Annotated in this window: 62 protein-coding genes, 1 tRNA gene and 1 pseudogene (2 of these 64 only partly in view); 43 read left to right on the top strand and 21 right to left on the bottom strand. The window is 67.1% G+C overall.

Features of this window, described 5'->3' with window-relative positions; translation table 11 throughout:
• Both OWC43_RS06600 and OWC43_RS06595 read left to right on the top strand, forming a co-directional pair.
• Positions 1–830 carry the 3' portion of an ABC transporter ATP-binding protein gene (locus OWC43_RS06600; RefSeq protein WP_393956114.1) on the top strand. It extends 13 nt beyond the left edge of the window, so only the last 830 of its 843 coding nucleotides appear in the window; its start codon lies beyond the left edge, outside the window; it ends in the stop codon at positions 828–830.
• A 202-nt stretch (positions 831–1032) separates the two neighbouring features.
• Positions 1033–1677, top strand: a complete 645-nt coding sequence (locus tag OWC43_RS06595) for a 2,3-bisphosphoglycerate-dependent phosphoglycerate mutase (RefSeq protein ID WP_393956113.1) — start codon at positions 1033–1035, stop codon at positions 1675–1677.
• 199 nt (positions 1678–1876) lie between these two features.
• Here the strand turns inward: OWC43_RS06595 and OWC43_RS06590 are convergent, their stop codons facing one another.
• Positions 1877–2008: a hypothetical protein gene (locus OWC43_RS06590; protein ID WP_393956112.1), complete on the bottom strand. Its 132-nt coding sequence runs from the start codon at positions 2006–2008 to the stop codon at positions 1877–1879.
• Between the two features lie 239 nt (positions 2009–2247).
• Between OWC43_RS06590 and OWC43_RS06585 the strand changes: the two genes are divergently transcribed.
• Together OWC43_RS06585 and OWC43_RS06580 are read left to right on the top strand one after the other, a co-directional pair.
• Positions 2248–2460, top strand: a complete 213-nt coding sequence (locus OWC43_RS06585; protein WP_137829789.1) for a hypothetical protein — start codon at positions 2248–2250, stop codon at positions 2458–2460.
• A 382-nt stretch (positions 2461–2842) separates the two neighbouring features.
• The gene (locus OWC43_RS06580; RefSeq protein ID WP_393956111.1) at positions 2843–3085 is read left to right on the top strand and encodes a DUF418 domain-containing protein; all 243 of its coding nucleotides are present in this window, start codon (positions 2843–2845) and stop codon (positions 3083–3085) included.
• 27 nt (positions 3086–3112) lie between these two features.
• Here the strand turns inward: OWC43_RS06580 and OWC43_RS06575 are convergent.
• The 3 genes from OWC43_RS06575 to OWC43_RS06565 form a co-directional block, all read right to left on the bottom strand.
• Positions 3113–3202: transfer RNA gene (locus OWC43_RS06575), tRNA-Ser, on the bottom strand.
• Positions 3203–3266: 64 nt separating this feature from the next.
• Complete coding sequence (mdoH, locus tag OWC43_RS06570) at positions 3267–5411, bottom strand: glucans biosynthesis glucosyltransferase MdoH (RefSeq protein ID WP_393956110.1); 2145 nt, start codon at positions 5409–5411, stop codon at positions 3267–3269.
• A gap of 129 nt (positions 5412–5540) precedes the next feature.
• Positions 5541–7160 (bottom strand): glucan biosynthesis protein D, encoded by a 1620-nt coding sequence (locus tag OWC43_RS06565; protein ID WP_393956109.1) that lies wholly within the window; start codon positions 7158–7160, stop codon positions 5541–5543.
• Positions 7161–7361: 201 nt separating this feature from the next.
• Here OWC43_RS06565 and OWC43_RS06560 point away from each other — a divergent pair, with 201 nt between their 5' ends.
• Positions 7362–8519 (top strand): dimethylmenaquinone methyltransferase, encoded by a 1158-nt coding sequence (locus OWC43_RS06560; RefSeq protein WP_393956108.1) that lies wholly within the window; start codon positions 7362–7364, stop codon positions 8517–8519.
• A gap of 19 nt (positions 8520–8538) precedes the next feature.
• Here OWC43_RS06560 and OWC43_RS06555 read toward each other — a convergent pair whose 3' ends face one another.
• Positions 8539–8763 carry a hypothetical protein gene (locus OWC43_RS06555; RefSeq protein ID WP_137829794.1) on the bottom strand — a complete coding sequence of 75 codons (225 nt, stop codon included), beginning with the start codon at positions 8761–8763 and terminating at the stop codon, positions 8539–8541.
• Between the two features lie 294 nt (positions 8764–9057).
• Positions 9058–9468 (bottom strand): prepilin peptidase, encoded by a 411-nt coding sequence (locus OWC43_RS06550; RefSeq protein ID WP_393956107.1) that lies wholly within the window; start codon positions 9466–9468, stop codon positions 9058–9060.
• Between the two features lie 822 nt (positions 9469–10290).
• Here OWC43_RS06550 and OWC43_RS06545 point away from each other — a divergent pair.
• Positions 10291–11328 (top strand): LLM class flavin-dependent oxidoreductase, encoded by a 1038-nt coding sequence (locus OWC43_RS06545; RefSeq protein ID WP_393956106.1) that lies wholly within the window; start codon positions 10291–10293, stop codon positions 11326–11328.
• Positions 11329–11335: 7 nt separating this feature from the next.
• Here OWC43_RS06545 and OWC43_RS06540 read toward each other — a convergent pair whose 3' ends face one another.
• Positions 11336–11569 carry a hypothetical protein gene (locus OWC43_RS06540; protein WP_393956105.1) on the bottom strand — a complete coding sequence of 78 codons (234 nt, stop codon included), beginning with the start codon at positions 11567–11569 and terminating at the stop codon, positions 11336–11338.
• A 274-nt stretch (positions 11570–11843) separates the two neighbouring features.
• Here OWC43_RS06540 and OWC43_RS06535 point away from each other — a divergent pair, with 274 nt between their 5' ends.
• Positions 11844–12875 (top strand): aldo/keto reductase, encoded by a 1032-nt coding sequence (locus OWC43_RS06535; protein ID WP_137829797.1) that lies wholly within the window; start codon positions 11844–11846, stop codon positions 12873–12875.
• A gap of 158 nt (positions 12876–13033) precedes the next feature.
• On the opposite strand, the gene OWC43_RS06530 is transcribed toward OWC43_RS06535, so the two are convergent.
• The 3 genes from OWC43_RS06530 to OWC43_RS06520 are packed head-to-tail and all read right to left on the bottom strand — an operon-like array spanning position 13034 to position 15920.
• On the bottom strand, positions 13034–13810 hold the full coding sequence (locus OWC43_RS06530) for an ABC transporter ATP-binding protein (RefSeq protein WP_393956104.1): 777 nt from the start codon (positions 13808–13810) through the stop codon (positions 13034–13036).
• A complete protein-coding gene (locus OWC43_RS06525) occupies positions 13810–14877 on the bottom strand; it encodes a FecCD family ABC transporter permease (RefSeq protein WP_393956103.1) in 1068 nt (355 codons plus the stop codon). Before OWC43_RS06525 ends, OWC43_RS06530 begins: the two co-directional genes overlap by 1 nt.
• Positions 14874–15920, bottom strand: coding sequence for an iron ABC transporter substrate-binding protein (locus tag OWC43_RS06520; RefSeq protein WP_393956102.1), 1047 nt, complete (start codon positions 15918–15920; stop codon positions 14874–14876). Before OWC43_RS06520 ends, OWC43_RS06525 begins: the two co-directional genes overlap by 4 nt.
• Before the next feature lie 111 nt (positions 15921–16031).
• Between OWC43_RS06520 and OWC43_RS06515 the strand changes: the two genes are divergently transcribed.
• Positions 16032–16895, top strand: a complete 864-nt coding sequence (locus OWC43_RS06515) for an alpha/beta fold hydrolase (protein WP_393956101.1) — start codon at positions 16032–16034, stop codon at positions 16893–16895.
• 63 nt (positions 16896–16958) lie between these two features.
• Here the strand turns inward: OWC43_RS06515 and zwf are convergent, their stop codons facing one another.
• From zwf to OWC43_RS06485, 6 genes are all read right to left on the bottom strand, one after another.
• Positions 16959–18467 carry a glucose-6-phosphate dehydrogenase gene (zwf, locus tag OWC43_RS06510; protein WP_393956100.1) on the bottom strand — a complete coding sequence of 503 codons (1509 nt, stop codon included), beginning with the start codon at positions 18465–18467 and terminating at the stop codon, positions 16959–16961.
• A 94-nt stretch (positions 18468–18561) separates the two neighbouring features.
• Positions 18562–20037 (bottom strand): efflux transporter outer membrane subunit, encoded by a 1476-nt coding sequence (locus OWC43_RS06505; protein WP_137829803.1) that lies wholly within the window; start codon positions 20035–20037, stop codon positions 18562–18564.
• A gap of 242 nt (positions 20038–20279) precedes the next feature.
• Positions 20280–23597 carry an efflux RND transporter permease subunit gene (locus OWC43_RS06500; RefSeq protein WP_393956099.1) on the bottom strand — a complete coding sequence of 1106 codons (3318 nt, stop codon included), beginning with the start codon at positions 23595–23597 and terminating at the stop codon, positions 20280–20282.
• 109 nt (positions 23598–23706) lie between these two features.
• On the bottom strand, positions 23707–26847 hold the full coding sequence (locus OWC43_RS06495) for an MdtB/MuxB family multidrug efflux RND transporter permease subunit (protein WP_393956098.1): 3141 nt from the start codon (positions 26845–26847) through the stop codon (positions 23707–23709).
• Between the two features lie 100 nt (positions 26848–26947).
• Complete coding sequence (locus OWC43_RS06490; protein ID WP_393956097.1) at positions 26948–28369, bottom strand: MdtA/MuxA family multidrug efflux RND transporter periplasmic adaptor subunit; 1422 nt, start codon at positions 28367–28369, stop codon at positions 26948–26950.
• Between the two features lie 164 nt (positions 28370–28533).
• Positions 28534–28707: a hypothetical protein gene (locus OWC43_RS06485; RefSeq protein ID WP_393956096.1), complete on the bottom strand. Its 174-nt coding sequence runs from the start codon at positions 28705–28707 to the stop codon at positions 28534–28536.
• Between the two features lie 548 nt (positions 28708–29255).
• Between OWC43_RS06485 and OWC43_RS06480 the strand changes: the two genes are divergently transcribed.
• The 34 genes and pseudogenes from OWC43_RS06480 to OWC43_RS06315 all read left to right on the top strand — a co-directional run bounded on the left by OWC43_RS06480 (position 29256) and on the right by OWC43_RS06315 (position 50250).
• Positions 29256–30416, top strand: coding sequence for an aminotransferase (locus OWC43_RS06480; RefSeq protein ID WP_393956095.1), 1161 nt, complete (start codon positions 29256–29258; stop codon positions 30414–30416).
• Positions 30417–30473: 57 nt separating this feature from the next.
• The gene (locus OWC43_RS06475; protein ID WP_393956094.1) at positions 30474–30938 is read left to right on the top strand and encodes a DUF4112 domain-containing protein; all 465 of its coding nucleotides are present in this window, start codon (positions 30474–30476) and stop codon (positions 30936–30938) included.
• Between the two features lie 36 nt (positions 30939–30974).
• Positions 30975–32189 (top strand): ABC transporter permease, encoded by a 1215-nt coding sequence (locus OWC43_RS06470; protein WP_393956093.1) that lies wholly within the window; start codon positions 30975–30977, stop codon positions 32187–32189.
• A gap of 317 nt (positions 32190–32506) precedes the next feature.
• Positions 32507–32584 (top strand): annotated as a pseudogene (locus tag OWC43_RS06465) (elongation factor Tu); the annotation flags it as partial.
• Positions 32585–32671: 87 nt separating this feature from the next.
• Positions 32672–32980 carry a 30S ribosomal protein S10 gene (rpsJ, locus tag OWC43_RS06460; RefSeq protein ID WP_003597088.1) on the top strand — a complete coding sequence of 103 codons (309 nt, stop codon included), beginning with the start codon at positions 32672–32674 and terminating at the stop codon, positions 32978–32980.
• A gap of 51 nt (positions 32981–33031) precedes the next feature.
• Positions 33032–33757, top strand: a complete 726-nt coding sequence (rplC, locus tag OWC43_RS06455; protein WP_393956092.1) for a 50S ribosomal protein L3 — start codon at positions 33032–33034, stop codon at positions 33755–33757.
• Entirely contained in the window at positions 33757–34377 is a 621-nt protein-coding gene (gene rplD, locus OWC43_RS06450) for a 50S ribosomal protein L4 (RefSeq protein ID WP_137831213.1), read from the top strand. Before rplC ends, rplD begins: the two co-directional genes overlap by 1 nt.
• Positions 34374–34670 (top strand): 50S ribosomal protein L23, encoded by a 297-nt coding sequence (locus tag OWC43_RS06445; protein ID WP_091947107.1) that lies wholly within the window; start codon positions 34374–34376, stop codon positions 34668–34670. Before rplD ends, OWC43_RS06445 begins: the two co-directional genes overlap by 4 nt.
• A 25-nt stretch (positions 34671–34695) precedes the next feature.
• Complete coding sequence (rplB, locus tag OWC43_RS06440) at positions 34696–35532, top strand: 50S ribosomal protein L2 (protein WP_137831212.1); 837 nt, start codon at positions 34696–34698, stop codon at positions 35530–35532.
• Between the two features lie 5 nt (positions 35533–35537).
• Complete coding sequence (gene rpsS / locus OWC43_RS06435) at positions 35538–35816, top strand: 30S ribosomal protein S19 (RefSeq protein ID WP_003597098.1); 279 nt, start codon at positions 35538–35540, stop codon at positions 35814–35816.
• 1 nt (position 35817) lies between these two features.
• On the top strand, positions 35818–36201 hold the full coding sequence (rplV, locus tag OWC43_RS06430) for a 50S ribosomal protein L22 (protein ID WP_137831211.1): 384 nt from the start codon (positions 35818–35820) through the stop codon (positions 36199–36201).
• Between the two features lie 10 nt (positions 36202–36211).
• A complete protein-coding gene (gene rpsC, locus OWC43_RS06425; RefSeq protein ID WP_017485511.1) occupies positions 36212–36958 on the top strand; it encodes a 30S ribosomal protein S3 in 747 nt (248 codons plus the stop codon).
• 30 nt (positions 36959–36988) lie between these two features.
• Positions 36989–37402 carry a 50S ribosomal protein L16 gene (gene rplP, locus OWC43_RS06420; protein ID WP_137831210.1) on the top strand — a complete coding sequence of 138 codons (414 nt, stop codon included), beginning with the start codon at positions 36989–36991 and terminating at the stop codon, positions 37400–37402.
• Positions 37403–37415: 13 nt separating this feature from the next.
• The gene (gene rpmC / locus OWC43_RS06415; protein ID WP_137831209.1) at positions 37416–37631 is read left to right on the top strand and encodes a 50S ribosomal protein L29; all 216 of its coding nucleotides are present in this window, start codon (positions 37416–37418) and stop codon (positions 37629–37631) included.
• Between the two features lie 10 nt (positions 37632–37641).
• Positions 37642–37926, top strand: coding sequence for a 30S ribosomal protein S17 (gene rpsQ, locus OWC43_RS06410; protein ID WP_137831208.1), 285 nt, complete (start codon positions 37642–37644; stop codon positions 37924–37926).
• A 335-nt stretch (positions 37927–38261) separates the two neighbouring features.
• The gene (rplN, locus tag OWC43_RS06405; protein ID WP_012253654.1) at positions 38262–38630 is read left to right on the top strand and encodes a 50S ribosomal protein L14; all 369 of its coding nucleotides are present in this window, start codon (positions 38262–38264) and stop codon (positions 38628–38630) included.
• The gene (rplX, locus tag OWC43_RS06400; protein ID WP_137831207.1) at positions 38630–38944 is read left to right on the top strand and encodes a 50S ribosomal protein L24; all 315 of its coding nucleotides are present in this window, start codon (positions 38630–38632) and stop codon (positions 38942–38944) included. Before rplN ends, rplX begins: the two co-directional genes overlap by 1 nt.
• On the top strand, positions 38937–39503 hold the full coding sequence (gene rplE, locus OWC43_RS06395) for a 50S ribosomal protein L5 (protein WP_137831206.1): 567 nt from the start codon (positions 38937–38939) through the stop codon (positions 39501–39503). The genes rplX and rplE overlap by 8 nt, the downstream gene beginning before the upstream one ends.
• 41 nt (positions 39504–39544) lie before the next feature.
• A complete protein-coding gene (rpsN, locus tag OWC43_RS06390; RefSeq protein ID WP_137831205.1) occupies positions 39545–39850 on the top strand; it encodes a 30S ribosomal protein S14 in 306 nt (101 codons plus the stop codon).
• 12 nt (positions 39851–39862) lie between these two features.
• Entirely contained in the window at positions 39863–40258 is a 396-nt protein-coding gene (gene rpsH, locus OWC43_RS06385; protein ID WP_137831204.1) for a 30S ribosomal protein S8, read from the top strand.
• A gap of 16 nt (positions 40259–40274) precedes the next feature.
• The gene (rplF, locus tag OWC43_RS06380; RefSeq protein WP_091947083.1) at positions 40275–40808 is read left to right on the top strand and encodes a 50S ribosomal protein L6; all 534 of its coding nucleotides are present in this window, start codon (positions 40275–40277) and stop codon (positions 40806–40808) included.
• Between the two features lie 12 nt (positions 40809–40820).
• Positions 40821–41183: a 50S ribosomal protein L18 gene (gene rplR / locus OWC43_RS06375; protein WP_017485522.1), complete on the top strand. Its 363-nt coding sequence runs from the start codon at positions 40821–40823 to the stop codon at positions 41181–41183.
• Positions 41184–41271: 88 nt separating this feature from the next.
• The gene (rpsE, locus tag OWC43_RS06370; protein WP_137831203.1) at positions 41272–41850 is read left to right on the top strand and encodes a 30S ribosomal protein S5; all 579 of its coding nucleotides are present in this window, start codon (positions 41272–41274) and stop codon (positions 41848–41850) included.
• 12 nt (positions 41851–41862) lie between these two features.
• A complete protein-coding gene (gene rpmD, locus OWC43_RS06365; RefSeq protein ID WP_137831202.1) occupies positions 41863–42057 on the top strand; it encodes a 50S ribosomal protein L30 in 195 nt (64 codons plus the stop codon).
• A gap of 13 nt (positions 42058–42070) precedes the next feature.
• Positions 42071–42580, top strand: a complete 510-nt coding sequence (gene rplO / locus OWC43_RS06360) for a 50S ribosomal protein L15 (protein WP_137831201.1) — start codon at positions 42071–42073, stop codon at positions 42578–42580.
• A 114-nt stretch (positions 42581–42694) separates the two neighbouring features.
• Entirely contained in the window at positions 42695–44044 is a 1350-nt protein-coding gene (gene secY / locus OWC43_RS06355) for a preprotein translocase subunit SecY (RefSeq protein WP_393956091.1), read from the top strand.
• A 142-nt stretch (positions 44045–44186) separates the two neighbouring features.
• Positions 44187–44789, top strand: coding sequence for an adenylate kinase (locus tag OWC43_RS06350; RefSeq protein WP_137831199.1), 603 nt, complete (start codon positions 44187–44189; stop codon positions 44787–44789).
• A 319-nt stretch (positions 44790–45108) separates the two neighbouring features.
• On the top strand, positions 45109–45477 hold the full coding sequence (gene rpsM, locus OWC43_RS06345) for a 30S ribosomal protein S13 (protein ID WP_056247446.1): 369 nt from the start codon (positions 45109–45111) through the stop codon (positions 45475–45477).
• A 172-nt stretch (positions 45478–45649) separates the two neighbouring features.
• Positions 45650–46039: a 30S ribosomal protein S11 gene (rpsK, locus tag OWC43_RS06340; protein ID WP_003597118.1), complete on the top strand. Its 390-nt coding sequence runs from the start codon at positions 45650–45652 to the stop codon at positions 46037–46039.
• 32 nt (positions 46040–46071) lie between these two features.
• A complete protein-coding gene (locus tag OWC43_RS06335) occupies positions 46072–46953 on the top strand; it encodes an MBL fold metallo-hydrolase (protein ID WP_393956090.1) in 882 nt (293 codons plus the stop codon).
• Positions 46954–47028: 75 nt separating this feature from the next.
• Positions 47029–48066 (top strand): DNA-directed RNA polymerase subunit alpha, encoded by a 1038-nt coding sequence (locus OWC43_RS06330; protein ID WP_171015565.1) that lies wholly within the window; start codon positions 47029–47031, stop codon positions 48064–48066.
• Between the two features lie 240 nt (positions 48067–48306).
• Positions 48307–48720 carry a 50S ribosomal protein L17 gene (gene rplQ, locus OWC43_RS06325; RefSeq protein WP_137831196.1) on the top strand — a complete coding sequence of 138 codons (414 nt, stop codon included), beginning with the start codon at positions 48307–48309 and terminating at the stop codon, positions 48718–48720.
• Between the two features lie 251 nt (positions 48721–48971).
• Entirely contained in the window at positions 48972–49448 is a 477-nt protein-coding gene (locus tag OWC43_RS06320) for a MarR family winged helix-turn-helix transcriptional regulator (protein ID WP_137831195.1), read from the top strand.
• 340 nt (positions 49449–49788) lie between these two features.
• Positions 49789–50250, top strand: coding sequence for an NUDIX hydrolase (locus OWC43_RS06315; RefSeq protein ID WP_137831194.1), 462 nt, complete (start codon positions 49789–49791; stop codon positions 50248–50250).
• Positions 50251–50310: 60 nt separating this feature from the next.
• On the opposite strand, the gene OWC43_RS06310 is transcribed toward OWC43_RS06315, so the two are convergent.
• The 5 genes from OWC43_RS06310 to OWC43_RS06290 form a co-directional block, all read right to left on the bottom strand.
• Positions 50311–51261: an ABC transporter ATP-binding protein gene (locus OWC43_RS06310; protein ID WP_393956088.1), complete on the bottom strand. Its 951-nt coding sequence runs from the start codon at positions 51259–51261 to the stop codon at positions 50311–50313.
• Positions 51262–51280: 19 nt separating this feature from the next.
• On the bottom strand, positions 51281–51550 hold the full coding sequence (locus OWC43_RS06305) for a hypothetical protein (protein WP_137831192.1): 270 nt from the start codon (positions 51548–51550) through the stop codon (positions 51281–51283).
• Between the two features lie 162 nt (positions 51551–51712).
• A complete protein-coding gene (locus OWC43_RS06300; RefSeq protein ID WP_393956087.1) occupies positions 51713–51940 on the bottom strand; it encodes a hypothetical protein in 228 nt (75 codons plus the stop codon).
• Positions 51941–52219: 279 nt separating this feature from the next.
• Complete coding sequence (locus tag OWC43_RS06295) at positions 52220–52783, bottom strand: thermonuclease family protein (RefSeq protein WP_393956085.1); 564 nt, start codon at positions 52781–52783, stop codon at positions 52220–52222.
• A gap of 333 nt (positions 52784–53116) precedes the next feature.
• The gene (locus tag OWC43_RS06290; RefSeq protein ID WP_393956083.1) at positions 53117–53353 is read right to left on the bottom strand and encodes a hypothetical protein; all 237 of its coding nucleotides are present in this window, start codon (positions 53351–53353) and stop codon (positions 53117–53119) included.
• 224 nt (positions 53354–53577) lie between these two features.
• Here OWC43_RS06290 and OWC43_RS06285 point away from each other — a divergent pair, with 224 nt between their 5' ends.
• A protein-coding gene (locus OWC43_RS06285; protein ID WP_137831188.1) for a hypothetical protein crosses the window boundary here: on the top strand, positions 53578–53707 show its start. 245 nt of this gene lie beyond the right edge of the window; 130 of the gene's 375 nt are visible here — the first part of the coding sequence; the start codon lies at positions 53578–53580; its stop codon lies beyond the right edge, outside the window.

Genomic DNA, 53707 nt, shown 5'->3' with positions numbered 1-53707 from the left:
CCCGGGATCTCGGGATACGGCTCGATGGCCGCACGATCCTTGATGGGATCGATCTCAGCCTGACGCGCGGGATGCTGACCGGCCTCGTCGGTCCGAACGGTGCCGGCAAGACCACGCTCCTGCGGGCGCTCGCCTCCCTCGTCGCCCCGGTTCAGGGCGGCGTCACCCTCGACGGGCGGGCTCTGTCCGCCCTCCCCCGCGACGAGCGCGCGCGCCGCATCGCGGTGCTGTTCCAGGGGGGCGAGATCGGGTGGCCGATATCCGTGCGGGAGGTCGTGGCCCTCGGGCGCATCCCCCATCGCCGTGCTTTCGCCGATCCGTCCGCGGCCGACAGGGCGGCGATCACCCGTGCGATGGCGCGAGCCGATATCGCTCATCTCGCAGAGCGAATCGCGACGAGCCTGTCCTCGGGCGAGCGCATGCGCGCGCTGCTCGCCCGCGCGCTGGCAGTCGAGGCCGAGTGGCTGCTGGCCGACGAGCCGGTTACGGCGCTCGATCCCGCGCACCAACTCGATGCCATGACGCTCCTGCGCGCCGCATCCCGAGAGGGGACGGGTGTCGTCGCCGTCCTGCACGACCTCGCCCTCGCCGCCCGGTTCTGCGACCGGATCGTCGTCTTGTCCGGCGGAAGGCTTCTGGCCGACGGCCCGCCGGACGCGGCCTTGAGCGACGGCTTGCTGGCCCACGCCTTCGGGGTGACGGCGGAGCGCGGCCGGGCCGCGGACGGGACCGGTTACCTGCTGCCCTGGGCACGCTCCGGCAGCGGGCCGGAGGGGGGCGATTGTGATCGGGCTGGGATCTGTGTGCCCGGTGCCTCGCCTACCGAGTGATACGTGTTTTCCGACGGGCGCGACGTACGCTTCGGGCGCGTGCGTTGGATGCGCGAACCGGCATCCGGCCGGACAACGACGGGAGATGCCTCCCGGAACATCACTTCGCTGGCGGCGCAACCCGTAAAATCTCCTCGCCGCGCGGCCGCGCTTGGGGCAAAGGCCTGCGGAACGGGACAGCAGACGCCTGACGGGGGATCGGATGGACGGCGCAGCGCGGCGCGAGGGGATTCTGGTGCTGATGCGCCATGGCCAGAGCGAGGACAATGCGCGCGATCTGTTCTCGGGACTGCGGGACCCAACTCTGACGCCGCGCGGGATCGAGGAGGCTCGGGCCGCGGGCCGAGCCTTGCGGGAGCGCGGCCTGCATTTCGATCGCGCGTTCACGAGCCGGCTGCGGCGGGCTCAGGACACTCTTGCACTGCTTCTGGGTGAGCTTGGCCAGCCGACCCTGACGGTCGAGACGGACGCGGCACTGAACGAGCGCGATTACGGCGCCTTGGCTGGCCTGAACAAGACGGAAGCGCGGAATCGCTTCGGCGTCGAGCAGGTCCGCTCGTGGCGAAAATCCTACGAGGCCGTCCCGCCGGGCGGCGAGAGCCTCGCGATGGCCGCCGCGCGGGTCTGGCCGTTCTTCGAGGGTAGGATCGTGCCGCGCCTGACGGAGGGGGGCTCCGTGCTGGTGGTCGCGCACGGAAACTCGCTGCGCTCGCTCCTCGTGCATCTCGATCGCATCGCGCCCGAGGCCATCGAGGAGGTGAATATCGGCACCGCCGAATTCCTGCTCTACGGCCGCGCCCCGGACGGCCGATGGGTACGAAACGCCGAGCGGCCGGGACCTGCCTGACGGGTCGATCGACGATCGGGGCCTTCCAAGGCGCTGGTCATCGCTGCGGGCAGGGCAGCGTGCCGATCGAGGCTGTCATGCAAGTGCGCTGGCGCATGAAAATGCCCCACAGCCGGAGGCTGCGGGGCATGGTTCGACTCAATTCGTGTGCCGAAACCGAATACGCAGCTTCGGCATCACGGCGCGTGGTCGAACCGCTTTAAGCGGCCGTCGGCACGCCGCCCGCGATCCGGGCATCCTGACCCTCGAAGCCGAACCGATCGGCGATGACGGTGACCAGGAGAACGTTGGCGGCAGCGGCGGCGAACAGGGCGACGGTGGCGAGGATCATGGCGGCGGCTCCGTGAAGCAATCTGATGAACGGAGTATCGCACTGCACCAACAATTCTGGTATGCCAGATGCCATATACAGGCCATGCAGCTGGCGCAGCCTTCTGCCGATATGAATCGCAGCGCATGCGTTCACTGCACGATAATGCACATTTTCGGCACGGTTCGATGCTCCCATCCATTCGGCCGGGGACCGTGCCACGACGGAACGGAGCAAGACGTGCTTGCCTTATGATGCCGATGAGCAATGTACGCAGCATGGTTCAGGTGCGAACACAGACCGCCCCCTCCCCCGCCGACGCGACGCCCTCGCTCGACGCCCAAACCCGTGAGCGGCTGGGGCGGTATCTCCAAGCCCTGTACGAGCCCGTGGTCGATGAGGCCCTCGATCCTCGCCTGGCCGCTTTGCTCGAACAACTGGAGACGGATCGTCGCGAGACCGGCTCACGCTGAATGGTAGCGGAGATCGTACCAGGGATGTGATCCGTTGCACCCCCTTGAGACAAGATTACGCCTGCTCAAGCAGTGAGGAAATTTCTGCAACACATCTTAGGGTTCGATGGTGGATTAGAACGGCTTTTTATTACGCCGTGTATCATGCAAATAAATTGTCCGAATTAGCCTTTTGAAATAATTCTGCAGACCATCGATATTGTTATATTACCAAGATCGTCCTGAGTTCATATTCGATTAAATTTAAGGAATTTGTATCTGTTTCGCTGGTATAGGTACCCATCCATTTGTGAAAACGTCATTTTAGATTTAAGATCCTTTCTAGCATTATGACTTATCTACGCGATTGCGAAGACCATCATATGCCGATGCACGAATGGGCATGAGAGATGCCGATAGATCCGTTGTATCCTGTGTCGCTTATTTCACAGGTGATCTCATCGATCGCCTGTCCTTAGCGACGACACTGGCGGCGGCCCTCGTGATTTTCATTGGGCAACTGATCGTCAGCCAATGGTGGCTGCGGGATTTCGCCTACGGTCCTGTCGAGTGGATCCTGCGCGCCATCATGATCGGCCGCGTGCCACGACTGAGCCACCAGCCGCTGAAGGTTTCGTGCTCGTAAACCGTGCCGGTCCGAGACTGGGACCGGTGGCGGAAGGGGTGGGATTCGAACCCACGGTGGAGTTGCCCCCACGGCGGTTTTCAAGACCGCTGCCTTAAACCACTCGGCCACCCTTCCGGCGTCGCATTGGCGACCGCCTCTCTCTAGGGCGGCAGCCGGATCAGCGTCAACGTTTCCCGTCTCAGACGGGATTGAGGCGGGTGAGCTGATCGAGCAGGGCGCGATCGTGCAGGAGGGCGAAGCGCTCGCGCGGGGAGAGCCAGCCCTGCGCCTCGGTGAGGGTTTCGGCCTCGACGATCTTGGCGCGGGCGAGGGTGTGGTCCGGATCGATCTGGCCGCGCGGGCGGGAGCGGCCCTCGGGCAGCATCGCGGCATGGTCGCGGGCGAGGTCCGGGTCGGCATGCAGGGCGGCGAGCGCATCGACGTCGTCGAAGCCGCGGGCGGCGTTGCGGGCGGCGAGGGCGCCGGCGCGGGTCGCGATGGCGGGCGGCGTCTCCTCCTCCGGGGTCACGAGCAGGCCGCGCCGCTTGAGGGCGAGACCCAGGGCCAGCTGCCCGCTCGCCCAGGAGAGGGGGATGGCCAGCACGAGGCCGAGGATCGTCGGCGACATCCAGAGGAACAGCGAGGTCGCGATGGCGAAGGCACCGATGCCGGTGACGATGCCGAGCACGGTGTGCCAGCGATGGCGGCGGATGATGTCCGACAGCGGGATCGAGCCGTCGTCGCGCCGTTGCGGGTTCCAGCCGGTGTCGCGCCCGGCCAGGATCTGGAACACCGAGCCCGACTGCACCACCATCGCGATCGGCGCGATCAGCGCCGAGAGCAGGATCTCGATGAGGAACGAAGCCGTCAGGCGCCCCGCCCCGCCGCTCGCCTGCCGCACGCGACCGTCCAGCAGCGCCAGGATCAGCCCCAGGAACTTGGGTGCCAGCAGGATGCCCATGGTCAGCGCGAAGAGCTGGAGCGCGCGCACCGGATCGAAGCGCGGCCAAACGGGATAGAGCCCGAATTCCGCCGAGAAGTATTCGGGCCGCACCCAGGCGGTCTGCAGCACGATGATGAGACCGATGACGAGCTGGGCGAGCCAGAGCGGCGAGGCGACGTAGCCCGCGATGCCCGTGGCGAAATGCTGGCGCGAGGCCGGGGCAAGACCCGCCGCGCCGATGACGCGGGCGTGCTGGAGGTTGCCCTGCGCCCAGCGCCGGTCGCGCACCGCGAGGTCGATCAGCGACGGCGGACTTTCCTCGTAGGAGCCTTCGAGGCGCGGCAGCATGGTCACGCCCCACCCGGCCCGGCGGATCAGTGCCGCCTCGACGAAGTCGTGGCTGAGGATATGCCCACCGAAGGGGGGGCGGCCCTTCAGGTCCGGCAATCCGGCCGCCTCGGCGAAGGCGCGCATCCGGATGATCGCATTGTGGCCCCAGTAATTGCCGTCGCGGCCTGACCAGACCGACAAGCCCGTGGCGATGACCGGGCCGTAGATGCGCGCCGCGAATTGCTGGAGGCGAGCGAACAGGGTGTTGCGGTTGATGATGAGCGGCAGGCTCTGGACGATGCCGGCATCCGGATCGGCCTCCATCGCTGCGGTCAGCCGCACGATGCAGTCGCCGGTGAGCAGGCTGTCCGCATCGAGCACCAGCATGTGGTCGTAGGCCCCGCCCCAGCCGGTGACGAAGCCGGCGATGTTGCCCGCCTTGCGGTGATGGTTCTTCTCGCGATGACGATAGTAGAGCCGGGCATCCGGGCCGAGCTCCGCGCGCAACTGGCGAAAGGCGCGCTCTTCGGCGACCCAGGCATCGGCCTGCGTCGAGTCCGAGAGCACGAACCAGTCGAAATGCGCGCCCAAACCCGTGGCGGCGACGGATTCATGCATGGCCTGGAGGCCGGCGAAGACCCGGGCGCTGCCCTCGTTGTAGACCGGCATCACGATGGCCGTGCGGGTCGAAAGACTCGTCGGTATCGGCGCGGCAGGGCCGGCCCGCAGCAGGCTGGCGAAGCCGACGAGGGCGCCGGTGAAGGCCAACGCGATCCACGAGAAGTTCAGCACGAACAGCACGAGCAGCACGTACTGCAACCATGTGGCCCCGCCCGAGACCGAGATCACCTCGTACATCTGCCACGCGCCGTAGACCGTGAGCAGGAGGGCGCCGCCGAACACGAACAGCCGTGCGGCGAGCGGCCCGCCCCCGCCCCGGCGCGCCGGGGGCGACGCTGTGCGCAGATCCTGCACCGGCATGGCAAGCGGCGCCCGCGGCGGCATGGCCGGCTCCGGGGCGACATCCTGCGCCGCGGCGCGGTCCAGGACGATCTCGGCGGTTTGTGACATCGGCTCTCCGGTCGGCCCCGGCCCGTGAATGACTTCGTGATGCGCCCGCTGTGCCCCGGATTTCGGTTCCGGCCCGGCGGCACAAGGAGCGTTATGTCAGGAATCGCGGAGCCGCGCGGCCAAGATCATTCACGGCGTCCAGCGATACAGCCACGTCTCGGTGATCTGCCGGCCCTGCGTCTTGAGCGCGAGGCGCAATTCGCAGGCCTTGGCGTTGCCGGGATCGAGCTCGAACGCCACCCGCACCGTGCGCCGCTCGGGGCGCATGTACCAGCGGGTGGCGCCCTCGACGATCTTGCCGGGACCGGCGATGAGCACGGTCTCCAACGGCACGGCCTGACCTTCGGGGGTGAACAGACCATCGCCGGCGAAGTCCACGAGGAACAGCCGGCGCGGGTCGGCGCTGCCGCGCCCGCTGCGCGTGCCCGCGATCCGGGCGATCGGGCCGATCTCCGGCTCGCGGCCCCAACCCTGGCGGTAGGCGAGGCGGATCTCGGTGCCGGCGGGAAGCGATGCCTTCGGACGCCAATAGGCGATGACGTTCTCGTTGATCTCGGCATCGCTCGGGATCTCGATGAGGGTGACGGCCCCCTCCCCCCACAGACCCTCGACGCCCGTCGCCTCCCCGGGCTCGACCCAGAGCGACGGGCAGCGCTCCCAGGGATGGGCGTCGTCCTCGAAGGTCTCGAATTCCCGATCCCGCTGGATCAGGCCGAAGCCCTTCGGCCCGGCATCGACGAAGCTCGAGATCTGCAGCGTCTCCGGATTGCGCACCGGCCGCCAGATCGCCTCGCCGCCGCCGTTGCGGATCTGCAGGCCGCCCGCGGCATAGGCCGCCGCGCGGGCGTCGTCGGCGCCGCGCCGGTCGTGCGGGCCGAACAGGAACGGCGCCTGCATGCCGCCGAGGCCGAGATGGTCGATCTGTTTGCGCGTCACCAGCGTGGCGGTGATCGCCGCGTTCGTGGTCTCGCCCGGCGTCAGCTCCAGGCGGAAGGCGGCGGCGAGCGATTCCGAGTCGATCAGGGCGTGGATCACCAGCGGCGCGCCGGGCGTCTTGGGCCGCTCGATGAACAGGGCGCGCCAGCGCGGAAACTCCTCACCCCGGGCATCGGCCGGGCGCAGCATCAGGGCGCGGCCGTTGACGCCGAGGATCTGTCCGCGTCCGGCGAGGCGGAAGAAGCAGGCACCTTGCAGGATCGCGAAATCCTGATGGGCTTCACCGATCTTCGCGCGGATGCGCAGGCCCGAGAAGCCCGGTGACTTGGCGGCTTCGGGGAGCGCTGCGCCGCCGCTGTCGTAACCCACCGGATCGTAACCGACGGGGCGCACCACGCCGTCCTCGACGAGGAACAGCGCGACCCGATCGGTGTAGTAGAAGCCGCGCAGCAGCGGCTCGAGGGCGAAGCCGTGCGGTTCGCCGCCCCAGATCAGGTCGTTCGGCCGGATGCGGATCGCTTCGTACTGCTCCCGCGACAGGGATTTCAGGCTCTCCGGCACGTCGTCGGTGGGACGCGCGACGAAGGGCCGATTGCCGAAGGCGCGGGCGAGGTCCGGCACCGTCGCATCGGAGAAGGGGGCGCCCGCCGCCGGCAGGGCCGGCGCAGCCTCCTGCGCGGGCGCGGCGCCGGGCAGCATCGCGGCCGCGGCGCCGGCGGCCGCGGCCGCGGCCGTGCCGAGCAACTGACGGCGGCTCAGGCCCGTCCGACCAGCGGAATCGGCATGGCGGGGGAAATCGGTCGGTTGCGTCATGCCCTCGCCGGATCGGTATTGGATGTGTCGCGGTTAGCCCTCAACGTCTGAACCCGGCGTTAAGGTTGCGGGCCCGTCTTGCCCGGCAGGGGAAGGATGGCAAGAGCAGCCGCGCTTGAGCAGGATCAAGTTCTCGGTCGGGCCTGTCGACGGCGCTGATCCGGCGTGGCCTTCCCGCGGCTTCGCGCTTATGGAAGCGGCATGACGCTCGTCCAAATCACCCATAACGACCTCGACGGTTACGGGGCCTCCACCGTGGCCGCCTGCCTCGCGCCGGTCGAGCGCGTGGTGCACGTCGCCCGCTACAGCGATGTCGGCCCAGTGGTCGAGGACGAGCTGAAGCGCCTGCGCAAGGCGCAGGAACCCGAAACGCTGCTGATGACCGATCTCGGGCTGGAAGAGCCCGCCATCGCCTTCTTCCGGCGGTTTGCCGCGATGAACCGCAACCGGGCCGAAGGCAGCCGCCATCGCCTCGTCGTTCTCGATCATCACGCCTCCTCGCTCGATCAGCTCCGGCGCCAGGGCCTGGAGCCCGCGCCCGATCCGGAGCGTCCGGGCCTGACGCGGACCGATCTGGGGGATGCGGACATCTTCGTGCTCATCGACGAGGCGCATTGCGCGACGCGGATGGCCTTCGACCAGCGCGCGCTCTACGCGCCGCAGGAGGCCGAAGGGCCGGCGGAACTTCCGACCCTGATCGAGGCGGTGGGAGCGCTCGATCTCTGGCGCAAGGGCGATCCGGCCTTCACCGGCGGGTTGGCCCTCGACGAGATCTTCTGGGACAGCGTCTCTCCCCTGGTGCCGCCGGGCCATCCCCGGCATGATCGTTTTCTGTCCGATCTGCTGCTCGCGGCGGCGCGCTGCCTTGCGGAGGGTGCGACCGCTGCCGAATTGGAGCGGAGGGCCGGCAGTTTGCGGGCCGGCATCGTCGATGCCCTGTTGGCGGACGAGCCTGCCGACGATCCGACGCTCACCACGCGGATGCGCCTTGCCCGTATGCTCGCCCGCTCGGACAGCCTGTTCCATCCCCTCTCGGACGGGACCCTCCTGTCGTTCGGGCTCGATTCCGGCACGTTCCAGCGGGTCTCGGATCTGGTGATGGAGGGCGGGCGCGCCACCCGCGTCGTCAACGTCCAGCGGGCCGGCACGCTCTCGTTCCGCTCGATCAACGGCACCGCCCTCGACGGCGCCCGCGCCTTCCGCGGCGGCGGCCATCGCGATGCGGCGGGAGGCAAGCTTCCGCAGGGAAGCGCCCATTCCCTGGCCGATGCGGTCGCGCAGGTCGAGCCGGTTCTCAACCCGCCCGCCCCCGATCCGTCGGCGAGCCCGTTCGCGGCGCTGAAGAACTGGAAGGGCTGAGACGATTTCGGCCGCGCCTTCAGATCCGTAGGTCGAAGGGTAGGTCGAAGAGCAGCGAGTGATCGACGTAGGTGACCCGAAGGGTATGGTCGCGCGCTCCGTTCGGCAGGCTGTCCTCGTCCCGGTAGCTCCGGATCATGTCCCGAGCGGCGCGGAAGGCCATGCCGCAATCGGGACAGTCCCGGGACTCGATCGCACCGATCCTTTCGCCGTTCCGGCACAGCTCGAAATGAAAGATCGTCATCCGGGCGCCGGGCTCCGAGGTGCACTCGGACGCCGTCTCTGCAAGGCTCGCGCCGCGCATTATGAATTCGAGGCGCCGGTCGATCCAGGGCGATGACCCGGGCGAGCGGGCGGGACAACGCAGAATGCCAGCCATACGGAGCAAATGCCCCGACAGGATCGAGAAGCGTCCTCTTTGAGATGAAATTCTAAAATATCGCCCGAATTTTGCTCGCTTACGATATAGATTGTCTATGCAACGCTCAGGGTAGAGCTATCGATTGATCTCAAAATCAATCCATCTTCAATCCGCGTATCAAGTCATTATTGATAGCCTTTCAATCACTGCCAGCCACGTGGGTGCTCGTGGGAGGTGAATGACCAGGGCCGCTATCGTGAGTATACCAAGTGGTATCGGGCTATTATCAATTTTTCGATAGATGATCGAGCATATTGCCATTTTCAAAACTACGAACGCCCCAATTGTTGCTGCAAATTCGATGAATATTCCATTCGGCCCAATCCAAAGACTCGCGGCAGTCATGAGCTTCATTGCGCCTCCACCTACAGCCCCTTGCGAAAATAAGTACAATCCGATTATAAAAACAAATACTGACAGTGTGACATGTGCCAAAACACTATCAGGCATCTTCACAGCCACTGCCGCCAAGGCGTAGCCCCCGATCATGCTGCAAGGGATCCAGTTGGGGATTCGACTTCCAATCATAAATCTATATTGTATTTCTCCTCCTAACAAAATCTAAATCAAAGTATGGATAGCGCGTAAACCGCTCATAGAATAATAGCAAACTTGAAATCTTCAATAGAGATTGTTAAATTTATTTATTATAGATGGTTCCATTTATTATAATTAATTGTATAATATGGGATAAATATATGTACAGTCAATTTTCTGTATTCGAACTTTTTATTGATACGACATAGGAATGCGCGCTATTTTAATTGTGCGTATTCCGAATCGTCTCTCAGTCGAGAGCGTTTCGTCGTATGGGTATTTTTGTAGATATTGATGGTGGAAGCTGAATTGACATCAGATTCGGATGTGTCATCCCCGATCATGCCCTCGTCAGATACATGAAAAAGCCAACAATCGAGGGCAAATTCTCTCGATACCCGTGCGCCGAACAGAAAAACCCGCCGGCTCGCGCCGACGGGCTCTTGCAGGGGCCACGCTGCCTCGCGCGTCCCGGGAGCTACGGCCCCGACCCCGGATGGGCGGGGGAACTCGACCGGTGACCGCGCCTGTCGGCGGCCTCTATCCCTGCCGGTTGTGGTTGGGTGGCTTGTCCTGATCCGCATCGGCGGTGCGCGCGGCGGAGACGGTGCTGCCCTGATGTCTCATGGCCAACCTCCTTATCGCAGGACGGCGCTGCTGCGGCGCCGATGAAGGAAGGCTAGGACGGGTCCGGGGCGGAGTGCAAGCCCCCGTCTTGCGGTTTCTGTCGCGGCTCACGATCTGACTTTTTCATGAGGGGGAACGATGTCTTGCGCCGCCCGGCGGCGTGAAAGCGTTCGGAAAGGTTCGTCGATGCCGCTCCCGCCCCTCTCCGTTCTCGACCTCGCCCCGATCCCGGAAGGGGGCACGCCGCGCGACGCCCTCGACCGCAGCCGGGATCTCGCGCGACACGCCGAGCAACTCGGCTACCGGCGCTTCTGGCTCGCCGAACATCACAACATGACGGGGATCGCCAGCGCCGCGACCGCCCTGGTGATCGGCCATGTGGCGGCGGGCACCCAGCGCATCCGTGTCGGCGCGGGCGGCATCATGCTGCCCAACCACGCGCCGCTGACGATCGCCGAACAGTTCGGCACGCTGGCCACCCTCTATCCCGGCCGGATCGATCTCGGCCTCGGCCGCGCCCCCGGCACCGACGGGGCGACGTTGCGGGCCCTGCGCCGCGACTACGGCGCCGCCGAGACCTTTCCGCAGGACGTGCTGAAGGTTCAGGCGCTCCTCGACGATCCGAAGCCGGGTCAGGCGGTGCGGGCCGTGCCCGGTGCCGGGACCAAGGTGCCTCTCTGGATTCTGGGTTCGAGCCTATTCGGGGCCGAGCTCGCGGCGATGCTCGGCCTACCCTACGCCTTCGCGTCGCATTTCGCGCCGGACGCGTTGCTGCCCGCGCTCGAGACCTATCGCGCCCGCTTCCGCCCTTCGGCCCAGCTGGCAGAGCCCTACGCGATCGTCGGCATCAACGTCGTCGCGGCGGAGAGCGAGGCGGAGGCGCGTCGCCTGTTCACCACGCCGCAGCAGGCCTTCACCAATCTCGTGCGCGGCACCCGCGGCCTGCTGCCGGCGCCGATCGACGATATCGAGGGGTACTGGACGCTGCCGGAGAAGCGGCAGGCCTCACGGATGCTGGCGCGTTCGCTGGTCGGGACCGCCGGGACGATCCGGGCCGGACTCGAGGCGCTTGCCGCCGAGACGGGCGCCGACGAGGTCATCGTCGCCAGTGCCATCCACGATCACGCGGCGCGTCTGCGCTCCTACGCGATCCTGGCCGAAGCGCATGGCGGGCTCGGCGACGGCTCCGGTGCGATCGAAGCGACGCACCGCACCGCTGCGTGAGGGGCGATCAGGCGGCGCGGGCGTGCGGGGCCGCTTTGGTGTCGCGCGCCGCCGTTTTCTGGCCGAACAGCACTTGGTAGAGCGCGGCGGGGCTGTAGGCGCGGCCTTCCCCGTCGGTGATCCGCACCTCGGCCAAGCCGGTGGTGGCAAGCGAGAGGCTCTGCTCGAGGGCGCTCAGCATCGAGCCGTGCTGCCAGGAATAGACGAGCGGGGCGGCGCCGGCGGTAACGGTGAAGCTCACGATGTGATCCCGAAAATGGTGCGGCGCGGCGGGTGTCGCCCGCGTTCTGCGTGGCGTCACCCCGGCCCTGGATACGGTGAGGTTGAGCTTCGATAGTGGCTCTTGGTTGACGAAGTCTTCGCGAAAACTGATTTTTTCGGTGGCGGAAGCGCGGGCCATCCGTGGCGGGGATGTGGCGAACCGATCGCGAACCGACCCCCCGATGCCGGCGTTGCCGCACTGCACGCAGGTCCTCGGGGACGCTGCGCGCGCAATTCAATCGGAGCGGCACATCATGGAACACCGCCAGTTCGGACGCTCGGGCCTCACGGTGCCCGTCCTGAGCCTCGGCACGGGGACCTTCGGCGGCACCGACGCCTTCTTCAAGACCTGGGGCAGCACCGACGTCGCCCAGGCCAGCCGCCTGATCGACATCTGCCTGGAATCGGGGGTGAACTTCCTCGATACCGCCGACATCTATTCGAGCGGCGACTCGGAAAAGATCCTGGGCGAGGCGATCAAGGGGCGCCGCGACCGGCTCCTGATCTCGACCAAGGCGACCTTCCGCTCGGGCGACGACCCGAACGCCGTCGGCTCCTCGCGCCATCACCTGATCCGCTCCTGCGAGGCCAGCCTGAAGCGGCTGGGGACCGACCATATCGACGTCTATTTCATGCACGGCTTCGACGCGCTCACCCCCGTCGAGGAGACCCTGCGGGCGCTCGACGACCTGACCCGGTCGGGCAAGATCGGCTATATCGGCGCGTCGAATTTTTCCGGCTGGCAGCTGATGAAGGCGCTCGCCACGTCCGAGCGCTACGGGCTCGCCCGTTACGTCGTCTACCAAGGCTACTATTCCCTGATCGGGCGCCACTACGAGTGGGAGCTGATGCCGCTCGGCCTCGACCAGGGCGTCGGCCTGATGGTCTGGAGTCCGCTGGGTTGGGGCCGATTGACCGGCAAGATCCGGCGCGGACAGCCGGCCTCGTCCGGGCGCATCGCATCGGGTGGCGCGGAGGGCGGGCCGACCGTCTCGGAAGAGTATCTCTACAGCGTGGTCGATGCCCTCGACGCCGTGGCGGAGGAGACCGGCAAGACGGTCTCGCAGGTGGCGCTGGCTTGGCTTCTGACGCGTCCGACCGTCTGCAACATCGTCATCGGTGCGCGCAACGAGGAGCAGCTGCGGCAGAACCTCGGCGCCGTCGGCTGGTCGCTCACCCCCGATCAGATCGCCCGCCTCGATGCCGCGAGCCGGGAGAACCCGGTCTACCCCTACTGGCACCAGATGGGCTTCGACGAGCGCAACCCGAAACCGACGGCGTGGTGAGGGAACAGCTCCCTTCTCACCCATCCTCTTCATCCTGAGGCGCCGCGTCAGCGGCCTCGAAGCAGGGCTCAGGGATCGCACGAGGTCCGGAGTTCTCCTTCGAGGCTGCGCTTTGGTCCGCACTCAGGACGAGGGGGGATGGGTGGAATCAAGGCCGCTCACGGCAGCACCGGCGCGCACAACGCCTCCCCCCGCCTCGCCCCCGGCAAGGGCACCACCGCGACCTCGACGCCGTAGAGCAGCCGCAGCGTGTCGGGGGTCACGGTCTCCGCCGGTGGTCCCAGGCCCACCAAGCGGCCGTTATGGAGCAGGGCGACCCGGTCGGCGCAGAGAAAGGCATGGCCGGGATCGTGGGTCGAGAGCACGACGGCGATGCCGCGTTCCGACAGCCGTCGGACCTGCGCCAGCACGCGGGCCTGATTGCCGAAATCGAGGCTGGCGGTCGGCTCGTCCATCACGAGGAGGCGCGGCTCGCCCGCCAGCGCCCGGGCGATCAGGACGAGTTGGCGCTCACCGCCGCTGATCTCGGTGTAGACCCGTTCCGCGAGATGGCCGATCCCGAGCATCGTGAGTGCCCGGTCGGCCGCCGCGTGGTCGGCGCCGCCGGGACTGGCGAAGGCGGCGAGCCGGCTCGCCCGGCCCATGAGCACCACCTCGCGCACCCGAAACGGGAAGAAGGCCGCATGCGCCTGCGGCACGTAGGCGATGGTTTTCGCAACGTCGCGCCGGGACAGCGTGGCGAGGTCTCGGCCTTCCAGAACGATTTGCCCGGCGAGCGGCGGCAGCAGGCCGAGCATGGTCTTGAACAGGGTGGTCTTTCCGCCCCCGTTCGGCCCGAGCAGACACAGGGCCTCGCCGGGCCGGACCGTCAGGCTGATGCCGGCGCCGACCCTGCGGGTGCCGTAGCCGAAGGCGAGTTCGCGAAGCGCCAGCATCACGCCCAGCCGCGCTTGGCGGTGGCCAGCAGCCACAGGAAGAACGGCGCGCCGACGAGGGCGGTGAGGATGCCGAGCGGCACCTCGATGGTGGCGACCGTGCGCGCCAGGAGATCGACGGCGGTGAGGTACCCGGCGCCGAGCAGGAGCGAGGCCGGCAGCAATCGCCGGAAATCCGGCCCGACGAGCAGCCGGGCGACGTGCGGCACGATCAGCCCGACCCAGCCGATCACGCCCGTCACCGAGACGGCCGCCGCGGTCACCAACGTGGCCGCAGCCACCAGTACCGGGCGGATCACGCGGGTCTCGACGCCCAGGGCCCGGGCTTCCTCATCGCCCAAGCTCATCAGGTTGACGCGCCAGCGCAGCAGCACCAGCGGGACGAGGCCGATCAGCATCGCGGGCAGGATCGCCCCGAGATCGCCCCGATTGACCGAGGCGAGGCTGCCCAAGAGCCAGAAGGTGATGGCGGGGAGCTGGTTGTAGGGATCGGCCATGACCTTCAACAGGGCGATGCCCGCTCCCAGCAGCGCCCCGATGGCGACGCCCGCCAAGACCAGCGTCAGCACTGGATCGGACGCGCCGCGCCGACGCACGGCGATCCCGACCGCGTAGACGGCACTCACGGCGGCGAGCCCCCCCGCGAAGGCGAGCCCCTGGATCGCGGCGGCCGGCAGCGTCAGCACGATACCGAGCACGGCGCCGAGACTTGCGCCTGCGGACACGCCGAGAATATCGGGTGAGACCAGGGGATTGCGGAACAATCCCTGATAGGTCGCCCCGGCCGCCGCCAGCCCCGCACCGACCACGAGGGCGCCGAGCACCCGCGGCAGGCGCACCTGAAGCACCACGGTCTGCGCAGTGGCATCGACGGCCGAGGAAAGCCCGAGGGCCTTGGCCAGAAGCAGCGAAAACACGTCGGCGAGGGGGACCGGGTAACGGCCGGTTCCGAGCGAGACGACGACCAGCAGGAGGAGCGCCAGGACCGGCAGGGTCGCGAGGCTCAGCCCGGCCAGGCGCCGCCGGGTCCCGCCCGGCGCCACGGCGGTGGAGGCAGCCTCGCTCATCGGCGCTTGTCCAAGGGCACGGTGGCGCCGAGCAGAGCTTCGACCTGCGCCGGGCTCGGTTCGACATGGTAGAAGCGCCGGTAGAAGCGGGTCACGGCCTCGGCCAGCGGTTCCGGGAAGCTGTCCGGGAAGAACAGGCCGGCGAGCCAGCGCAGGCCGATGAGGCGGTTGACGCCGGGCGGCGCATCGACCCAGCCGAAGGGAAGGACCGGTGCGGCATAGACCCTTCCGTCGCGAACGGCCTTCAATCCGCTCCAGAGCGGATCGTTGGGCAGGTTCGCCGCGAAGGCCGGGTCGAGGGCGACGATCACGTCCGGGTTCCACGCGAGCACCTGCTCCGGGGAGATTCCGGCGAGCCCGCCCATTCCCTCGGCGGTCGCTACGTTGCGCCCACCCGCCGCCTCGATGATCTCGGTGTTGATCGAGCCCGCCAGCCCCGTCTCCAGGCCGCGGGGGCCGCGCCCGTAATAGACCCGCGGCCGTCGCTCCGGCGGTACGGCGGCCACGGCCTCGGCCACCGCCGTCAGGATGCGTTCGGACTCCGCCGCGAGCGCGTCGCCCTCGGCTTGTACCCCGATCACGGCGCCGAGCGTGCGAAACGTCTCGGGCACTTTGGAAAAACTGCCGTCGAGGAGGAGATAGGGAATGCCCGTCTGCGCCTGCACCCGGTCGGCCAGCGACGCGTAGGTCGGCCCCGTGCTGCCGATATCGACGATGAGATCGGGTTTCAGCGCGAGCACCGCCTCGACATTCGCGGTGCCGCCCCGCCCCGTCAGCCGCCCGGTGGACGGAAGGGCCGCCGCGTCGGGGGTGAGGAAAGCGCGCTCCTCAGGGCTCGGCGCGCGGGGCCAGCCGATCATCTTTCGCGGCGCGAGAGTGTAGAGCAGCACCGCGGCCGGTGGGCCGGCGGCGAGCACCCGCTCGATCCGCTCCGGTACCTCGACCCGGCGCCCGGCGGCGTCGGTCACCATGCGCGCGGCGGCCGGTCCGGGCCAGGCGGACAGACAGGCGAGCGCGAGCAGGCAGCGCAGCAGCAACGGCATCGAGCGGAAGCCTTGTGAGATCCGCCCCACTATAGCGGGTTCGGCGTCCGCTCGAACCCCGTCCGCGCCGCGGCGTTCGGGCATGAGACCCACCGCGCGGACAATCTTTCGATGCCCGAAGCCGATCTCCGCCACCGTCACGTCCCGGTCGGCTCCTTGCAGATCCACGTCGCGGAAGCCGGACCTGCGGACGGCCCGCCGACGATCCTGCTGCACGGCTTCCCCGAATGCTGGTTCGGCTGGCACCGGCAGATCGGTCCGCTGGCGGAAAGCGGCCTGCGCCTCGTCGTGCCGGATCAGCGCGGCTACGGCCTCAGCGACCGGCCGCGGGGGATCGAGGCCTACCATCTCGACCGACTGGCCGGCGATGTGGTCGCGCTCGCCGAAGCCTGCGGCTTCCGATCGTTTCGTCTCGTCGGTCACGATTGGGGGGGGCTGGTGGCCTTCTGGGCCGCGAGCTTTTTTCCCGATCGGGTCGAGCGGCTCGCGATCCTCAACGCATTTCATCCGGGCATCTTCGGCCCCTATCTGCGCCGCCATCCGGGGCAGATCCTGCGAAGCGCCTATGCTGGCGCCTTCCAGCTCCCGCTGCTGCCCGAGCGTCTGCTCACCGCCCGCGACGGCTACGGGCTGCGGGAGATGATGCGGCTTTCCAGCCGCCCCGGCACGTTCACCGACGTCGATCTCGACCGCTACGCTGCCGAATGGCGCCGCCCCGGGGCGGTGACGGCGATGCTCGACTGGTACCGCGCCCTGGCTCGCCTCCCGCGCGCGCGCCAACCGCCACGGATCGCGGCGCCGACCCTGATCCTGTGGGGACGGCGCGATCCGGCGCTCCAGCCGGGCCTCGCCGAGGCGAGCCTCGGCCTCTGCGAGCGTGGGCGCATCCAGTGGATCCCGGAGGCGACCCACTGGGTGCAGCACGAGGAAGCCGAGGCGGTGAACGCCGCGCTGATCGACTTTCTGCGGCGCTGAAAGGCCCCCGCCGCTTCATATCGACAAGCGGACAAAGGTGCGGAGGCGAGCCCCGGGGCCGCCTCAGAGCGTCAGCCACTCATGCCCGTCGCGGGCGAGCAACGCGTCCGCCTCCTTCGGGCCTGCGCTGCCCGCCTCGTAGAACACGACCGGCGCGTCCTTCCAGGCCTTGAGCAGCGGCTCGACTGCGGCCCAGCCCGCTTCGATGTTGTCGGCCCGCTGGAACAACGTGGCGTCGCCCATCATGCAATCGTAGAGCAGCGTCTCGTAGCCGACGGTCGGGGAGGAGGCGAAGAAGTCGCCGTAGCGGAAGCCGGTATCCACCGAGGCGATGTGCATCTGCGGCCCCGGACGCTTCACGTTCAGGGTCGTGACGGCGCCGGGATCCGGGCTGATGCGCAGGCGCATGACGTTGGGGGCCAGATCGGTCACCGCCGTGTCGCGGAACAGGCGGAAGGGCGGCGGCCGAAAATGCACCGCGATCTCGGTGTGATGCTTCGCCATGCGCTTGCCGGTGCGCAGGTAGAACGGCACGCCGGCCCATCGCCAGTTCTCGATCTGGAGCTTCAGGGCGACATAGGTCTCGGTCCGCGAATTCTTCGCGACATCCGGCTCGTCGCGATAGGCCTGCACGTCCTGCCCGTCGATGCGGCCGGCGGCGTATTGCCCGCGGACCGCATCCTCCGGTTGGATCGGGCGCACCGCCTCGACGAGCTTGGCCTTTTCGCCGCGCACGGCTTCCGCGTCGAAGGAATTCGGCGGCTCCATCGCCACCATGGAGAGCAGTTGGAACAGGTGGTTCGGCACCATGTCCCGGAGTGCCCCGGTCGGCTCGTAGAAGCTGCCGCGCTCCTCGACGCCGATCGTCTCGGCGGCGGTGATCTCGACATGGCTGACATATTCGCGCCGCCAGACCGGCTCCAGCATCCCGTTGGCGAAGCGGATCGCCATGATGCTCTGAACCGTCTCCTTCCCGAGGAAATGATCGATGCGGTAGAATTGGCTCTCGTCGCCCTGCGCCAGGATCGTCCGGTTGAGCGCCTTGGCGGATTCGAGATCGGAGCCGAACGGCTTCTCGATGATGACTCGGCGGAAGGCGCCCTCCTCCTGTTTCAGCAGTCCCGCCTTGCCGAGACCCTCGACCACCGGTCCGAAGAAGCGGGCGGCGACCGCCAAGTAGAACATGACGTTCCCGTGGAGGCGGGACGACAGCGCTTGATAGGTGGCGTCGTCGGTGAAATCCCCCTGCATCACGTGGAGGCGATCGCGCACGAAGCCCCAGTTCTCCGGGTCGATCTTCTCCGGGTGGAACTCCGCGGATGGGTCGCGGGTGAACGACTCCATCGTGTCGGACAGATCCTTGCGCCAGCCCTCGTCGGTCAAGGGATTGTGGTCGACGCCCAGGACGGAGAAGTTCCGATCCAGGAGCCCTCCGCCGGCGAGATTGTAGAGGGCCGGCATCAGAAGGCGCTTGGTCAGGTCGCCGGCCGCGCCGAACACCACCAGCGTGCAGGGCGGCGCCGGGGGGCTGACAGGTGTCCGGTCGGGCTTCTCGTCTCGGGCATCGGCCATAAGCGGCTCCGGTTCAGCCGGTGGAAATGCGACGACAACACCCCCCACGGGACCGTGTTCCGGCAACGCTGCCCCGCTTCCCCGGCGGGCCACTCTATTCCTCGGTGCGCAAGGCCTGCCCGCGATCGATCGGCAGGCGCGGCCCCTTCAACTCCTCGCCGGTCGGGAGACTTCGAGCGTCCCAGCCGCCGCCGAGCGCGCGGATCAGGGACACCGCCGTCGTGAAGCGGTTGAGCCGGATCTGGAGCGCGGTGATCTCGTTGTTGATCTGTAGCGCCTGGGCCGTCACGACGGTGGTGAAGTTCTGGGTGCCGGCCCGATATTCGTTGAGCGTGATCTCGACGGCGCGGCGGGCGGAGGCCACCGCCTCGTCCTGCTTGGCCTGCTGCTGCGCCAGGATGCGCACGCCGGCCAGGCCGTTCTCGACCTCGCCGAAAGCCGTCAGCACGGTCTGGCGATAGCTCGCCACCGCCGCCTCGTAGGCGGCGCGGGCCGATTGCAGCACCGCCGCCCGGGCACCCCCATCGAAGAAGACCTGCTCGCCCGCAGCCGAGATTGCCCAGACCCGGTTGGCCGCCGAGAACACGCCGTTGCTGGTCAGGCCCGACACGCCGCCCGAGGCCGAGAGCGTCACCGTCGGATAGAAGGCCGACACCGCGACCCCGATCTGCTCGCTCTGCGACTGAACCAGCCGCTCGGCCTGGGCGATGTCGGGGCGCCGCTCCAGGAGGTCCGAGGGAATGCCGACCGGGACGCTCGGCGGGCGCACCGGGAGCGGCGAGAACGGCAGGTTGAGCTCGGAGGGTGGACGTCCGGTCAGGATCGCCACCGCGTGCTCGAAGGTGGCGCGCTGGAGATCGACGGCGATCAGCGTCGCCTGCGTCGTCTGAACTTGTGTCTGCGCGGTGATCACGTCGGAGCGCGCCGCCACGCCGGCATTGTACTGGTTCTCCGCGATGGCGAGGCTCTTCTTGAACCCCTCGACATTCTCCTGCAGCACGCGCTTGAGCGCATCGTAGTAGCGCATCTGCAGGTAGGAGGTGGCGAGCTCGGCCTGCAGGCTGAGGCGCACCAGGGCGAGATCGGCGGCGGAGGCCTGGGCGGCCGCGACATCGCTCTCGATCTGGCGGCGGATGCCGCCGAACAGGTCGAGCTCCCAGCTCGCCTGCCCCTGAAGCGAGACGGTGGTGCGCTCGGTGCCCAAGGTGCGCGAGCGCGTGATGCTCGGGGCGCCGATCACCGTAGGAAACAGGGCGGCGCGCGCCTGCGCCACGAGGGAGCGGGATTGATCGTAGAGGGCGATCTGCGCGCGCAGGTTCTGGTTGTCGACGTCGATCGCGCGGATCAGCCGGTCGAGGGTGGGGTCGTTGAAGACCCGCCACCAATCGCCGCGCTCGGAGGCATCGCTCGGGCGCGCCGTGCGCCAGCCCTTCTTGGACTGAACGTAGGCAAGGCTGTCCTCGCGGAGGCCGCCCTGCTTGAAGCCGAGCGGGGTCTCGACCGAGGGCCGGGTGTAGTCGGGACCGACCAGACAGCCGGAGGTGGACAGGGCCAGGGCAGCGACGCCCAAGTACCAAGCGTGCGCGAAAACCCTCTCGCCGAGGCAGGAGGGGATGGCTCGCGACGCGGGTCGCCTGAGCGCAGCGGCCGTGCCGGACGCTTCGCTACCTGTCCCGCCCGCACGGCGGGCGCCCGCCCCCACCCAAATCGAGCCGGCTCGAATTGGGCACCAACCTGCGGAACGCGGGCAAGCCCGAGATCCGTCGGCGGGAGCGTTATCGTCGTCCGAATGCGTCACGTTCGAGACATCCATTACTCGGCCGGCATCGCTGCGGCCCCGCCCCGGCGGCGACGTTTCGCCCAGAGCCGGAGACGGTCGAGATACAGGTAGACGACCGGCGTCGTGTAGAGGGTCAGGATCTGGCTGACGATCAGGCCGCCGACGATGGCGATGCCGAGCGGCCGGCGCAGCTCCGCCCCTTCGCCGCCCGCGATGATGAGCGGGGCGGCGCCGAGCAAGGCCGCCACCGTCGTCATCATGATCGGGCGGAAACGCAGGATGCAGGCTTCGAAGATCGCCTCGCCGGGCGGCAGGCCCCGGTTGCGTTCGGCGTCGAGGGCGAAATCGATCATCAGGATCGCGTTCTTCTTGACGATGCCGATGAGCAGGAACACCGCGATCAGCGCGATGATCGTGAATTCGGTGCCGGTGGAGAGCAGCGCGACGATCGCCCCGATGCCGGCGGAGGGCAGCGTCGAGAGGATCGTCAGGGGGTGGACGTAGCTCTCGTAGAGGATGCCGAGCACCGCGTAGACGGCCAGCAGCGCCGCAAGGATCAGCAGCGGCTGGCGCGAGGAGGATTCCTGGAAGCTCTTGGCGGTGCCGGCGAACTCGCCGTGGATGGTCTGGGGCAGTTGCAGCTCGGCCATGGTCTTCTCGATGACCGCGGTGGCATCCCCGAGGCTCTTGCCCGGCACGAGGTTGAACGAGATCGTCGTCGCCACGAACAGGCCCTGATGGGCCACCTGCACCGGCGCGCTGCCGGTCTCGAACCGGGCGAAGGCCGACAGCGGCACCATGGTTTCCTTGGCGCTCGATACCGGCGCGCTCGATGACGCGCCGCCCTTGCTCGCCGCGATGGCATTGCCGGCGGCGTTGCGCGCGGAATCGGCGGCGATGCTCGCCGCAGTCGGCGTCGAGCCGGAGGTGGTGGCGGCCTGTGCGGTCGCGGCGTCCTGCGTGGTCGCCGAGACGGTGCCGGCGACGGCGTTGGTCGTGGCCGAGCCCCGCGCTTTTCCCCCGGTGGTCGAGACGTAGATCGTCTTCAGGACCTCCGGGTTCTGCAGGTATCGCGGCGCGATCTCCATCACCACGTGGTACTGGTTGAGGGGGTTGTAGATCGTCGAAACCTGACGCTGGCCGAAGGCGTCGTAGAGGGTGTTGTCGATCTGATCCGGGGTGATGCCGTAGCGGAAGGCCGTCGGCCTGTCGATGACGAGGCGACTCTCCAGTCCACCTTCCTGTTGATCGGAGGTGACGTCGGCGAAGATATCGGTGCGCTTCTGCAGCGCCTGGAGGAGCTGCGGCGCGGCGGCATAGAGTTCGGCGGCCGTGTCGCCCTGGAGCGTGTACTGGAACTGGGCGAAGCTCTGGCGCCCACCCATCTTCAGGTCCTGGCGCGGGAACAGGTAGAGGCGGGCGCCGGGCACCTGGGCGAGCTTGGGCCGCAGCCGCGCCATGACCTTCTCGATGGGATCGCGCTGGCCGAGGGGTTTCAAGCCGACGAACACGTTGGCCGAATTGGTACCGCGCCCGCCCGTGAAGCCGACGATGCTCTCCACGGCCGGATCGGCCTGCACGATGGCGCTCGCCTGTTCCAGCTTCTGCTTCATCGCCTGGAACGAGATGCGCTGGTCGGCCTGGATGCCGCCCATCAGCTGGCCGGTATCCTGATCGGGGAAGAACCCCTTCGGCACGATGACGTAACCGTAGACCGTGAGCCCGATCGCCGCGAACACGCTCAGCGCCGTGATGCGCCGGTGGTGGAGCGCGAGGCGCAGGGTCCGCTCGTAGCCCCGCAGGACCCGGTCGAAGCCGCCCTCCAGGATGCGCAGGAACAGGTTGGGGCGCTTGCCCCGATGCTGCTCGGCCTCGGGTCGGAGAAGCAGCGCGCACATCATCGGCGTCGTCGTCAGCGACAGCACCAGCGAGACGAGGATCGCCAGTGACAGCGTCACGGCGAATTCCTGGAACAGGCGTCCGACGATGCCGCCCATCAGCAGGATCGGCAGGAACACGGCGATGAGCGACAGGCTCATTGAAACGACGGTGAAGCCGACCTCGCGGGCGCCGACCAAAGCCGCCTCGACCCGCGGCTTGCCCATCTCGATGTGGCGCTGGATGTTCTCCAGCACGACGATGGCATCGTCCACGACGAAGCCGGTCGCGATTATGAGCGCCATCAGGGAGAGGATGTCGAGGGAGTAGTCGAGCATCCACATCGCCGCGAAAGTGCCGACGATGGAGATCGGCACGGCCACCGCCGGGATGAGCGTGGCTCGCCACGAACGCAGGAACACGTAGGTCACGAACACCACGAGGACGATGGCGATGAGCAGCGTCTCCTCGGTGGTGGCGAGCGAGGAGCGGATCGTGGCGGAGCGGTCGCCGGAGATGTCGAGGTCGATGTCGCCGGGGAGAGCGGCCTTCACCTGCGGGATCGCCGCGCGCACCCGCGCCACCGTCTCGACGACGTTCGAGCCCGGCTGCTTGTAGATGAACAGGATCACGCCCGGCTTGCCGTCGACGAGGCCGAGATTGCGCTTGTCCTCGACGGAATCGACCACCTCGCCGACATCGGACAGGCGCACCGCCGCGCCGTTGCGATAGGCCACGACGATGTCGCGGTAGTCGCTGGCCTGCCGGCCCTGATCGTTGGCGTAGAGCTGGTAGCGGCGATCCCCCGCGACGATGTCGCCCTTGGGCGAATTGGCGTTGGCCGAGGCCAGCCCCGCGCGAATGCCCTCCAGGCCGATGCCGTAGTGGAACAGGGCCGTGGGATCGAGCTCGACCCGGACCGCCGGCAGCGAGGAGCCGCCGATATCGACATTGCCGACACCCTCGATCTGGCTCATCCGCTGCTGCACGATGGTCGCGGCGGAATCGTAGAGCTGCCCGGGCGTGAGCGTGTCCGAGGTCAGCCCCAGGATCAGGATCGGCGAATCGGCGGGGTTGAACTTGCGGTAGGTCGGGTTGGTGCGCAGCGAGGTCGGCAGATCGGCCCGCGCCGCGTTGATCGCCGCCTGCACGTCCCGGGCGGCGCCGTCGATGTCGCGGTTGAGCCCGAACAGCAGGATGATCCGCACGGTGCCTTGCGAACTCGTCGAAGTCATCTCGTTGACGTCGGCGATGACGCCGAGCCGCCGCTCCAGCGGCGCGGCGACCGTGGTCGCCATGGTCTCCGGCGAGGCGCCGGCCATCTGCGCCTGGACGAGGATGACCGGGAAATCGACCTGGGGCAGCGGCGCGACGGGCAGGCGCACATAGGCGAACAGCCCGGCGAGCAGCAGGCCGATCGTCAGCAGCGTGGTCGCCACCGGGCGGCGGATGAAGGGTTCGGAGAGATTCATGACCGCCCTCTCCGGCAGGCACCGCCCTCACCTCGAAATGGATGGGTCTGGCCGTCGCACGAGCGAGGATCCGGAGAGGGGGTGCGCGCCAGCCCGGGTGCGACGCGTCTCACGGCACCGCCTCGCCCGGCGTCAGGCGGCTTCCGCCCTCCCGCCGTCCGGTGATGCGCCGCTCCAGCCGGTCGAAGGCGAGATAGATCACCGGCGTCGTGAACAGGGTCAGCACCTGGCTGACGATCAGGCCGCCCGCGATGACGATGCCGAGCGGCTGGCGCAGTTCCGAGCCGACGCCGGATCCGAGGATCATCGGCACCGCCGCGAAGAGGGCGGCGAGCGTCGTCATCAGGATCGGGCGGAAGCGGAGCAGGCAGGCCTCGTAGATCGCGTCGCGGGGCGCCTTGCCCTCCTCGCGCTCCGCCTGGAGCGCGAAATCGATCATCATGATCGCGTTCTTCTTCACGATGCCGATCAGGAGCACGATGCCGATGATCGCGATGATGTCGAGGGACAGCCCGAACCACATCAGCCCGAGCAGCGCGCCGATGCCCGCGGAGGGCAGGGTCGAGAGGATGGTGATCGGGTGGATGAAGCTCTCGTAGAGAACGCCGAGCACGATGTAGACGGTGACGATCGCGGCGCAGACGAGGAACAGCTCGTTCGAGAGCGCGGTCTCGAAGGCGAAGACCGAGCCCTGCGGCACCACGTTGAAGCTCGCAGGCAGCTTGATGTCCTGTCGGGCGGTCTCCAGCGCCTCCACCGCCTGCCCCAGAGCGACGCCGGGTGCCAAGTTGAACGATACCGTGGTGGCCGGGAACTGGCCGAGATGGCCGATGAGGAGCGGCGCGCGCCGCTCCTCGACCTTGGCCACCGCCGAGAGCGGCACCTGCCCGGAGGGCGCGGTCGAGGACGGCAGGTAGAGATTGTCGAGGGAGTCGAGGGAGGTGTGGAGCGCCGGGTCGGCCTCGAGGATCACCCGGTACTGGTTCGACTGCGTGAAGATCGTCGAGACGATGCGCTGGCCGAAGGCATCGTAGAGCACGTTGTCGATCGTCGCGGGCGTGATGCCGTAGCGGCCCGCGGTCGGCCGATCGATCGTGACGTAGGCCGCGAGTCCGTTGCCCTGGTAGTCGCTGGTGACGTCGGCCAGGTACGGCGAGCGGCGCAGCGCCTCGACGTAGCGCGGCACCCAGGTCTCGAAATCGGTCAGGTTGGGGTTCTCGAGGATCACCTGATACTGCGTCGCCGAAACCGCGGTATCGATCGTCAGATCCTGCACCGGCTGCATGTAGAGCCGCACGCCGGGGACGTTCGCGGTGGCCGCGGTGAGGCGGCGGATGATGGCGCTGGCATCCGCTGCCCGCTGCTCCTTCGGCTTCAAGTTGATGAGGAAGCGGCCGGAATTGAGCGTCACGTTCTGGCCGTCGACGCCGATGAACGAGGACAGGCTTGCCACATCCGGGTCCTGGAGCACCACGTCGGCCAGCGCCTGCTGGCGCTCCGCCATGGCTTCGTAGGACACGCTCTGATCGGCCTGGGAGATGCCCTGGATCACCCCCGTATCCTGCACCGGAAAGAAGCCCTTCGGGATGACGACGAAGAGGTAGGCGGTCAGCGCGACGGTCCCGAGCGTCACCAGAAGCGTCAGGCCCTGATGGGCGAGCACGACGCGCAGGCAACGGTCGTAGAGGGCGATGACCCCGTCGTTGAGGCGCCGGCCGAAACGGCTAAGAGCGCCTTCGCGGCGGGCGACCGGGCTGTCGGCGCCATGCGCGACGGGCTTGAGGAGCCGGGCGCACAGCATCGGCACCAGGGTCAGCGAGACGACGGCCGAGATCACGATGGTGGCCGCGAGCGTGATGGCGAACTCGCGAAACAGCCGCCCGACCACATCGGCCATGAACAGCAGCGGGATCAGCACGGCGATCAGCGAGACGGTGAGCGAGATGATGGTGAAGCCGATCTCGCGGGAGCCCTTCAGCGCCGCCTCGAACGGATCGTCGCCCTCCTCGACGTGACGGGCGATATTCTCGATCACCACGATGGCATCATCGACCACGAAGCCCGTGGCGATGGTGAGCGCCATCAGGGAGAGGTTGTCGAGCGAGAAGCCCCAGGCATCCATCGCGGCCAGCGCGCCGATGAGCGAGAGCGGCACCGACAGGCTCGGGATCAGCGTCGCCGAGAAGCTGCGCAGGAACAGGAAGATCACCATCACGACGAGGGCGATGGCGAGCATCAGCTCGAATTGTACATCGTGGACCGAGGCCCGGATCGTCACCGTGCGGTCGGTCAGCGTCGCGATCGAGACCGCCGCCGGCATCGTCGATTGGAGCTGGGGCAGCAGCTTCTTGATGCGGTCGACGGTGTCGATGACGTTGGCGCCGGGCTGGCGCTGGATGTTGAGGATGACCGCGGGCGTGCGGTCGGCCCAGGCGCCGAGGCGGGTGTTCTCGGGGGCATCGACCACGTCGGCGACGTCCGTGAGATGCACCGGGGCGCCGTTGCGATAGGCGATGATCGAGTTCGCGTAGACGGAGGGGTCGCGGACCTGATCGTTGGCGTTGATGGCGTAGGACTGGGTCGGCCCGTCGATATTGCCCTTGGGCGTGTTGACGTTGAGGTTGGCGATGGTGGTGCGCAGGTCGTCGATGTTGAGCCCGTAGGCAGCGAGCGCCCGCGAATTGAACCGCACCCGCACCGCCGGCCGCTGCCCGCCGCCCATGCTGACGAGGCCGACGCCCGCCACTTGGCTGATTTTCTGCGCCAGACGCGTTTCCGCCAAGTCCCTGACTTGCGTGAGCGGGATCGTCGTCGAGGTCAGCGCCAGCGTCAGCACCGGCGCGTCGGCGGGATTCACCTTGGCGTAGATCGGCGGCGCCGGCAGATCGGACGGCAGCAGGTTGCCCGCCGCGTTGATCGCCGCCTGGACGGATTGCTCGGCGATATCGAGGGGGATGTCGAGATTGAACTGGAGCGTGATGACGCTGGCCCCCGCCGAACTCTGCGAGGACATCTGGTTGAGATTGGCCATCTGGCCGAATTGCCGCTCCAGCGGCGCCGTCACGGCCGAGGTCATCACTTCGGGGCTCGCCCCGGGATAGAAGGTCTGGACCTGGATCGTCGGGTAATCGACGGCGGGCAGCGCCGAGACCGGCAGGTTCAGGTAGGACACCGCACCGACGATCAGGATCGCCAGCATCATCAGCGTCGTGGCGACCGGGCGCAGGATGAAGAGGCGGGAGGGATTCATGGGCGCTGCCTCCGAACCCAGTCCCCCCTCTTGCCTGCTCCGCAGGCTCCCTCCCCCGCGCAGGCGGGCGTATGTTTGCGCGCGCGCACCGACGTGCCCATTACTGCTGCCGCCTGCGGCCTCGGCGCTCGCCGCTGCTCTCGGTCGCGCCGGTCTCGTTCGGCGGGGTGCCGGCGGCGGGCGTGGCCGGGGCGCCGGGCGCGGCCGAACCGGCGGTCCCGCCCGGTGCTCCCGAGGCAGGGGCTCCGGCCTGCGGGCCGGCGGCGTGGCCGACGACGCGCACCGACGCCCCCTCCCGCAGGCGGTCGGTCCCGTCGGTGACGACGCGGTCGCCGGGATTGAGGCCGGACAGCACCACGGTACGGGTCCCGTCGGTCTCGCCGGTCTTGATCGGGCGGACCGTGACCTTGTCGTCGCCGTCCATCAGGTAGACGTAGGTGCCGGGCGTCCCGCGCAGGATTGCGGCATTGGGCACCAGGGCCGCGTTCTCGATCGTTTCGACGGTGAGGCGGGCATTCACGAACTGGTTCGGAAACAGCTCGTCGTCGGCATTGTCGAACAGCGCGCGCAGCTTCACCGTTCCGGTCGTGACGTCGATCTGGTTGTCGACGGTATCGAGCTTGCCCGTGGCGATCTCGTGCTGATCGCCGCGGTCATAGGCTCGGACGGTCAGTTTGGCCCCCTGCCGCAAGCGGCGCATGACCCGCGCCACGTCATCTTCGGGAAGCGTGAAGACCACCGAGATCGGATGGAGCTGCGTCACCACCACGATGTTCGTCGAGCCGGCGGTGACGTAATTGCCGAGATCGACCTGCCGCAGGCCGACCCGGCCCTCCACCGGGGAGACGATGCGGGCATAGGTGAGGTTGAGACGCTGCTGATCGACCAATGCCTGATCGGCGGCGACCGTGCCCTCGTTCTGCTTCACCAGCGCGCCCTGGGTGTCGACGTTCTGCTTGGAGATCGAATCCTGGCGGTTCAGCGTCTGGTAGCGCTGGAGATCGAGCTTCGAATTCTGCAGCAGCGCCTGATCGCGGGCGAGCTGGCCCTGATACTGGGCGAGCAGCGCCTCGTAGGGGCGCGGATCGATCTGGGCGAGGAAGTCGCCTTCCTTTACCGTCTGGCCCTCGCGATAGCCGATCTTGGTGAGGTAGCCGCTGATCTGGGAGCGCACGGTGACGGTGGCCAGCGGCGTCACCGTGCCGAGGCCCTGGAGCACGACCGGCATGTCGCCGGTCACGATCGGTACGACGCCGACGGCTTGCTTCATATCGGCCGGGCGCCCGGGGCGACCTGTGGCGGCGGGCGCGGTCGTCGCCGATGGCTCGGCGGGTTGCTTGCGTGCCTCGTAGCTGCGGTGGGCGACGGCGCCCGCGCCGCCGAGTGCCAGAAGCACGAGCATCCAGCGCCCGAACCGGCGTTGCCGTCGGACCGGGGTCGCCGGACGCGTCGGTATCTCCGGCGCCGGGGCCTCCGGATACTGGCGGGCCGTCTCCGTGCGGATCGGCGAACTCTCGTTCATCCCTCAAGACTCGTCGGCGAATGGAGCGACACGGCGCGGCACGACTGCCCTCCCCGACCGAACATAGCGAGAATCCGGCCTATGGATGCAGCAGCGGGTTGCCGCATCCCCTGAGAATGTACGGCTGCGGCGCCGAACGATCCTCGGCGGGCAATGCGGTCTCTCTAGGGCGCCGACGTTTCCGGCTTATTGCTGACCTGCGCTCCGCCCTGCGACCAGTAGAGGTGCATGACCTGCCGGAACCCGTCATCCGCCGGTGTCACCGGTACGGCCACCCGCAGCGCCAGGCCGGCGATTCCCGTGCCGAGAGCGAGCAGCAGGCACGTGACGAGGCGCATGAACCATTCCCAGAGAGTCGAGGCACTGCCGGATCCGGTATGGATCGTGGGCAGGGAACGGACATGAAAAAGGCCGCCGTGTCGAGCGGCGGCCTCTTCAATCGACCGGACTGGCCGGCCACACCGGAGAAACGAGGGGGCGAAGTTCCTCAAGCGCGGCGGCCAGTCCGACCGTGGACAGACCATGACTTCACGGCTGACGATCGTCAACATTCGTCAGCCGTCGAGACGCCCGTCCCGTTCGGTTTTCGTCGCCATATCATCAAGTCATGTGCGTGAACGCACGCGATCCGATGGCATTCGGCTGCTCCCTCAAAGATTTGATCGATGAGACCCTTGTCTTGCGAAGTTCGCGGTGCAGCACGGGCAAGTCATCGCCCGCCCCTGTTGCATGGGGCGGCGCATAGGGTGAGGCGCTTGGATGGCCTGCCGGGATCTGCCAGGGATAACGAAGAGGCCCTGAAACGGGCTTTGCGACAATCCACGATCCGGCGACCCCGACGACCGGTGGCGGCGCCACGATGACACGGCATGACTGCGTTCGAGAGATGACGTCCCGCTTCAATCCCGTCTTCGCCACATTGCCCGAGACCGTGTTCGAGAGCATGTCGGGTCTCGCCCGGCGTCATGGGGCGATCAATCTCGGCCAGGGTTTTCCGGATGGCCAGGGACCGGACGATGTCCGCGCCGCCGCGGCGGCTGCATTCGAGACGGTCAGCAATCAATATCCGCCGATGATGGGGCTCGCCTCGCTCCGTCGGGCCGTGGCGGCGCATTACCGGCACCACCAGAGTCTCGATCTCGATCCAGAGCATGAGGTGATGGTGACCTCCGGCGCTACGGAGGCCCTGGCCGGAGCCCTGATGGCCCTGGTGCGACCGGGCGACGAGGTCGTTCTGTTCGAGCCGATGTACGACGCCTACCTGCCGCTGGTGCGCCGGGCCGGCGGCGTGCCGCGCTTCGTCACGCTCAAGCCTCCCCGGTTCGGCCTGGACGAAGCGGCGCTCGCCGAAGCCTTCTCCGAGCGGACGCGGGTCGTTCTCCTCAACAACCCACTCAACCCGAGTGCGACGGTGTTTTCGCGGGAGGATCTCGCCCTGCTGGCCGATTTTTGCCACCGCTTCGACGCGGTCGCCGTCTGCGACGAGGTCTGGGAGCACGTGGTGTTCGACGGCCGCCATCACATTCCGCTGATGGGCCTGCCGGGGATGCGGGAGCGCACGGTCAAGATCGGCTCGGCCGGTAAGATCTTCTCGCTCACCGGCTGGAAGGTCGGCTTCGTCATGGCGGCGGAGCCGCTGATGCGCGGGCTATCGCGGGCGCATCAATTCCTCACCTTCACGACGCCACCAAACCTGCAGGAGGCGGTCGCCTATGGGATGGGGAAGGACGACACCTATTTCGAGGAGATGCGCGCCGGGCTCGGTCGCTCCCGCGATCGGCTGGCGGCAGGACTGGTGCGACTCGGCTTCACCGTGCTGCCGAGCGCCGGAACCTACTTTCTATCGATCGATCTCGGCGACGGTCCGGAAGACGATACGCAGTTCTGCGAACGCATGGTGCGCGAGCACGGCGTCGCGGCCATCCCGGTCAGCGCCTTCTACGAGCAGGGCGCGGTGCGCAGCCTCGTGCGCCTGTGCTTCGCCAAGACCGATGCGACCCTCGACGCCGCGCTCGACCGCTTGGCGGGAATGAAGCGAGCACGGTGAGCGAAACCGGTCTCCCGCTTCCTTGTCGAAGCCGAGGGGCGGGGCCACATCCTCGCCATGACCACGCGCGTCGACACTCCCCACACCATCGTCCGCGAGCCTGCGGGCGCGGCGCAGATGCGCCGTCTCACCGACACGAGCCCGGAGGCCAGCCTCCTGCGCTTGGAGCAGCTCGCTCATCTCATGGACTCGGCCTTCGTCGTGCCGGGCATCAATCGTCGCGTCGGCCTCGATGCCGTGATCGGACTGGTTCCGATCGTCGGTGACATCGCCGGAATGGCGATCGCGTCCTACATCGTCTACGAGGCGAGACGGCTCGGCGCGCCGCGATGGCTCGTCTGGCGCATGATGGCGAATGTCGCCCTGGACGGCGCGATCGGCACGGTGCCGCTGGCCGGCGACCTGCTCGACGCCGCCTTCAAGGCGAACCGTCGCAACGTCGCTCTCCTGCGTCGCCATCTGGAGCGCAAGGGTGGGCTGCGGCCGAGCGAGATCGAGGGCAAGGCCGTTCGGCTCGACTGAGTCGGTCATCGGCCGCCCTTCAGGAAGGGTGAGTCGATGAACGAAGTCCTGCGACCCGAGCCCGATGCGGTGCCCGTCACCGCGCCGGGCAACGCGCCGCAGATGCAGCCTCTCCCACGGGACCCGCTGACGGAGCGCCGTCGGAGTCTCTCGCCGCTCAACCGGCGTCGCCTCGCCAATTTTCGCGCCAACCGCCGTGGCTACTGGTCGGCGCTCATCTTCGCGCTGCTGTTCGTCGTCAGCCTCTTCGCCGAGCTGATCGCCAACGATCGCCCGATCGTCATGCAGTACAAGGGCGAATGGCTGTTTCCCGTCCTGGTCGATTATCCGGACGAGAAGTTCGGCGGCTTCCTGGCCCAGACCGATTACCGCGCACCGGAAACGCGGCAGGAGATCGAGGCCAATGGCTGGGTGCTGTGGCCGCCGATCCCGTATTCCTACAACACCTTTATGAGCGATTTGCCGACGCCGTCGCCCTCGCCGCCCACTTGGACGCTGTCCGACGAACAATGTCGACCGGTTGCCGAACGGGCTGGGAAGAAGGCAGAGGCGCGCGAACTCGGCTGTCGCGACATCGAGTGGCATTGGCTCGGTACCGACAACGCGTCCCGCGACGTTCTTGCCCGCGTGATCTACGGCTTCCGCATCTCAGTGCTGTTCGGCCTCGTCCTGGCCGGCCTGTCTTCGGTCATCGGCGTGGTCGCGGGTGCCGTGCAAGGCTATTTCGGTGGGTGGACCGACCTGATCTTCCAGCGCGTCATCGAGATCTGGAGCGCGATTCCGACGCTCTACCTCATCATCATCATGTCGGCCTTCCTCGTGCCGAGCTTTTTCACCCTGCTCGCGATCCTGACGCTGTTCGCCTGGACGGCGTTGGTCGGCGTCGTGCGGGCGGAGTTCTTGCGCGCGCGGAACTTCGAGTACGTCCGCGCGGCGCGCGCGCTGGGGCTCTCCAACATCCGCATCATGACGCGCCACCTTTTGCCCAATGCCATGGTGGCGACGCTGACCTTTCTGCCGTTCATCCTCAACGGCTCGATCACGACGCTGACATCCCTCGATTTCCTTGGCTTCGGCCTGCCACCGGGCTCGCCCTCCCTCGGGGAGCTGCTGGCGCAGGGCAAGGACAACATCAACGCGCCCTGGCTCGGGCTCACCGGCTTTTTCGTCGTCGCGGCGATGTTGAGCCTTCTGGTCTTCGCAGGCGAAGCGGTCCGCGATGCCTTCGATCCGCGGAAAACCTTCGGATGATGGGTTGAGACGGGAGCGGCGGGTTCCGCCTCCCCTTCATACCAAGCCCGACCGGTCGCCGACGTATTTTCGCCTTACCCCCAGCTGTCCTTTTCGCTGCTACGGCTCTGCCTCAGGTGGCCCTAGGGCAGTGGGAACGAGGCCGGATGCCAAATATGAGTTGAGAACCCGGGCGTCTGCAAACGAACGGAGCCGTTCGTGGGGCGTCAAAGCGCCCTCCCCTGCCCTCTCGGATCGCTGACCTTGCCCCCTGTTTGCCCCCGTTCATAACCAGAGTCCGTTCTGGTTCTGGTCCTGTTTGGACCGGGTTGCAAACGGAAGAGAAGCTGCGCTTCGCCATCCGCGAGGGTGGCCGCACCGTCGGTGCCGGCGTCGTCGCCGCCATCAACGACTAACCGCCAACGCAAGGCATCATCGTCAGGGGACGTAAGAGGGGCGGGCCCTCGCGCCCGCCCTTCCAACGTTTCCGCCGAGGTCAGGTCATGAACGGTCAGAACATCCGCATTCGCCTTAAGGCGTTCGATCATCGCATCCTCGACGCGTCGACCAAGGAGATCGTCTCCACGGCGCGTCGTACCGGGGCGCAGATCCGGGGCCCGATCCCGCTGCCGACCCACATCGAGAAGTTTACGGTCAACCGCTCGCCCCACATCGACAAGAAGTCGCGCGAGCAGTTCGAGATGCGCACGCACAAGCGGGTGCTCGATATTGTCGACCCGACGCCGCAGACCGTGGACGCGCTGATGAAGCTCGACCTCGCCGCTGGCGTGGACGTGGAGATCAAGCTCTAAGTCCGCGCTGGATTTAGAGCTTACCGTTTCATCGCGCGAGGAGAGTGACCTATGCGCTCAGGCGTCATTGCACGGAAGGTCGGCATGACCCGCGTCTTCACCGACGCAGGCGAGCATGTGCCCGTAACCGTGCTCCAGATCGATCAGTGCCAGGTTGTGGCACACCGCACCACCGACAAGGATGGCTACGTTGCCGTCCAGCTCGGTGTCGGCAAGGCCAAGGTGAAGAACGTATCGGCGGCCGAGCGCGGTCGCTTCGCGGTCTCCAAGGTCGAGCCGAAGAAGAAGCTCGCCGAATTCCGCGTGTCCGAGGACGCGCTGATCCCGGTGGGCGCCGAGATCACCGCCGACCACTTCATCCCTGGTCAGTTCGTCGACGTGACGGGCACCACCACGGGTAAGGGTTTCGCCGGCGGCATGAAGCGCTGGAACTTCGGCGGTCTTCGCGCCACGCACGGCGTGTCGATCTCCCACCGCTCGATCGGTTCGACCGGTGGCCGTCAGGATCCGGGCAAGACCTTCAAGAACAAGAAGATGCCGGGCCATATGGGCGTCGAGCGTGTCACCACGCAGAACCTCAAGGTCGTGCGCACCGATCCGGAGCGCGGCCTGATCCTCGTCGAGGGCGCCGTTCCGGGCGTCGCCGGCGGCTGGATCCAGGTTCGCGACGCGGTCAAGCGCAAGCTGCCCGCCGACGTGCCGCTGCCGGGGAAGTTCCGTGAGAACGGTTCGGCCAACAGCGCCGCCGAGGCTCCTGCGTCCGAGGAGAACGCGTGATGAAACTCGATGTCACCACGCTCGACGGCGGCACCGCCGGCTCGGTCGAGCTCAACGAGGCGATCTTCGGCCTTGAGCCGCGCGCCGACATCCTGCACCGGATGGTCCGCTACCAGCTCGCCAAGCGTCGCGCCGGCACCCATGCGGTGAAGAACCGCTCGGATGTCGATCGCACCTCGAAGAAGCTGTACAAGCAGAAGGGCACCGGCAACGCCCGTCACGGCGCTGCCTCCGCTCCGCAGTTCCGCGGCGGTGGCCGGGCCTTCGGTCCGGTGGTGCGCGATCACGCCCACGACCTTCCCAAGAAGGTCCGCGCGCTGGCGCTCAAGCACGCCCTCTCGTCGAAGGCCAAGACCTCGACCCTCATCGTCGTGGACGACCTCAAGGTCGAGAACCACAAGACGAAAGCGATGGTCGAGCGTCTGGGCAAGCTCGGCTGGTCGAGCGCCCTGATCATCGGCGGTCCGGAGGTCGACGAGAATTTCGGCCGTGCCGCCCGCTCGGTGGCCAAGATCGACGTGCTGCCCGTCCAGGGCATCAACGTCTACGACATCCTGCGCCGCGACACGCTCGTCCTGACGCGCGCGGCCGTCGACGCGCTGGAGGAGCGTTTCAAATGAGTGCCGATCCGCGCCATTACGACGTGATCGTCTCCCCGGTCATCACCGAGAAGGCGACCAACCTCACTGAGCAGAACAAGGTCGTCTTCCGGGTCGCCCCGAAGGCCACCAAGCCGCAGATCAAGGAAGCGGTCGAGCGTCTGTTCGACGTCAAGGTCACCGGCGTGAACACGCTCACGACCAAGGGCAAGAAGAAGTTCTTCCGCGGGCAGCGCGGGCAGCGTTCGGACGTGAAGAAGGCGATCGTGACCCTCGCCGAGGGCGATACGATCGACGTCACGACCGGCCTCTGAGACGAGAAGCGTTAGGATCAAGCCGATGGCCTTGAAGACATTCAAACCGGTCACGCCGAGCCTTCGCCAGCTCGTGCTCGTCGACCGCCGTGAGCTCTACAAGGGCAAGCCGGTCAAGTCGCTGACCGAGGGCAAGAGCTCCTCGGGCGGCCGCAACAACCTGGGTCGCATCACCGTCCGCTTCCGCGGCGGCGGTCACAAGCGGGTCCTGCGCAACGTCGATTTCAAGCGTCGCGAGAACCTCAACGTGACCGCGACGGTCGAGCGGATCGAGTACGACCCGAACCGTACGGCCTTCATCGCGCTCATCACCTTCCCCGAGGGCAAGCAGAGCTACATCCTGGCTCCGCAGCGCCTGCAGCCGGGCGACAAGGTGGTGGCCGGCGAGAGCGTCGACATCAAGCCGGGCAATGCCGGCCCGATCGGCTCGATGCCGGTGGGCACCATCGTCCACAATGTCGAGCTGAAGATCGGCAAGGGCGGCGCCGTCGCCCGCTCCGCGGGCAACTACGCTCAGATCGTCGGTCGCGATCAGGGCTACGTGACGCTCCGTCTGAACTCGGGCGAGCAGCGTCTCGTCCACGGCCAGTGCTTCGCGACGGTGGGTGCGGTCTCGAACCCGGACCACATGAACATCTCGCTCGGCAAGGCCGGTCGTAATCGCTGGCTGGGCAAGCGTCCGCATAACCGCGGTGTCGCCATGAACCCGGTCGACCACCCGCACGGCGGCGGCGAGGGTCGTACCTCGGGCGGCCGGAACCCGGTCACGCCTTGGGGCGTGCCCACCAAGGGGAAGAAGACCCGGTCCAACAAGCGGACCGACACCTTCATCCTGTCCAGCCGCCATAACCGCAAGAAGTAACCGCCATGGCACGTTCCCTCTGGAAAGGGCCGTTCGTCGACGGCTACCTCCTCAAGAAGGCCGACGCCGCGCGCGGCGGAAGCCGCAACGAGGTCGTCAAGATCTGGAGCCGTCGCTCCACGATTCTCCCGCAGTTCGTCGGCATCACCTTCGGGGTGCACAACGGACACAAGCATATCCCGGTCTACGTCACCGAGGAGATGGTCGGTCACAAGTTCGGCGAGTTCTCGCCGACCCGCACCTTCCCCGGTCACGCGGCCGACAAGAAGGCGAAGAGGCGCTGAGATGGGCAAAGCTGCCACCCCCCGCGCGCTCCCCGAGAACGAGGCGAAGGCCGTCGCGCGGATGCTCCGCGTGTCGCCCCAGAAGCTCAACCTCGTGGCGGCGCTGATCCGCGGCAAGAAGGTCGATACCGCTCTGGCCGACCTCGAATTCTCCCGCAAGCGCATCGCCCGCGATGTGAAGAAGTGCCTGGAGAGCGCGATCGCCAACGCCGAGAACAACCACGACCTGGACGTGGACGATCTCGTCGTGACCCAGGCCTTCGTCGGCAAGGCGCTGGTTCTCAAGCGCTTCCACGCTCGTGCCCGCGGTCGCGGCGCGCGCATCCTGAAGCCCTTCTCGAACCTCACGATCGTGGTTCGCGAAGTGCGCGCTGAAGCGGCCTGAGGAGACCATCATGGGTCAGAAGATCAATCCGATCGGCCTGCGTCTCGGCATCAACCGGACCTGGGATTCCCGCTGGTTCGCCGAGAAGGGCGAGTACGCCAAGCTGATGCACGAGGACGTGGCCATCCGCGCCGCCCTCATGAAGCAGCTCAAGCAGGCCGCCGTCTCGAAGATCGTCATCGAGCGCCCGCACCGGAAGTGCCGCGTCACCATCCACTCGGGTCGTCCGGGCGTGGTGATCGGCAAGAAGGGCGCGGACATCGAGAAGCTGCGCAAGCTCGTCGGCACGATGACCAAGGCCGACGTGACGATCAACATCGTCGAGGTGCGCAAGCCTGAGGTGGACGCGACGCTTGTCGCCGAGTCCATCGCGCAGCAGCTCGAGCGCCGCGTCGCCTTCCGTCGCGCCATGAAGCGCGCCGTGCAGTCGGCCATGCGCCTGGGTGCCGAGGGCATCCGCATCAACTGCGCCGGTCGTCTCGGCGGTGCCGAGATCGCCCGTACCGAATGGTACCGCGAGGGCCGCGTTCCGCTGCATACCCTGCGTGCGGATGTCGATTACGGCACGGCGACCGCCTTCACGACCTACGGCACCTGCGGCATCAAGGTGTGGGTGTTCAAGGGCGAGATCCTCGAGCACGACCCGATGGCTCAGGACAAGAAGGCCCAGGAAGAGGGCGGCCGTTCCGGCGGGCGTCGCGAGCGTGACGGCGATGACCGCGGGGGCCGTGGCCGCCGCGATCACGCCAACGCGTGACCCGGCCACCGGAGGATTTGAGAGGCTGCCATGCTGCAACCCAAGAAGACCAAGTTCCGTAAGCAGTTCAAGGGGCGCATCCATGGCGCCGCCAAGGGCGGCTTCGAGCTGAACTTCGGCCAGTTCGGGCTCAAGTGCCTTGAGCCCGAGCGCATCACCGCCCGGCAGATCGAGGCGGCCCGCCGCGCGATCACCCGCGAGATGAAGCGTCAGGGCCGCGTGTGGATCCGGGTGTTCCCGGATCTCCCCGTCACCGCCAAGCCGACCGAGGTCCGCATGGGCTCCGGTAAGGGTGCTCCCGAGTACTGGGCGGCCCGCGTCCATCCCGGCCGCATCATGTTCGAGGTCGACGGCGTCTCCGAGGACATCGCCCGGGAGGCCCTGCGCCTGGGCGCGGCCAAGCTGCCGGTGCGCACCCGCGTGATCCAGCGCATCGCCGACTAAAGGAAGATAGATCATGAAGTCCGATCAGAGACTGTCTGATCTGCGCGCTCTGTCGGCGGATCAGCTTTCCGACGAGCTCGTCAACCTGAAGAAGGAGCAGTTCAACCTGCGCTTCCAGGGCGCGACGGGCCAGCTCGAGAACGTCGCCCGGGTCCGCGAGGTCCGTCGCGATATCGCCCGTGTCCGCACGTTGCAGCGTCAGAAGACGCTCGACACGGCTAAGGCCTGAGGAGTCCGCCATGCCCAAGCGCGTCCTGCAAGGCGTCGTCGTCAGCGACAAGACCGATAAGACCATCGTCGTGAAGGTGGAGCGTCGCTTCACCCATCCGGTGATGAAGAAGACGGTTCGCCGCTCCAAGAACTACCACGCGCACGACGAGGCCAATCTGGCCAAGATCGGCCAGACGGTGTTCATCGAGGAGTCGCGGCCCTACTCGAAGACCAAGACCTGGAAGCTGGTCGAAGACCAGGCCGCCGCTGCGGAAGCAGCCGGCACCGGTGTCGAGGCCACCGTCGAGGCTTGAACGCCTCACCGGTTTCGAGATTCGCGAAGGGCGGATGCTGATGCGTCCGCCTTTTTCGTTGGGGCTGAGCCCCCTTCGGCCCTGGGCGCAGCGTGAGTTCGATCACCGCAGCGCTCAGTCCCTTGCCTTCTTCCCCGTCCCGGTGTAAGCGGCCCGTCTTCGCGACATTCGGCAAGGGTGCTCGCACCCTCCCAACGCGGTGACCGCGCCGGCGTCTCAAGCGCCGTTTGCGCGGTTCGTTACATCCGGGGACATCAGATCCCCATCAGGCGTCGTCCGCCGGGCAATACCGTCCGCGTGCGGAAACCCGCCTGAAACAAGGAAAGGTCACTCCCGTGATCCAGATGCAGACGAATCTGGACGTCGCCGACAATTCGGGTGCGCGCCGCGTGATGTGCATCAAGGTGCTCGGCGGCTCCAAGCGCAAGTATGCCGGCGTCGGCGACATCATCGTCGTCTCCGTCAAGGAGGCGATCCCGCGCGGCCGCGTCAAGAAGGGCGACGTCATGAAGGCGGTCGTCGTGCGTACCGCCAAGGACGTGAAGCGCGCCGACGGTTCGGTGATCCGCTTCGACAAGAATGCCGCCGTTCTGATCAACAATCAGAAGGAGCCGGTCGGCACCCGTATCTTCGGGCCGGTGCCGCGCGAGCTGCGCGCCCGCAACCACATGAAGATCATCTCGCTCGCTCCTGAGGTGCTGTGATGGCTGCGAAGATCAAGAAGGGCGACACGGTCGTCGTTCTCACCGGCCGCGACTCGGGTCGCTCCGGCGAGGTCATCCAGGTGCTCCCCAAGGAGGGCAAGGCCCTGGTGCGCGGGGTCAACCTCGTGAAGAAGCACCAGCGCCAGACGCAGAACCAGGAAGGTGGCATCATCTCCAAGGAGGCCGCCATCCAGCTTTCCAACATCGCGGTCGCCGATGCCAACGGCAAGCCGACCCGCGTGGGTTTCCGCATCCTCGATGACGGGCGCAAGGTCCGCTTCGCCAAGACGACGGGGGATCAGATCGATGGCTGAGGTCGACAAGAACGCCTACGTCCCGCGTCTGCGCAAGCATTACGACGAGGTCGTCCGGCAGAAGCTCATCGAGCAGTTCGGGTACAAGAACCCGATGCAGGTGCCGCAGATCGAGAAGATCGTCATCAACATGGGCGTCGGCGAATCCACCGCCGATTCCAAGAAGGCCTCGGTGGCGGCGGGCGATCTCGCCCTGATCGCCGGCCAGAAGCCGGTCATCACCCGCGCCCGCAAGGCGATCGCGACCTTCAAGGTCCGCGAAGGCATGCCGATCGGCTGCAAGGTGACCCTTCGCAAGGCCCGCATGTACGAGTTCATGGATCGCCTGGTCACGATCGCGCTGCCGCGCGTCCGCGACTTCCGCGGCCTGAACCCGCGCTCCTTCGACGGCCGCGGCAACTACGCCATGGGCCTCAAGGAGCACCTCGTGTTCCCGGAGATCTCCTACGACAAGGCGGAGCAGACCTGGGGCATGGACATCATCGTCCAGACGAGCGCCCGCACCGACGAGGAAGCCAAGGCCCTCCTCGCCCACTTCAAATTCCCGTTCCGGCAGTAAGCGGCGGCAACGCCGCTTAGACGCGGACACTGGAGACAGACATGGCTAAGAAAAGCTCAGTCGAGAAGAACAACCACCGCAAGGAGTTGGTCAAGCGCTTCGCCGAGAAGCGTAAGTCCCTCCTCGCCATCGCCAACGACGAGTCCCGCGAGATGGAGGAGCGCTTCGAGGCGCGCCTCAAGCTCGCGGAACTGCCGCGCAACTCGTCGGCCACCCGTATCCGCAACCGCTGCGAGATGACCGGTCGCCCGCGTGCCTATTACCGCAAGCTCGGCGTCTCCCGCGTCGCCCTGCGGGAGCTCGGCAACCGGGGTCTGATCCCGGGTCTCGTGAAGTCCAGCTGGTAAGGGGAGGCATCCATGGTGAACGATCCCGTGGGTGACATGCTCACCCGCATCCGCAACGGCCAGAGCCGCCGTCGCAACGTCGTCCAGACCCCCGGTTCGCGTCTGCGCGCCTCGGTCCTCGATGTTCTGAAGTCGGAAGGCTACATCCGCGACTACGCCGTCTCGGATCTCGGCAATGGCCGCACCGAGTTCGCGATCGAACTCAAGTACTACGACGGTCGCCCGGTCATCCGGGAGATCAAGCGCGTGTCGAAGCCCGGCCGCCGCGTCTACTCGTCGGTTGGCGAGCTGCCGCGCGTGGCCGACGGTCTCGGCGTGACCATCGTCTCGACCCCGCAGGGCGTCATGGCCGATCACGAGGCGCGCGAGCGCAACGTCGGCGGTGAAGTGCTCTGCAAAGTGTTCTGATCCGGAGGACAGCGACATGTCTCGCGTAGGCAAGAAGCCCGTCCCCGTCCCCGCCGGCGTCACCGCCACGGTCACGGGTCAGACGGTCAAGATGAAGGGCTCCAAGGGCGAACTCCAGTTCGTCGTGCCGCCCCAGGTGAACGTCGAGTTCAAGGACGGCGCCGTCTCGGTGCAGCCCAAGGACCAGTCGAAGCAGGCGCGCTCCCTGTGGGGCACGTCGCGCGCCCAGGTGGCCAACCTCGTCGAGGGTGTCTCCAAGGGCTTCGAGAAGAAGCTGGAGATCACCGGCGTGGGTTACCGCGCGGCGATGGCCGGCAAGGCGCTCAAGCTGTCGCTCGGCTACAGCCACGACATCGAGTACGAGATCCCAGCCGGCATCACCATCGTGACGCCCAAGCCCACGGAGATCGTGGTGTCGGGCATCGATCGGCAGCGCGTCGGTCAGGTCGCGGCGGAGATTCGCGAGTATCGTGGCCCCGAGCCGTACAAGGGCAAGGGCGTCAAGTACGCTGGCGAGTTCATCTTCCGCAAGGAAGGCAAGAAGAAGTAAGGAGGGCGATTCATGTCGAACAAGAACGAAGCCCTCCTGCGCCGCAAGGCGCGGGTCCGTCGGGCTCTCAAGGCAACCGCCAATGGCCGCCCGCGGCTGTCGGTGTTCCGCTCATCCAAGCAGATCTACGTCCAGGTCATCGACGACGCCGCGGGCCGCACGCTCGCCGCCGCGTCGAGCCTCGACAAGGATCTCAAGGCCAGCCTCAAGACCGGTGCCGACAAGGCCGCCGCCGAGGCCGTGGGCAAGCTCGTCGCCGAGCGCGCCAAGGCTGCGGGTGTCACCAAGGTCGTCTTCGACCGCTCGGGCTACATCTTCCACGGCCGCGTGAAGGCTCTTGCCGACGCCGCCCGTGAGGGTGGCCTGGACTTCTGAGGACGCGTCTTCCCTCCCCTCGCGGGGAGGGGAGCATCGAGCGAGCGGGCCTTCGGGCTCGCGTCAGTGAGATCATAGGAACAACAGAATGGCACGTGAACGCGAGGGTCGTCGCCGCGACGACCGCGAGGAGCGCGACAGCGAGTTCGTGGACAAGCTCGTCCACATCAACCGCGTCGCCAAGGTGGTGAAGGGTGGCCGTCGCTTCGGCTTCGCGGCGCTCGTCGTCGTCGGTGACCAGAAGGGCCGCGTCGGCTTCGGCCACGGCAAGGCCCGTGAGGTGCCTGAGGCGATCCGTAAGGCGACCGAAGCCGCCAAGCGCGGGCTGATCCGCGTGTCGCTGCGCGAGGGCCGGACCCTGCACCACGACGTCAACGGTCGTCACGGCGCCGGCAAGGTGATTCTCCGCGCGGCTCCGCAGGGTACCGGCATCATCGCCGGCGGCCCGATGCGCGCCGTGTTCGAGACGCTCGGCATGCAGGACGTGGTGGCGAAGAGCCTTGGCTCGTCGAACCCCTACAACCTCGTGCGCGCCACCTTCGACGCGCTGAAGAACGAGGACAGCCCGCGCTCCGTCGCGGCCCGTCGTGGCCTCAAGGTCTCCGCCATCCAGTCGCGCCGCCGCGACGCGGATCCGGCCGACACCTCTGAAGCCGCCGTGGCGTAAGGGGAGGGCAGCATGGCTAATAAGACTGTCCGCGTCGAGCAGATCGGTTCGCCGATCCGCCGCGAGGCTTCCCAGCGTGCCACGCTGGTCGGCCTGAAGCTGAACAAGCTGCACCGCGTTTCCGAGCTGGAGGACACTCCGGCCGTGCGCGGCATGATCCGCAAGGTCGCGCATCTCGTGCGCGTCCTCGACGACGCCGCGGCGTGAGGAGGGCTTAACCATGAAGCTCAACGAGATCCGCGACAATGAAGGGGCTGTGAAGTCCCGCATGCGCGTCGGCCGGGGCATCGGCTCCGGCAAGGGCAAGACCGCGGGCCGCGGCGTGAAGGGTCAGAAGGCCCGCACCGGCGTGTCCATCAAGGGCTTCGAGGGCGGTCAGATGCCGCTCCACCGGCGCCTGCCGAAGCGCGGCTTCAACAACATCCACGCCCACGACCTGAACGAGGTGAATCTCGGTCGCGTCCAGCAGGCGGTAGATGCCGGCAAGCTCGACGCCAACGCCACCGTGACGGTCGATGCCCTCGTCCAGGCCGGGATCATCTCCCGCGCCCGCGACGGCGTGAAGCTGCTCGGTGTCGGCGAACTGACCTCGAAGCTCAGCTTCGAAGTCACCCGCGCCTCCAAGTCGGCCGTCGAGGCCGTCGAGAAGGCCGGCGGTTCGGTCACGACCACCTTCGCTGCCGGCGTCGCCCATCGCGGCGCGGCTGAAGGCGCGGTTGCGTCCGCCTGAGCCGACCATTAAGTCGAACGCCGAAGCGGCGGCCCGTGCTCGCACGCGGCCGCCGCTTCCGCTTTCAGGGACCGTCCACGACGTCTCCCGACGGCAATTTCCGGGATCGATGACATGGCCTCAGCCGCCGAGCAGCTCGCCGCCAACCTGAATTTCGGCGCCATCGCCAAGGCCGACGAACTCAAGAAGCGCATCTGGTTCACCCTGGGTGCGCTGATTGTGTTCCGCCTCGGCACCTACATTCCGATCCCCGGCATCGATCCGGAGCAGTTCGCCCGGAACTTCCAGAACCAGGCCGGCGGCGTGCTGGGCATGTTCAACATGTTCTCGGGCGGCGCGGTCGAGCGCATGGCGGTCTTCGCGCTCAACATCATGCCCTACATTTCGGCCTCGATCATCGTGCAGCTCCTCACCTCCGTGGTGCCAAGCCTCGAAGCCTTGAAGAAGGAGGGCGAGTCCGGCCGTAAGGTCATCAACCAGTACACCCGCTACCTCACCGTGGTGCTGGCGCTGGTGCAGTCCTGGGGTATCGCCTTCGGCCTCCAGGGGTCCAACGCGGTCATCAATCCGGGCCCGTTCTTCATCCTGTCGACCGTCGTCACCCTGACCGGCGGCACGCTGTTCCTGATGTGGATCGGTGAGCAGATCACCGCCCGCGGGATCGGCAACGGCTCTTCGCTCATCATCTTCGCCGGTATCGTCGCCCACCTGCCGGCCTCGATCTTCGGCGCCCTGGAGCTGACCCGCACCGGCGCGCTCTCGCCCGCTATCCTGCTCGGCGCCGGCTTCGCCGCCGTCGGCCTCGTCTACTTCATCGTGTTCATGGAGCGTGCTCAGCGTCGGCTCCTGATCAACTACCCGAAGCGCCAGGTCGGCAACCGCATGTACGAGGGCCAGACCTCGTTCCTGCCGCTCAAGCTCAACACGTCGGGTGTCATTCCGCCGATCTTCGCGTCCTCGCTGCTGCTGCTGCCGACCACGATCGCCAGCTTCTCGGCCAATCAGGGTTCGACCGGCATTCTCGGCACGCTGACGGCCTATCTCGGCCATGGCCGGCCGCTCTACATGGTCGCCTATGCGGCGATGATCATCTTCTTCACGTTCTTCTACACGGCCGTCGTCTTCAACCCGCAGGAGACGGCCGACAACCTGAAGAAGCAGGGCGGCTTCCTTCCCGGCATCCGCCCCGGTGAGCGCACCGCGGCCTTCATCGACAAGGTGCTGACCCGCATCACGGTGATCGGTGCGGCCTACCTCACCTTCGTCTGTCTCGTGCCGGAGATCGTCGCCTCCTACACCTCGGCTGCCCTCGGCTTCGGCGGCACGTCGCTGCTGATTGTCGTGTCGGTCACGATGGACACCGTGGCGCAGATCCACGGGCATCTGATGGCGCATCAGTACGAGGGCATCGTGAAGAAGGCGAAGCTGCGCGGCGCCTCCGTCGGCGGTGCACGGCGTCGCTGAATTGTCATTCTCCGCCAAAGGTTCGGTGGACGGGCCTTCGGAATTCTCGCATCAACGTCGTTGCGACAGAGGCGCCCGTTTGAGGGGGCGCCAACCAGTGAAGAACGAGCCCGGCGCCGGGCCCTGATGACGAGGAGACGCCATGCGGATCATCCTGCTCGGACCGCCGGGAGCGGGAAAGGGCACCCAGTCCGAGCGTATTGTGGAGCGCTACGGCATTCCGCAACTCTCGACGGGTGACATGCTGCGCGCGGCCGTCGCCGCCGGTACGCCGGTGGGCCTCGAGGCCAAGTCGATCATGGAAAGCGGCGGCCTCGTGCCGGACGCGGTGGTGGTCGGCATCGTCGCCGATCGCGTCGAGGAGGCGGACGCCAAGAGCGGCTTCATCCTCGACGGCTTCCCGCGTACGGTCGAACAGGCCAAGGCGCTCGATCGGATGCTCGCCGAGAAGGGCATTGCGCTCGACGCGGTGGTCGAGTTCGTCGTCGACGAGAATGCCCTCGTCGGCCGTATCGCCAAGCGCGCCGAGGAGACCGCAGCCCGCGGTCAGCCGGTGCGCAAGGACGACACGCCGGAGGTCTTCAAGACCCGTCTCGACGCTTACAAGACGCAGACCGCCCCGCTCTCCGACTATTATGCCGGCACCGGACTGTTGCGGAAGATCGACGGCATGCAGCCGATCGATCACGTGACGGGCGAGGTCGTGACCCTGCTCAACGGCTTCCGCGAGAAGGCCGTCTCTTGAATCCGAAGCTCTCCGCCGCCTTCCGGGGCTCGCGCCAGGCGAGAGCCCGGAACATGGCGGTGGGGTCGTCGGTTGATGGGCGAACACGCGATCGCTCGAAGCCGGCCGATAAGATCGTATAGAGATCGTTGACAAGGGGGTCCGCCTGCGCTAGGCGGGCCCCCTTCGTCCAAACGGGATGTGGTCCGAAAGCGCCTCGACGAGGACGCTCGCGGACCGATTTGTCGTTTCGGGCGGATGCGCAGGGGCCGGCCTCCACCGGACGCGCATCGTCATCGTGTGACGGCGGAAATCGGTTCCGCCACATGGAGAGAACATCTTGGCCCGTATCGCAGGCGTCAACATCCCGACCGCCAAGCGCGTCGTCATCGCGCTTCAGTACATCCACGGCATCGGCCCGAAGAAGGCCGAGGAGATCACCGAGAAGGTCGGTATCCCCGCCGAGCGCCGCGTGAATCAGCTCACCGACGCCGAGGTGCTCCAGATCCGCGAGACCATCGACCGGGATTACATGGTCGAAGGCGATCTGCGCCGCGACGTGTCGATGAACATCAAGCGCCTGATGGATCTCGGTTGCTACCGCGGTCTCCGTCACCGCAAGCAGCTCCCGGTTCGCGGCCAGCGCACCCATACCAACGCCCGCACCCGTAAGGGCAAGGCGAAGCCGATCGCCGGCAAGAAGAAGTAATTTTTCGCGATTGGAAGGCCGTGCTTCGCTCGGCCTTCCTTCCGTCGCGCCGAGTGCTCCTCGACGCCGCCGGTTGAATGGGACGCTCCTGCACGGCAGCGGCGCCCAACTCCGAAAAAGAATCCCGAGCGCCTGGTGTTACGGGCGTGATTGAAGGACCAGCGAGAAGAAGATGGCTAAGGAACCGACCCGCGTCCGCCGGCGCGAACGCAAGAACATCGTCTCGGGCGTGGCGCACGTGGCCGCCTCGTTCAACAACACGATGATCACCATCACCGACGCCCAGGGCAACACGATCTCGTGGTCGTCCGCCGGCGCCATGGGCTTCAAGGGCTCGCGCAAGTCGACCCCGTACGCCGCCCAAGTCGCGGCCGAGGACGCTGCCCGTAAGGCTTCCGAGCACGGCATGCGCACCCTCGAGGTCGAGGTCTCCGGTCCCGGTTCGGGCCGCGAATCGGCTCTGCGCGCGCTCCAGGCGGCGGGCTTCACCGTCACCTCGATCCGTGACGTGACCTCGATCCCGCATAACGGCTGCCGCCCGCGCAAGCGTCGTCGCGTCTGATCGTTCAGAGACACGGCCGAACGGAGAAGCCTATGGCGGACGGATCGAACAAGCCCTTACCCGGCGTGCTGCGGTGGAATGTCGGCGACCTCACGGTCACGGCGCTCAACGACGGCTGGTTTCAGGGCTCGCTCGATCTCGTCACCGGCATTCCGAAGGAGGAGGCGGGCGCGCTTCAGCGGGCCGGCTTCCGCCCGGAGGCTCCGATCGTGACGCTCAACGCGTTCCTGATCACCGGCGCCGGCCGCAAGCCGGTGCTGATCGATTCGGGCTACGGCCATTTCGGGCCCGAGACGATGGGCCGTGTGCCTGCTGCCCTGGCGTTGGCGGGCGTCAGCCCCGACGAGATCGAGACGGTGCTGCTGACCCATCTCCATCCCGACCATGCGGGCGGGCTGGTGAAGCAGGACGGTTCGGCAGCCTACGCCAACGCGGAACTCGTGGTGCATGCCGACGAGGCTGCCCACTGGCTGCCCGACGAGGCGCTCTCCCGCGCTCCCGACGCGGCGAAGCCGTATTTCGAGAACGCCCGCAAGGCCGTTGCACCCTATGCGTCGCGGTTGCGCAAGCATGAAGGCGGCGAGCTGGTGCCCGGCATCACCCCCGTCCCGCTCCCGGGGCACACGCCGGGTCATTGCGGCATGCGGATCGTGTCTGGGGACAAATCGCTCTTCATGTGGACCGATGTGGTGCACATGCCCGCGATCCAGTTCAAGCAACCCGAGGCTGGCGTCGCCTTCGATGTCGACGGGGAGCAGGCGCGGGCGACCCGCAAGCGCGTCTTCGACGAGGTCGCCACCGAGAAGAGCCTGATCGCGGGCTCGCATCTCGAATTCCCGGCGCTCGGGCACGTTGCCCGCGACGGCGCGGGCTACAGCTTCGTCCCCGTTCTCTGGGTCGGCGGCGAGGCGTGATTTTAGGGACCGGCCGGGCGCCCGAGGGGCGCGCCCGGCCGGCCGAAGCGCTTCCGGGACGCCGGCAGCGCGGGTTTGGCAAGAGGTAGGACCGTGGTCATTCAGAAGAACTGGCAAGAGCTGATCAAGCCGAACAAGCTCCAGGTTTCGGCCGGCGACGATCCCAAGCGGGTCGCCACCGTGGTGGCCGAGCCGCTGGAGCGGGGCTTCGGCACGACGCTCGGCAACTCGCTTCGCCGCGTGCTGCTCTCCTCGCTCCAGGGCGCTGCGGTCACCTCCGTCCAGATCGACGGCGTGCTCCACGAATTCTCCTCGATCCCGGGCGTGCGCGAGGACGTGACCGACATCGTCCTCAACATCAAGACGATCGCGCTGCGTTCGCAGACCGACACCCCGAAGCGCATGACGCTGCGCAAGACCGGCCCCGGCCTCGTCACGGCCGGCGACATTGCCGTGACCGGCGACGTGCAGGTCCTGAATCCCGACCTCGTCATCTGCACGCTGGATGACGGCGCCGAGATCCGCATGGAATTCACCGTCGCCACCGGCAAAGGCTACGTGCCGGCCGAGCGCAACCGTCCCGAGGATGCGCCGATCGGACTCATCCCGGTCGATGCGCTCTACTCGCCGGTGACCAAGGTCAGCTACCGCGTCGAGACCACCCGCGAGGGCCAGGATCTCGACAAGGACAAGCTGACCATGACGGTCGAGACCAACGGCGCGATCTCGCCGGAGGATGCCCTGGCTTACGCCGCGCGCATCATCCAGGACCAGCTCCAGGTGTTCGTGAACTTCGAGGAGCCCCGCAAGGAAGAGGCCGCGCCGCTCGCGCCGCAGCTGCCCTTCAACCCGGCGCTGCTCAAGAAGGTCGACGAGCTCGAGCTGTCGGTCCGTTCGGCGAACTGCCTGAAGAACGACAACATCGTCTATATCGGCGACCTCATCCAGAAGTCGGAGGGCGAGATGCTGCGCACCCCGAACTTCGGCCGCAAGTCGCTCAACGAGATCAAGGAAGTGCTCGCCGGCATGGGCCTGCATCTCGGCATGGACGTTCCCGGCTGGCCGCCGGAGAACATCGAGGATCTCGCCAAGCGCTTCGAGGAGCATTACTGAGCCGCGCGTCTCACGCTCCGACCTCATCCTGAGGTGCCGGAGCGAAGCGGAGGCCTCGAAGGAGGTCTCCCGCGCGCAGCGATCCCCGGAGCCCTCCTTCGAGGCCGCTTGTGCGGCATCTCAGGATGAGGGCTTTGGGGTTGGAATCCCGCCGCGGGGTCAAGCGGATTTCGAGAACAGCCCTGCGGGGCACATGGTCGTTCCGTGGCACGGCGATCGTGACTGAGAAGGAAAGCCAACATGCGTCACGCTTACCGCGGTCGTCGCTTCAACCGCACTGCCGAGCATCGTAAGGCGATGTTCGCCAACATGTCCGCCGCGCTCATCAAGCACGAGCAGATCGTCACCACCCTGCCGAAGGCGAAGGATCTGCGTCCGGTCGTCGAGAAGCTGATCTCCCTCGGCCGCACCGACAGCGTCCATGCCCGCCGCCTCGCCATGGCGCAGATCCGCGACGCCGACATGGTCAAGAAGCTCTTCACGGTGCTCGGCCCGCGCTACCAGTCGCGGCCGGGAGGCTATTGCCGCATCATGAAGGCGGGCTTCCGCTACGGCGACAACGCTCCGCTCGCCGTCATCGAGTTCGTGGACCGCGACGTCGATGCGCGCGGCAAGGATTCCGGCCCGACTCAGGTCGAGGCAGACGCCGCCTGATCGGGCGATCGACAGTCCAGCGATGCGAGAGGCGGCCGAGAGGCCGCCTTTTTGCATATGGACCGTCGATGTCGGATGCTACGGCTGACAGCCGGATGAAAGTCCGGGGGAAAAGCGGCACTGGGACAATTGTGCAGGTACCCCCTGGTCTTTCATCCGTTATCGTATTCTCTGTGTAATTTGGGCTGGTCCGCCGCCGCGGCGACAGGCGCCCCGGTTACGCAGCCGGCTGAAAGGCCTTGGCGAACGGCATGGTGTGCGTCGTGAATGCTCCCGATGAGACTGCGAGGGTGCTCAAGGACCCTTTGCTCCTCGACAATCAGCTCTGCTACGCGCTGTACGCTGCCGCCCACCGGATGACGAAATCCTACCGGCCGATGCTGGAGCGGATGGGCCTGACCTACCCGCAATACCTCGTGCTGCTGGTGTTGTGGGAGAGCGACGGCATCACCGTCTCCGAGATCGGCCGACGCCTCCGCCTCGATTCCGGGACTTTGACGCCGGTTCTGAAGCGCTTGGAGAGCAGTGGTTTCCTCAGCCGGAGCCGACGCCAATCGGATGAGCGCGAGGTCGAGATCTCGTTGACCGAGGAGGGCCGTGCCCTTCGCGCCGAGGCGGTGGCGGTGCGCCAGTCCGTCATGTGTCAGCTCAACATGTCGGAGCCGGAAATTCAGGCCATGCGCGCCGATCTCAATGCGCTGATCGAGAACCTCAGCACCGGCGCTTGAGAGCGTAGCGAAGGGCGCATCGTCGTCTCGGCTTTGGGGGGAAGCGGCGCTTCTTGTTTGTGGGCTCCCCGCAGACCGTGCTGACCGACCCGGTGACGCGTCTGCGGCGAATGTGGTCCTAATGGTTTGCCGGATCATTTTCTCTTGAGCCCCTTCCCTCGGTTCCGTTAGGGGATGCGCGTCACCATTCGCTGCAGCGCGGTACAGGGTTCGGGGGCAACGTCGTGCCGACCTGTCATCAGGGCGTCAAACGCCTCGGTGCTTCTCTCCACCTCATGGGGAAAGTCACGAGGGAAGGAACGGCGTGCGAACCGCATCGGCCGCGGGACGTTTCACGACCATGACGGCCGGCCCGATTGAGAGCAGCCGCGAAGCGCGGCCCCAGGTCGGCGTCCTGCCGATGCGCCGGACCCCTGAGGGCGGAACCGAAATCCTGCTCGTGACCTCGCGGGAGACCCGTCGCTGGATCATTCCCAAGGGCTGGCCAATGAAGGGCCGCAAGCCGTTCGAGGCGGCCGCCCGTGAAGCCTACGAAGAGGCCGGCATCGTCGGCCATGTCGGAAAGCGGCCGATCGGCTTCTATCTCTACGAAAAACGTCTCAAGAACCGCGACGCGGTCCTGTGCCAAGTCACTGTCTTTCCCTTGGACGTTCGAAAGCAGCTGAAGAAATTTCCCGAGCGCGGTCAGCGCGAGGCCCGCTGGTTCTCTCCATCCGATGCTGCGGAGGCGGTGATCGAGGCGGGTCTTGCTGGTCTGATCCGGGCAGCGGCGAACCGCGATCCCAAGAAACGAAAAGGCTGAGGCCAAGCGCTCGGTCGCCGGCGCGACAGGGGCGGCCGGTTGTTCGGAGGTGAACCGAATTCACCCCCGGCTCTCCGGGCAATCCTTTGGCAATTGCGCCGCCTTGCGCACCGCGTCGAGGGTCACGCTTCCCGATCCGACGACGAGCCGCGTCGCGCCTGTCGCCAGCATCCGGTCGAGTGCCTCCCGCACGCTGGCCTCCGGCGCGATGGCCGGATGGGAAGGAGCGGTGGTCTGCGCATCGGCGATGTCACGCACCCGCAAGCGCTCCAGTCGCCGCAACGCCCGGGTTCCGCCGAGGAAATTCTCGACGAAGTCGTCGGCGGGAGCGGCGAGCAACTGCTCGGGCGTGTCCGCCTGAACCAGCTGGCCATCGCGCATCAGTGCGACCCGATCGCCCATCCGCATCGCCTCGCCGATATCGTGGGTCACGAGGATGACGGTCTTGCGCAGATTCCGGAGAATGGCCCCGATCTCGTTCTGCAAGCGGTCGCGGGCGACGGGATCGACGGCGCCGAACGGCTCGTCCATCAGCAGGATCGGGGGATCGGCGGCGAGCGCCCGAGCCACGCCCACGCGCTGGCGTTGACCCCCGGACAATTCGGACGGCCGTCGGTCGCGGTTGAGGGCAGGATCGAGGCCGACGAGGTCGAGCATCGCGTCCACCCGCTCGAGGATCCGCGCCCGCTTCCAGCCGAGCAGAGCCGGCACGGCGGCGACGTTTCGGCCGACGCTTCGATGGGGAAACAGCCCCACGCCCTGAAGCACGTAGCCGATGCCGCGGCGGAGGGTGACGGGATCGATCCCCGCGACGTCGCGGCCCCTGACCAGCACCCGCCCGGCATCCGGCTCCACGAGACGGTTGACCATCCGCAGCGTCGTCGATTTGCCGCAACCGGAAGGCCCGATGAGCGCGCAGGTCGTGCCCGCCTCGACCGTGAGGTCGAGCGACGCAACGGCCGCAGAAGCCGCTCCGGGGTAACGCTTCACGACGCCTTCGAACCGGATCACCTTCCCGGCTCCGCCCTGTTCAGCAGCCTTTGCAGATCGAGCCCATCGTCCGGTTCATCTTGGCGTCCCACGCCTTGTCGCGCTCGCGCGCGGCGCGCTGCGCCTTCAGCATCTGCTCCTGCGAGGTGGACGACAGCTGGCCCGGGGCGGGCGGCTTGGTTTGCCCGGTGGCCGTGACGCTGCGGCCGGTCGCCGTGAGCCGAGCGTCGGCGGTGCCCTGCGCTTCGGCGGCACCGGCCGCGCTGAAGACGGAGAGCAGAAGAACGGCGGCAACGGTCGGACTACGCATCGTGGTCATGACTCCCAGAGTCCCGCGCCGCCGGGGCGATCTCGACGAACGCAATCGCCGAGGCACCGGTCAGGCCGGGCACATTCCCCCCGCGCGAGTCTAGGTGGCACCGCTCCGGCCCGGCGGCAAGGCATGCTCGGAGCCGCTCCACCGGGACCGCGGTCAGTTTCCGCCGAAGACGATGCTGTCGCGTCCGAGAGCGGGATCGTCGTTGCGGTGGACGTGCAGGGTCAGGGTCTCGTCGGCGCGGTCGCCGATCTCGTCGATCCAGACCAGCCAGGATGCGGGGAGCGCTGTATCGCGATCCACGTCGAGATTCACACCGAGTTCGTGGCCGAGCTTGTGCAAAACCAGCCGTGAGCGGAAGCCGAGAGCCTGTTCGATCGACATGGATGAACCTCGCGCGTCTTCGGGGGACGGTCTCTCCTCGTCCGACGGCTCTGACCGGGTTGCATCACTCCGCTTCCGCCTCTGCGCGTCGGATTGATCCATCTCGCCGACCGGTGATGGCCGATCGGCGGCAGAAGCGGCCAGCCGCGCAACCCGTGGCGAAGCCATCGATCACATTAAGATCGACCGATCGATGCCGAAGTCCAGTCGAGAGGGTATGAAGGCGCCCGGCTGGGCGTGGCGGGCGCTCCGCTCAGCTTTCCAGCGTCACCAACGGATTCACCGAGCGTCGAGCTTGTCGATATCGGCGGCGGCGTTGGCGACCGCATTGGCGCGGTTATAGGCGGTCCGTGGGCGATTGGTCGGATCCTCGAAGGAACCTGCCCAGAGGCCCAGCCGCTTGCCCCAGGCCAGTGTCTCGGCACCGACATAGGCCGCCTGACCGGTGCGGCGGTCCGCCATGGCGAGGCCTTTCTCGGCCAGCCACGCACTGAGATCTTCCTTGTCCCGCAGGCAGACCGAGATGGCACGGCCGTAACTGTCGGTCTCGCGGGTGCGGCAGGTCACGGTCGCGTCCCGCAGGTGGGCGGCGAGTGCCTTGGCCGCCACGGTTCCGCAGGCATAGGATTGCGCCTTGGCATTGAGGCAGGATTGCTTGAGGCCCGGCGCGACCACGCCGTAGAGACCGACCACTTGCCCGCCGACGATCAGCGTGTCGCCGTTGAGTACACGGACCTTGCCGCTGACGCTGTCGCCGGCCCAGGCACCACCCAGGGCCGCCATCGTCGAGAAAAAGGCCGCAGCGATGACGGCAGCGGGCCCGATCGATCCTGTCTTCCGCATTCCATGACCTCAGCGCACGCCCGGCCTCACGGCCGGACCTATGCGAGTCTTATGCCCATTCTGTGGCTGGCTCGGCAGCCGCCCGTACCGGTGGCGCCGGTGACCGGACGGGCATTGCTCTCGAATTATCTTTTGATCGGTTTTCTCTCTACGAACCAGTCACCAGTTCGATAAAATGCCACCGACCGCCGCTTCTCCGGCTTGATCGCAGCATCGTCCCAGCCGTGGAAGACCGCGTTCGCGCGCGCCTGCACGGGATGCAACAGCGCGGATCGACCCATCTGCAGGCTGACGCGTCGCGCTTCCGCCGCTCCGTAAGATTTGGCCGTCGTGTCAGCCGTTGACCACGGCGCGGGGGCGTTCGAAGGTCGTGGCGGCATCCGGGCGCGTCGGGGGAGCGATGAAGGGATCGGACGATGCATTCGCGCCTCCGGAGACCGCATCGATCGCACCCGGCCCGCGTCGCAGCGGAACGCTCATCCACCGCAGAATGCGTACATTGCCCCCGCGCTCGAAGTGGCGCGCCAAACGCCGCCGCGCCCAAGCCGGAAGACCGTCGATATCCGTCATGTCTGCTTCCGATACTGTGTTGGATCTGCGAAACACTGCCCGCGTTCGGCGCAGTTGAGTTGTTCCCAACTGTGAAAGCAATAAGGCGTGGGCGCGGACGGAACGTGGCTGTTTTCCGCTGACGCTGTCGGGTGACAGCTCCGGAAACATCCGCGACTCCAATCGTTGCCTGCCGGAAACGCGGTGCGAGACGGTCGATATGCCGCTCTCGAGGGGAGACGGGGATGGCGGCGAGCTTGGCGGATCTGATGCGCGGCGCGGCGGCCGAGGCACGGCGGCTCGCCGCGACCTTCCCCGGCGCGGTCGCGAAGGACGATCTGCCCTGGCGCGTGATCGCGGGCTTCGATGCGGACA

It is taken from the genome of Methylorubrum sp. POS3 (assembly GCF_043352485.1).
Lineage (GTDB): Bacteria > Pseudomonadota > Alphaproteobacteria > Rhizobiales > Beijerinckiaceae > Methylobacterium > Methylobacterium suomiense.
The sequence above is the reverse complement of the archived record's forward strand: the minus strand, read 5'-3'. Positions and strand labels throughout refer to the sequence as shown.

Excerpts from the sequence above, each read along its gene's own strand:
- secY (WP_393956091.1), top strand. The coding sequence starts at position 42,695 with ATGGCCTCAGCCGCCGAGCAGCTCGCCGCCAACCTGAATTTCGGCGCC.
- rplB (WP_137831212.1), top strand. The coding sequence starts at position 34,696 with ATGGCCTTGAAGACATTCAAACCGGTCACGCCGAGCCTTCGCCAGCTC.
- OWC43_RS06470 (WP_393956093.1), top strand. The coding sequence starts at position 30,975 with ATGAACGAAGTCCTGCGACCCGAGCCCGATGCGGTGCCCGTCACCGCG.
- OWC43_RS06580 (WP_393956111.1), top strand. The coding sequence starts at position 2,843 with ATGAGAGATGCCGATAGATCCGTTGTATCCTGTGTCGCTTATTTCACA.
- rpsC (WP_017485511.1), top strand. The coding sequence starts at position 36,212 with ATGGGTCAGAAGATCAATCCGATCGGCCTGCGTCTCGGCATCAACCGG.
- mdoH (WP_393956110.1), bottom strand. The coding sequence starts at position 5,411 with ATGTCACAAACCGCCGAGATCGTCCTGGACCGCGCCGCGGCGCAGGAT.
- OWC43_RS06495 (WP_393956098.1), bottom strand. The coding sequence starts at position 26,847 with ATGAATCCCTCCCGCCTCTTCATCCTGCGCCCGGTCGCCACGACGCTG.
- OWC43_RS06320 (WP_137831195.1), top strand. The coding sequence starts at position 48,972 with ATGGTGTGCGTCGTGAATGCTCCCGATGAGACTGCGAGGGTGCTCAAG.
- rpsN (WP_137831205.1), top strand. The coding sequence starts at position 39,545 with ATGGCTAAGAAAAGCTCAGTCGAGAAGAACAACCACCGCAAGGAGTTG.
- OWC43_RS06555 (WP_137829794.1), bottom strand. The coding sequence starts at position 8,763 with ATGACGATCTTTCATTTCGAGCTGTGCCGGAACGGCGAAAGGATCGGT.
- OWC43_RS06490 (WP_393956097.1), bottom strand. The coding sequence starts at position 28,369 with ATGAACGAGAGTTCGCCGATCCGCACGGAGACGGCCCGCCAGTATCCG.
- OWC43_RS06520 (WP_393956102.1), bottom strand. The coding sequence starts at position 15,920 with ATGCCGTTGCTGCTGCGCTGCCTGCTCGCGCTCGCCTGTCTGTCCGCC.
- rplD (WP_137831213.1), top strand. The coding sequence starts at position 33,757 with ATGAAACTCGATGTCACCACGCTCGACGGCGGCACCGCCGGCTCGGTC.
- OWC43_RS06530 (WP_393956104.1), bottom strand. The coding sequence starts at position 13,810 with ATGCTGGCGCTTCGCGAACTCGCCTTCGGCTACGGCACCCGCAGGGTC.
- OWC43_RS06485 (WP_393956096.1), bottom strand. The coding sequence starts at position 28,707 with ATGCGCCTCGTCACGTGCCTGCTGCTCGCTCTCGGCACGGGAATCGCC.
- OWC43_RS06550 (WP_393956107.1), bottom strand. The coding sequence starts at position 9,468 with ATGATTGGAAGTCGAATCCCCAACTGGATCCCTTGCAGCATGATCGGG.
- OWC43_RS06350 (WP_137831199.1), top strand. The coding sequence starts at position 44,187 with ATGCGGATCATCCTGCTCGGACCGCCGGGAGCGGGAAAGGGCACCCAG.
- OWC43_RS06595 (WP_393956113.1), top strand. The coding sequence starts at position 1,033 with ATGGACGGCGCAGCGCGGCGCGAGGGGATTCTGGTGCTGATGCGCCAT.
- rpsS (WP_003597098.1), top strand. The coding sequence starts at position 35,538 with ATGGCACGTTCCCTCTGGAAAGGGCCGTTCGTCGACGGCTACCTCCTC.
- OWC43_RS06300 (WP_393956087.1), bottom strand. The coding sequence starts at position 51,940 with ATGTCGATCGAACAGGCTCTCGGCTTCCGCTCACGGCTGGTTTTGCAC.
- rplP (WP_137831210.1), top strand. The coding sequence starts at position 36,989 with ATGCTGCAACCCAAGAAGACCAAGTTCCGTAAGCAGTTCAAGGGGCGC.
- rpmC (WP_137831209.1), top strand. The coding sequence starts at position 37,416 with ATGAAGTCCGATCAGAGACTGTCTGATCTGCGCGCTCTGTCGGCGGAT.
- rpsQ (WP_137831208.1), top strand. The coding sequence starts at position 37,642 with ATGCCCAAGCGCGTCCTGCAAGGCGTCGTCGTCAGCGACAAGACCGAT.
- rplQ (WP_137831196.1), top strand. The coding sequence starts at position 48,307 with ATGCGTCACGCTTACCGCGGTCGTCGCTTCAACCGCACTGCCGAGCAT.
- OWC43_RS06545 (WP_393956106.1), top strand. The coding sequence starts at position 10,291 with ATGCCGCTCCCGCCCCTCTCCGTTCTCGACCTCGCCCCGATCCCGGAA.
- rpsE (WP_137831203.1), top strand. The coding sequence starts at position 41,272 with ATGGCACGTGAACGCGAGGGTCGTCGCCGCGACGACCGCGAGGAGCGC.
- OWC43_RS06515 (WP_393956101.1), top strand. The coding sequence starts at position 16,032 with ATGCCCGAAGCCGATCTCCGCCACCGTCACGTCCCGGTCGGCTCCTTG.
- rpsH (WP_137831204.1), top strand. The coding sequence starts at position 39,863 with ATGGTGAACGATCCCGTGGGTGACATGCTCACCCGCATCCGCAACGGC.
- OWC43_RS06525 (WP_393956103.1), bottom strand. The coding sequence starts at position 14,877 with ATGAGCGAGGCTGCCTCCACCGCCGTGGCGCCGGGCGGGACCCGGCGG.
- OWC43_RS06480 (WP_393956095.1), top strand. The coding sequence starts at position 29,256 with ATGACGTCCCGCTTCAATCCCGTCTTCGCCACATTGCCCGAGACCGTG.
- rplF (WP_091947083.1), top strand. The coding sequence starts at position 40,275 with ATGTCTCGCGTAGGCAAGAAGCCCGTCCCCGTCCCCGCCGGCGTCACC.
- OWC43_RS06315 (WP_137831194.1), top strand. The coding sequence starts at position 49,789 with ATGACGGCCGGCCCGATTGAGAGCAGCCGCGAAGCGCGGCCCCAGGTC.
- OWC43_RS06445 (WP_091947107.1), top strand. The coding sequence starts at position 34,374 with ATGAGTGCCGATCCGCGCCATTACGACGTGATCGTCTCCCCGGTCATC.
- rplX (WP_137831207.1), top strand. The coding sequence starts at position 38,630 with ATGGCTGCGAAGATCAAGAAGGGCGACACGGTCGTCGTTCTCACCGGC.
- OWC43_RS06475 (WP_393956094.1), top strand. The coding sequence starts at position 30,474 with ATGACCACGCGCGTCGACACTCCCCACACCATCGTCCGCGAGCCTGCG.
- OWC43_RS06335 (WP_393956090.1), top strand. The coding sequence starts at position 46,072 with ATGGCGGACGGATCGAACAAGCCCTTACCCGGCGTGCTGCGGTGGAAT.
- rplV (WP_137831211.1), top strand. The coding sequence starts at position 35,818 with ATGGGCAAAGCTGCCACCCCCCGCGCGCTCCCCGAGAACGAGGCGAAG.
- OWC43_RS06585 (WP_137829789.1), top strand. The coding sequence starts at position 2,248 with ATGAGCAATGTACGCAGCATGGTTCAGGTGCGAACACAGACCGCCCCC.
- rplE (WP_137831206.1), top strand. The coding sequence starts at position 38,937 with ATGGCTGAGGTCGACAAGAACGCCTACGTCCCGCGTCTGCGCAAGCAT.
- rplR (WP_017485522.1), top strand. The coding sequence starts at position 40,821 with ATGTCGAACAAGAACGAAGCCCTCCTGCGCCGCAAGGCGCGGGTCCGT.
- OWC43_RS06565 (WP_393956109.1), bottom strand. The coding sequence starts at position 7,160 with ATGACGCAACCGACCGATTTCCCCCGCCATGCCGATTCCGCTGGTCGG.
- OWC43_RS06560 (WP_393956108.1), top strand. The coding sequence starts at position 7,362 with ATGACGCTCGTCCAAATCACCCATAACGACCTCGACGGTTACGGGGCC.
- rplC (WP_393956092.1), top strand. The coding sequence starts at position 33,032 with ATGCGCTCAGGCGTCATTGCACGGAAGGTCGGCATGACCCGCGTCTTC.
- OWC43_RS06290 (WP_393956083.1), bottom strand. The coding sequence starts at position 53,353 with ATGACGGATATCGACGGTCTTCCGGCTTGGGCGCGGCGGCGTTTGGCG.
- rpmD (WP_137831202.1), top strand. The coding sequence starts at position 41,863 with ATGGCTAATAAGACTGTCCGCGTCGAGCAGATCGGTTCGCCGATCCGC.
- OWC43_RS06500 (WP_393956099.1), bottom strand. The coding sequence starts at position 23,597 with ATGAATCTCTCCGAACCCTTCATCCGCCGCCCGGTGGCGACCACGCTG.
- OWC43_RS06590 (WP_393956112.1), bottom strand. The coding sequence starts at position 2,008 with ATGATCCTCGCCACCGTCGCCCTGTTCGCCGCCGCTGCCGCCAACGTT.
- zwf (WP_393956100.1), bottom strand. The coding sequence starts at position 18,467 with ATGGCCGATGCCCGAGACGAGAAGCCCGACCGGACACCTGTCAGCCCC.
- rplO (WP_137831201.1), top strand. The coding sequence starts at position 42,071 with ATGAAGCTCAACGAGATCCGCGACAATGAAGGGGCTGTGAAGTCCCGC.
- OWC43_RS06535 (WP_137829797.1), top strand. The coding sequence starts at position 11,844 with ATGGAACACCGCCAGTTCGGACGCTCGGGCCTCACGGTGCCCGTCCTG.
- rpsK (WP_003597118.1), top strand. The coding sequence starts at position 45,650 with ATGGCTAAGGAACCGACCCGCGTCCGCCGGCGCGAACGCAAGAACATC.
- rpsJ (WP_003597088.1), top strand. The coding sequence starts at position 32,672 with ATGAACGGTCAGAACATCCGCATTCGCCTTAAGGCGTTCGATCATCGC.
- OWC43_RS06295 (WP_393956085.1), bottom strand. The coding sequence starts at position 52,783 with ATGCGGAAGACAGGATCGATCGGGCCCGCTGCCGTCATCGCTGCGGCC.
- OWC43_RS06305 (WP_137831192.1), bottom strand. The coding sequence starts at position 51,550 with ATGCGTAGTCCGACCGTTGCCGCCGTTCTTCTGCTCTCCGTCTTCAGC.